This window comes from Pseudoalteromonas sp. HM-SA03 (genome assembly GCF_002289345.1).
In the GTDB taxonomy this organism is placed as follows: Bacteria; Pseudomonadota; Gammaproteobacteria; order Enterobacterales; family Alteromonadaceae; genus Pseudoalteromonas.
Genome location: NZ_NSDG01000052.1, coordinates 118,338 through 163,997, shown reverse-complemented (window position 1 = coordinate 163,997; position 45,660 = coordinate 118,338). Strand labels below are relative to the sequence as shown.

The window sequence follows — 45,660 nt, the reverse complement described above, 5'->3', positions numbered from 1 at the left end:
AGAGAAAACTGCTCCAACAACTGGGAAAAATAAACCCCGCTTAAAAAAGCGGGGTTTATCATCAATCTGCGGAGCAAATGCTCCGTTTTTTATCCGCTTCAACCGACTTTAATCAAGCGCTTTTTCTACTTTATTAAATAAGGTAGTGATCTCTTTACTTGGTTCCTTGGTCAGTAGGCTAACAGCAAAGATAGCAATTGTCGCAACAATAAATCCTGGGACAATTTCGTATAATGTCGCACTAAGCGGCTCACCATTATAAGTAAACGGACCGTAGATCCATACCAACACAGTCACCGCACCAGATACCATGCCGGCGAGTGCTCCAGCAAAGTTCATACGAGACCAAAATAAGCTTATCAGTACTAGCGGGCCAAATGCCGCACCAAAACCAGCCCAAGCGTTACTCACAAGATCTAGAATCGAGCTATCTCTGTCGTACGCAAGATAAATGGCAGCAAGCGCTACAACTAGTACACTGATACGACCAACAAGCACCAGTTCTTTATCCGACGCATTTTTGTTCAAGAATATCTTATAAAAGTCTTCAGTTAACGAGCTCGAACTCACTAACAACTGCGAAGAAATAGTACTCATAATTGCTGCAAGAATTGCTGCGAGTAAGAAACCAGCAATCAATGGGTGGAACAATAACTGAGATAAAATCAAGAAAATGGTCTCAGCATCGTCTACAACAATCCCATGCTCATGTGCATAAGCAGCACCAAACAAACCAGTGCCCACGGCACCGAGAGCTGCGACTATCATCCAGCTCATACCTATACGGCGCGCTGTTGGCATATCTTTAACACTTCGAACAGACATAAAGCGCACGATAATATGGGGTTGACCAAAGTAGCCAAGACCCCAAGACATCGCAGAAATAATACCTATTGCACCAGCCGAACCAACCCAAGTTAACATCGACGGATTTAACTCGCTCAGTGTTTGAGAAAGTGGATTATCGAGTAATGAGAAGGTAACTAAAGGCACTAAAATCAAAGCGATAAACATGATGCAGCCTTGGACAAAGTCAGTCAGACTTACCGCTAAAAAGCCGCCAAATAAAGTATAAAGCACAACTACGCCAGTGGTGATGTATAAACCACTCTCATAGCTCATGCCAAATGAACTTTCAAACAGCTTACCACCAGCAACCACACCAGAAGAGGTATATAGGGTGAAGAAAACAATGATCACTAACGCTGAGGCTATTCTTAACGCGTTTCCTTTATCTTCGAAACGATTTGCAAAATAGTCAGGAATGGTTATCGCGTCATTTGCATACTCTGTGTAAACACGCAGGCGCGGAGCAACCAATAAATAGTTAAGCCAAGCACCGATCACAAGACCTATTGCAATCCATGTACTGCTAAAGCCATAAAGGAACATGGCACCCGGCAGACCCATTAAGATCCAACCACTCATGTCAGATGCGCCCGCTGAAAGCGCCGCTACACTTGGTGGTAAGCTACGACCGCCCAACATGTAGCCTGACACATCACTGGTCGACTTTTTAAATGCGTATAACCCAATTCCCAACATCGCTATAAAATACAGTGCGAGAGAGATTATCGTACCGATCTCCAAATTAGCCTCCTAATTGTTAGTTGGGCTCTTCTCCAAATGTGAGCTTTTTCTATCACTTAATTATTCGATTTCTAACTCACTTTGAATAAAAGCCAAAAACATAAAGAACCCACTATAACATGCACAAACCTTACACCCAACCACCTGCGACCATTGATAAAAACAGTATTTTATTCGTACCTAATTCAACTGGTTAATTATCATTCAGCCTATACTCTTTATTTACCCATATTCTGTAAACTCAATTTCCCAGCGTGACCTGATTACACTTTTACCTTATATTAAAGCCAATAGCATTTTGTTTGGACGGTAGTATCTATGTACTTTTACGCGGCTCGTCAGCCAATTTTTGATGTCCAAAGGGAATTGATAGGATACGAACTTTTATTTCGTGATGGCCTAAATAATGTATTTCCCGAAATTGACGGTGATGAAGCAACAAGTCGCTTGGTTGAAGGGAGCCAGTTTACCTTTGGTCTTGATGACCTCACAAATCAACGCCCTGCTTACATTAACTTCACCCTAGAGACACTGGCAAAAGGCTATGTGCAAATGTTAGCGCCAGAGCAAGTCGTCGTCGAAATATTAGAAACGGTACAACCGGGGAAACGACTCTTAGCCTGTGTAAAAGAGCTTAAAGAGCAAGGCTATACGCTTGCACTTGACGATTACCATCACCAAAATGTGTGGCGCCATTTTTTCCCCTATATCGATCAGATAAAAGTGGATTTGTTGGCGACTAATCTAGAGCAAATCCATGCCATTAAAGCGGCAATACAAGATTTCCCTAATATAGATTTAGTGGCTGAGAAAGTAGAGACCTACGAGCAATTTGAACTCGCCAAATCGCTTGGGTTTAAATATTTTCAAGGCTTCTTTTTTGCCAAACCCGAAATGGTCAAAACCAAAGCACTAGCCCCTTCGGAGTTAGCTATGGCTGAATTGCTTTATGAGACTTCGAGCGTTGAGCCCAATCTTGCTAGGATCACACAGGTCTTTGAGCGTGATGTAAACCTAAGCTACAAACTTCTTCGTTATGCAAATAGTGCCGTATTTAAACGCCGAGCAGAAATATCAACGATTAAACAAGCCTTGGTTGTCCTCGGTAGTGAAGAGCTTAAGCGTCTGATCTCATTATTATTTGCTTCACAGCTCAATACTGAAAAGCCCAAAGAGCTGCTTTCGCTCTCATTATTGCGTGCACATTTTATGGAAGCAATAGCAACCGAGGCCAATAAGCTCTCCGATACTGGAAGCACATTTTTGGTTGGTATGATGTCACTGATGGACGCCATTCTCGATGACGATATGGCCAGTTTATTGGCGAAATTACCCTTATCTCAAGAAATTAAATCAACCCTACTGAAAAAACCGAGTGCTTTTGGTATTTATCTGGACCTTGCTGAATCTATGGAGAAAGGTGACTGGGATAGCGTTGAAACCATGTCAAAATCTCTTGGGGTAACCAGCCAAAGTATCGCAGAGCTATATCAAAAATCGCAAATTTGGAGCGACACTCAAATAAAAGCGATAGAGTAACCAGTCAAAGGATGCGACAATCTGTCGCATCCCGCTAAGCCCCTGATAGCGATAAAATAAGTGCACTAAAACAACTTCAAAGTGAACTTATGAAACGCACCTTACTCTCTCTTGCTATTGTTTCCTTATCCCCCATCATCCATGCTGATGAAATTGAAAAAATCATTGTTATTGCGCCAATGCAAACACCAATTACGCTAACAACGGATACAAAAGCAGTACGCCAACCATTACCCTCACAAGATGGCGCGGATTTACTTTCTTCAATTACAGGGTTCTCACTAATTAAAAAAGGCGGTGCCAGCGCTGACCCTGTGTTTCGTGGTATGGCNTAGAATTGCCATTATCACTAATAATGGTCAAACGCTTGGTGGTTGTGGTAGCCGCATGGACCCGCCAACAGCATATATTACGCCACAATCCTACGATACATTAAAAGTCATCAAAGGCCCACAAACTGTGCTGTATGGTCCAGGCAACAGTGCTGCGACTGTGGTGTTTGAGCGTGAGAATGAACGTCTTGCTAAGTCTGAAGTAATCGGTTTCGCCAATGCGGTGCTTTCGAGCCAAGGCCGCCACAGTGTAAACAGTGATCTCAAGGCTGGTAATGAGCGCGGATACGCCCGGGTCGCAGCAAATTACAGTGATGTAGATGATTATGAAGATGGTAATGGCACCAAAGTTCACTCAGCGTATGAACGCTGGAATATAGACACAGAGTTTGCCTATACCCCAAGCGATGACGCCTTTTACTCTATCACTTACGGGGTAAGCGATGGTGAAGTTGCCTATGCCGACCGCATGATGGATGGCAGCCTCTTCGACCGAGAAAATATCGGCCTGAATATCAAATTATCTTCCCTTTCATCACTGATTGAAGAGTTAACATTCAATGCATACTATAACTACGTTGACCACATCATGGACAATCATAGCTTACGTCCTTTTGTTGCTAACATGATGATGAAAACCCCAACCTCCTCCAACCCTGACCGTAAAACTTATGGCGCAAAGCTTACGTTGACTTCAGAAATCAATACCCAACATCCTTTTATTTACGGTGTCGATTATCAAGCAAATGAGCACCGCAATCGAGTCAGCCGAGATCAATTCAACAATCCGGTAGAAACGATACCACGCCAAATAGATGCTGAATTTAGACAACTCGGTGTATTTGCCGAGTTCGAATATCAATTGAGTCGCTCCAGCCAATGGGTTAGCGGATTACGTATTGATGATTGGCAAAGTGAAGATCATCGCACCATGATAAACGCAATGATGTCTATGAAACCAAACCCAACCGCCCTACAAACGCGAGACGATACGTTATTCAGCGGATTTAGCCGTTATCAAGCACAGTCTGAAAACAGCAGCTATTTTGTCGGTTTCGGCGTTACAGAGCGCTTTCCCGATTACTGGGAAGTAGTCGGTGGTAGCCGAGGAAGTGAAACGTCTATTTCTGCCTTTAATGTCGATACTGAAAAGACCGTGCAATTAGATGCTGGATTGGTAAAGCAGTTCAAAGACATTAACGTCAATTTCTCGGTGTTCTATAACCAAATTGACGACTATTTATTAATCGACAATATGTTTAAAAAGATGAATATGACGTCAAAAGTAACCAGAAATATTGACGCGGAAACCTTCGGTTTTGAGGGTGAAGTAATGTGGCAAGCGAGCAAAGCACTTCAACTCACTGGTAGTATCAACTATGTAAAGGGTAATAACCTTACTGACAATCTCGCATTAGCTCAGCAACCGCCCCTACAACTGCGTATTGCAAGCAATTACCAATTAAGCGATAAGTGGCAACTAGGCGGATTAGTAAGATTAGTACAACATCAACACAGAGTAGCGATTGGACAAGGGAATATTGCAGGGCAGGACATCACTGAGACGGCAGGGTTTGGCACGCTTTCACTCAATACCAATTATCAATATAGCGATGCATTACAGCTCAGTGCAGGAGTAGACAATGTGCTCGATAAAACCTATGCCGAGCATTTAAGTCGTTCCGGCACCGCGGTAAGTGGCTTTGACCAAATTGATCGAGTCAATGAGCCGAGGAGGACGCTTTGGGCAAACCTCAACTGGCGCTTTTAACCGTATACTCAGATAACCAAAAGGTCGGCGATTGCCGACCTTGTTTTACAAGTTCTCTAAAAAGTTCTCATCAAAATCATCCGGCTCTTCTTCCATTGGCGGATTGCCATCGAATAGCTCGTACAACTGGCGTTGATAATAGACATCTTTCAAGAAAGTGTATGGATCAAGCGACTCATTTAGCAGTTTTTCTTGTGACATCAAAGCCGCTCTTGCTTCAACCGCACGCAGCGCAAACACTAATATTGTTTGTGGCGTTGTGAGTGCAATTTCTGGCAAAACAAAGTTATCGACTACATCACCCGTTAAGTTTCTCGCGGTCGTCGGTCCCATACCTGGGAGCATAATATACGCACCATCGCCAACACCCCAAACTCCCAGAGTTTGGCCAAAATCTTCGTCTTTAAGCTCAAGCCCAAGTGTGTTCGCAACATCAAACAAGCCAAAAATACCGACCGTAGAATTAACTAAAAAGCGAGCAACATTGATTGCCATATGATCAGGCTTGCCCTGCAGTGCCGCGTTTACCGCATCGGTCGGCGCGGCGATGTTGGTGGTGAAATTGACAACACTACTGCGTACAGGAGCGGGAGTCACCGCGACATACCCTTTTGCAACAGGACGCAAAATATAGGCATCCAACACATCCATGTTGAAATCATAGAGTGGGCGGTTAAGTGATTGATATGGATCTCGTGGATCCTTTTTCTCTTCGGGTACTTGCGCACAACCGACAATGGTCAACGCAAGTAAGCCTGTGAGCACAGCTTTAAGCATTTATTTCCCTGTATTTGTTAAGACACGACTAATCTCGACATTGAGCTGATTTTCACCTTGTTGAAGTTCAATTACGCTTGAAACACCCTCAAGTTCTCCATCTGAAGGCATTACTGAACCATCATTAGAAATACGCGCAGTGACCGTAACTTGAGAAAATTTCGACAAGGTTAATTCAGGCATCATTGCCATACTATCATCTAGGTTTACCATCATTGGCAAGTTAAAGTTTGTAATTTTGGCCACCGCCAATGGCATGGCAGGACCTTCAGCTGCTTTTGCAAAAACGAACAAAGTGCTGTCCTTTGGAATGTTATTCCGTAACTCAGCTGAAATGGTTACAGTAGCGACAATACCAGCTTTGGCAACCACTGGTTCATCTGTTTGTTGACCCAATTTTTGCTCAATTTCAGCAATCCGCCCTGCGATCATCTCATAACGCGGATCATCTTTGGTTAACTGTGACAACAAGACTTCGAAAGCGGCTTTTGACTCTTTCCAATCTTGACGTTCATAGGCAATTAACGCCAGCAGGCTTATCGCATCAATATTAGTCGGATCATTCTTTAGCACTTTTGATAACATTTTTGCCGCGCGATTCATACTTGGCTCTGAGCCCTCTATCAATAATGCTTGGCTATAATTCACCAGAACATTATTGTTATTAGGTTGCATCACGAGTGCTTTATCAAATGCCTGCATCGCCATCTCAAAGTCACTAAGTGACATTGCAACACGACCAAGTAACATCCATGCAACTGCATCATCGCCAGCGGTTGCTAGTTTAGTTCTTAGCCCCAGCGCAAATGCTTGTAGCTCGTTGGCATTTAGCGGCTCTCCAGATTGCATTACTGCACGCTCACCATATTCAGGTAACTTTTCAACGGCTTCATGCCAGCTCGTTATTTGCCTGTGGCTACCCGTGTAGTAATAAAAGACACCTGTCACCAGCACCATAAAAGCAATACCTGTCAGCGCTAATACACGGTTGTCACCACGACTCCTCAATGATTGTTCAGGCGATAACTCGTTCAATAAGCGACGCTTGAGTTCAACCACAGATTCATTATAACTGTCTTTTTCGATACGCTGATTAGCAAGCTCTTCTTTTAACTCTTCCAAACGCTGATGAAAAATATCGATACGCTCGGCGTTCGCATCGTGATCAACCGTGACGCGCTTTTCCTTTTTTATAAACGGAAAAACCACAAAGAGACCGGCAAAGACGCCCAGCAGAAGAAACAAAAACCACATCTGGGTTAAATCTGTCGAGAATTCGCTCACTGCTCACGCTCCTGACGTTGATATTGATTAATAAGCTCAGCTAGCTTTTGTTCGTCAGCGGCATTCCAGTCTTGCTTTTTCGCAGCGCGTTTTTGACGAAATACAATAAAGCCGAAGCCTAAAATAATGATTGCCACTGGCAGTACCCAAAGCACGATCGTTGCAGGCGTAACAGGTGGTTGATAATGAACAAAATAGCCATAGCGGTCGATCATATAATCAATGACCTCTTGCTTAGACTGACCTTCATTAACCAATGCGATGACTTTATCACGCAGATCTTTGGCTACGACGGCATCTGAATCTGCAATGTTTTGGTTCTGGCATTTAGGGCAACGTAGCTCATGTGTCAGTTCTCGGAAAGTCTGCTCACGTTCCGCTGTAGCAAAATTATATTTGTCTTCCGTTGCTTGCGCCGCTGCAGTAATCATCATTAAAATCAAAACAATTACATATTTCATTGCGCCAACTCCTGATAGATTGCCGCAAACTTAGTGCGCCACACGCGTTCATTGATGTCGCCAGTATGATGCAACAAAATCTTACCTTGCTTATCTACCAAAAAAGTCTCTGGCGCGCCTGAAACACCTAGATCCAGTGCTAATGTACGCTCCAAATCAAGAATGTTAAATTGGTATGGGTTACCAGCACGACTCAGCATGTTATTGACATCTTGTCTTAGTGCATTGATATCAAACTGGTCGCCAAAATCAGGGTCATAAGCCTGCTCGTAATACAGGCCTATTATTTTCACGCCACGCTCTCTAAGCTCAGTTAAATAACCTAGCTCAGCGATACACGTTGGGCACCAAGTGCCCCATACGTTCATCAAGTAGACTTCACCCTTAAGCGAGTCGGCGGTCCAAGTTTTATCACTATCCATTAGATCGGGTAAAGAAAACTCAGGCATAGTGTGTCCTAAACGGCCTGTCTGAAGTTCTCTTGGATTACCAAATAGTCCTTGGTACAAAAACACACAAAGGAAAATAAATATCAAAAAAGGCACTAAACCTAATAACTTGCGGTTCATGTTAAGCCTCCACTTGGGATGATTTTTTCACGCGGCTGCGGTAGCGTTTATCCGCAAGCACAATGAAGCCGGCAAAAGAGATAAGTAGCCCACCTNTTAGCCACATCCAGCGTACGTATGGTTTGTGATAGATCCTAAGCGACCACGCGCCTGCAGAAAGCGGCTCGCCGAGTGCTAAATATAAATCACGGAAGAAACCATCATCAATAGCGGCTTCGGTCATAAACTGCATCCCTACATCATAACGGCGTTTTTCTGCATGCAGCTCGGTTACTTTTTTACCATTTTTGAATACCGTCACTACGCCAGCATGACCACCGTAGTTCGGGCCTCGAATTTCTTTTACGCCATCAAAGCGATATTCGTACTCGTTTAGCATCGCCGTTTCACCGGGTTTCATGCTCACGGAGCGCTCAACTGAGTATGCTGAAGTTAGCGTCACCGACGCGATAACAAAGGCAATACCAATGTGCCCAAGTACCATTGCCCAATAGCTCAATCCTAGCTTTTTAAAGCCGATCGCAACACTTGGGTGAACAGTCACTTTATTAAATAAGTCAGCAGCAGTAGCCACACTTATCCACACAGCCAGCGCTGTCGCAACAAACGTTAGTGGTGCCACCACTTCGTAGCTCGAGTACAACCACGTCGCGGTGAGCACTAAACTCACCGCAATCAATACAGCCCATTTTTTCACTAGTGGCGGCATTTTATTTTGTTTCCAGCGCAGCATAGGGGCTAAACCCAGCAAAATCGCGAACGGCACGATTAATATCGCAAACATTTGGTTAAAGAAAGGTACGCCAATAGAAATAGAGCCTAAGCCCAACTCTTTGTGGATCATAGGCAATAGCGTGCCCAATAATACAATCAAGGTCGCAACCACTAAGAAGATATTGTTGATCCATAGCGCCACTTCACGCGAAATGAATTGATAACGCCCTTCGCTATATACTTGAGCTACGCGCAGTGCGTAAAGCGCTAAGCTGCCACCCACAACCACAGCTAAGAATGACAGGATATATAAACCACGGTCAGGATCGGTTGCAAACGCATGCACCGATACGATAATGCCTGAGCGAACGATAAAGGTACCCAGTAAACATAAACTAAACGCGGTGATAGCAAGTAGTACTGTCCAAGACTTAAACACACCACGTTTTTCCGTTACTGCGAGTGAATGCAATAAAGCGGTTGCAACAAGCCAAGGCATCAGTGAAGCGTTTTCCACCGGATCCCAGAACCACCAACCGCCCCAGCCAAGCTCTGAGTACGCCCACCAACTACCAATTGTAATGCCTAGAGTAAGAAAGCCCCATGCGGCCATTGTCCAAGGACGAGACCATTTAGCCCAAGTATTATCAAGTTTACCGGTTAAAAGCGCAGCAATTGCAAAAGAGAAAGACACAGATAAGCCAACATAACCCATATAAAGGAGCGGCGGGTGAATGATCATACCTGGGTCTTGCAGCAATGGGTTTAAATCACGCCCTTCTACAGGGAAGTAAGGAAGCAAACGCTCAAACGGGCTCGACATCCACAGGGTATAGAGCATAAAACCCACCCCTAAAAAGCCAAGTACACCTAACACACGCGCTCGTAATACCCACGGTAGCGACTTTGACATCACAGCAACCAGCATGGTCCACATGGATTGCATTACCAACCACAGTAAAATTGCGCCTTCGTGTCCACCCCATGTTGAGGTGATTTTATAATACCAAGGTAAAGTACTGCTCGAATGATGTGCCACATACGCAACCGTAAAGTCATCCATTAATGTGATGTAGATCAGTACCATAAATGAGAAAACAACTAGAATACACTGACCAACGGCCAGTGAAGGAGCGGCTTTCATCAGCCTCAAATTACCCGTATAAGCACCCCACAATGGGAAAATACACAGTAATAAGCTCAATGCCATCGCCAGAACTAAGGCGAAGTAACCTATTTCTGGGACCATTTTAGTTCTCGCTGTTTAAATTATATTTTGGCTTTTCGTGCTTAATGCCTTTCACGGCTTCTGCCACTTCTGATGGCATATACTCTTCATCGTGCTTGGCAAGTACTTCAAACGCTTCAACTACATTAGACTCAACTAACGTCCCTTGCGCTACAATACCTTGACCTTCACGGAATAGATCAGGAAGAATGCCTTTATAACGAATAGTAACCATAGGACCAGTGTCAATAAGTTTAAATGACACATCTAAAGACGTTTCATCACGCACCACTGAGCCTGGCACAACCATCCCGCCAATACGCAGTTTCTGGCCAATTTGCGGGATTTCTTTTAACTCACCTTTACCTTCAACAAGCTCGCTCGGCGTGTAAAACAAATTGATATTTTCTTGTAGTGCGTAAAGCGTAAGCCCGACCGCTGCGCCAATACCAAAGATAACGGCCACAACGGTGAATAATCTCTTTTTGCGTCTAGGATTCATGCTTGTGACTCCTCTTTTGCTTTTTTAATCCGTGCTTCTCTTGCCATTTGCGCTTTAACTGCTTGCTTTAGCGCCTTACCATCCAAGATAGAGCCGACTAACATACCAGCCAGTATTAATGCACATGAGCCAAATGAGAGCCAAACATAAAAGCCATAGCCACCCATGGCTAAAAATTCACTGAAGGATTCAAACTGCATGATTAACCCCTATTCACTAATTCGCGGACCCAAGGACGGTGCTGCTCGCTTCGTAAAATTTCATTTTTCAAACGAATTAGCGTAACCACGCCAAGCACACCAGCAAACGCCACTATGTTGATCAACAAAGGCCACAACATGGAAGGATCAATCGCTGAAGTATCAAATTTGGTGATAGTTGATCCCTGATGCAGCGTATTCCACCACTCTACCGAGAAATGAATAATAGGCAGATTAACGACCCCGACAATGGCAAGAATACAGGCAGCTCGACCACCTGATTTTTTATCTTCAAAGGCATGATATAGAGACAAAACACCGAAGTACAAAAACAATAGAATAAGCTCTGAGGTCAATCTTGCATCCCAGACCCACCAAGCGCCCCACATAGGTTTACCCCAAGCTGCACCAGTGATTAACGCAATCGCAGTCATTGCCGCACCAATAGGTGCAATTGCTATAACCGCCAGTTCAGCATTACGAATTTGCCATACCAAGGCAACAATAGCCGCAATAGCCATAGAAGAGTATGCGCCCATTGACCAGATAGCCGACGGCACATGAATAAAGATAATACGATAGCTGTCTTTTTGTTGGTAGTCGGCTGGCGCATAGGCTAACCCCCAAACCCATCCAACAATTAAGCCCACTACCGCAATCACGGCAAAGTAAGGAAGCAAGGTGTTACACAGTTGGTAAGCACGCTCCGCTTTGGCATAAGGATGTAACCACTTCCACATTTTAACTTACACTCACTCTTAAAGCTGACGATATGGCAATTGGTGCGGCAACAATTGCGACGGCAAGCATCGCACCAAGGATTGCAAGCTGACCACCATACGCTAAAGACATGCTACTGGTATCTATGGCGGACGTTGCAAAAATCAATACGGGGATATAAAGCGGAAGGACGAGTAAACTCATTAAAATGCCACCCTTTTGCAATGCAACGGTGAGTCCTGCGCCAATGGCCCCAATAAAACTTAATAACGGTGTACCTATCAGTAAGGTCAATACAGTCGCATTGAGAGACTGCGATTCGAGATTCATTAACAGCGCGAACAAGGGCGCAAGCACCACCATTGGCAAACCACTGACTGTCCAATGCGCTGCTACTTTTGCTAATACTGATAGCGATAAAGGATAAGGTGAAGCAATCAATTGCTCTAATGAGCCGTCGTTGAAATCGTCCCTAAATAATTTATCTAGACCTAACATAGTCGATAAAAGCGCCGCTACCCAAATAATACCCGGAGCCATTCTGGTAAGCAGCGCAGGTTCGGGCCCAATTGCTAACGGAAATAAGGTGATCACGATAAGGAAAAACAACAAAGGATTGACTATCTCAGCTCGCTGTCTAAAGGCCAAGGTCACATCTTTGGCATAAACCGATTTAAAAGCTAACCAATAAGAATGTTGAGTCTGCATTACAAACGGTACTCCAACGCCAAGGTTTGTAACTGTGCAAAATGTGCGGTTAAATCTTGGTGGGTCGTCAATAAAATGGCGCCCCCCTTGTCGAGATGAGACTGGAACTGGGTTTGCAACATGGCGACCCCTTTTTTATCCAGCGCAGTAAATGGTTCATCTAGCACCCAAAGCTTGGCCTGATTCAGCCACAAACGTACTAACGCAACACGGCGCTGTTGGCCCGCAGATAACGTTCGCACAGGTACATCTTCAAGTCCGATTAAGCCGAGCTTAGCAAGCAGTGCATAGACTTCTTCTTCATCGGCCTGAGCCCCATGAACCATAAGCCAATGTTGGACATTTTCGTAGGCACTAAGTTGTTGATTGACACCTGTCTTATGACCAATAAATAATAAATCGGCTGCGAATGAATCATAATCAGCACGGATGTCAGTGCTGTTGTAGCGGATCTGCCCTTCGTCCGCTCTGGCGAACCCAGCAATGATCCTCAACAAAGAGGTTTTTCCGGCACCATTTGGGCCTTCAATTTGCATGATCTGCCCCGCATGGAGAGTGAAACTTAATGAGTCAAACAAGCATCTATCTTGTTTGGTACAAGTGACGGCGTCTATCTCTAGCAAACTTGGGCTTCTCTTTACCTAAAATTGGGCGTTAGTCTAACATAATGGTATGGTAATACGAATAATCCGATGCGACCGATTAGCGAAAATTTGATTTAAAATAATGAATAAGCTGCCAATTACAACAAATACGACGACAGCATCTGTGATAAGCACAGATAATAGCGAAGTATCGAGATTAGACTTAGCCAAAAACCAACCGTTTACAGCAAAGAATATCCAAATTAGTAACGATAAACTAAAAATGGATGTGGCAATTGATGGCCGCTGGCAAACTATCCAACTAGCGCTTAAGCCTCCAACTCAGCCCAATCAGCTTCCAGAAGCCCAGGTTAGTATCGATGAAACTGGCAAGCTGGTCACCTTCCAAACGCCCAAATTACAAGCGCAAGTAACGCTGACAAAACAGCTTTTTGATATTTTAACGACGCTAAAGACGGATACGCCAAGCCCAGTAGTACAGTCTTCAGCAACCACGTTGCCAGACGCCACATTGCACATCAAGGCACTTGATTTAAAAATACCGCTTCCGCAAGCCGTGGCACAATTGCTCGCAAGTGAAAACAAACTTATTGCGCATCTTAGTGCCCAACAAAGTAATGTTTCCTTGCAGGTCGTCAATCAATTTAAAGACTTGCTGTTTAATACGGCTTTACCTAAGTCAATGATTGCAAAACTTATCTCTAGCCAACTTAGCAGCGTTGAGGTAAAACCGCAGCCAAGTGGAGTAACACTTAAAATTAATGATCGTCCTGTAGTCTTATCGCCAATTAGCAGTAACTGGCCGGCTGCCACCACATGGCAAAAGGGCGAAGTAAAAACGGCTTTCAATGGAATTGATATCACTAAACCTGCGCAGCAAGTAAAAGTAGAAACCATAAAGCCGCTTAGCGCTTTGCTGCAACAGGTAAGCGCGGTTAGTAAGGAAGCCCCATTACCGTTTGAGTCACGCTCAGGAACAATACATACTCTGGCGTATGACAAACCATTACTTGAAGTCAACCTGCAGCAAATTAAGTCAACAGTAGCAAAAGCACTGCAAGTCCTGATCGGAAGACCTTTTGGGAAGCCACTCACAAATCAGGCTGTTCAGCCCGCGAACTCCCCAGTCGAGAAAGGTAAAAATGATGTTTTGAGTCGCTCGGTCTCAACTCTGATTTCGCCAAGCGAGAAAGTAAGTGCTCACAATGAGAATAAACCAAGCACGCCTCTGCAACAACTCTCAAACCAAATAAAACTTAATCTTACAGAGCTGATGGCAAAGCAACCATTACCATTGCAAAAAAGTCACACACCTTTGCAAAAAGAAAAGTTAGCCAGCTCCATTGCTCGTTACTTACAACACCAGCTCGCAGAAACACCAAAATATCAAGCGCCACCGGTTGATTTTGAGGTGAAACAAAAAGCCCTGTCCTTATTATTGGACACTCTCACGGGTAAACTGTCGCTTAGCAATAAGCAAGTTGAACAGCTGACACAAGTCTTAGCGCGGCCGCTTTATCGTAAAGCGAGTTCTGCGCCTGTAGATTCTGCTAAAACGTTCCAGTTGCAATCTACACATTCACAACGCACAAAAGTAACCACTACGCCTTCTCAAGTACCGCAGCCTACCAGCAATCAAATTAAAGGGGTAATTGAAGCCCTGCTTACTCAGCCCATGGCTAAGCCCGAACAAAAAAAAGGAAACACACAAAATATACTACACCAAGCTTCTGCAACTATTGAAAGGCTCGCAAAAGCAGAAACATTCAAACAGACGCCTGAGTTACAGAAATTAGTCAACCAAGCATTTACGCGTTTGCTTGATGAGCGCTCGGTCAACGCGATTACCATTAAAAACCAGTTAGAAAGCCAACTGGGCATGGCAACATTTGCCAACACGCCAACAAGTTTAACTCAATCGAGCTTTACACAAATGTTAGACCGTTTAATTGTGTCACTATTAGGTAGTCAGGTGGCAAACCTAGCTCAAAGTAATGAGCAAGCAACGCAAAAAATACACGCTTTACTGGATGCGCTGCTGCCACAACTGAAGTTGACCTCACCCGAGCAAACAGCAGACGCGCTACAACAACCACAAGCAAAAGAGCTGTTAAACGAATTGGGGCAATTACATAACCAATTACAACCGCAACAATCACAAACCACAGCGACCAACTATGCCAAACAAGACAGCGAAGCGCAGTTGATTGTTAACCTGCTCTTCCCCACTAAAGTAGGACAAGAGCAACAGCAAACACAATTACAAATAGGGGAATATAAAAAGTCGCCCAAACCTGGCATGCCAGAGAAATCTGTGTGGTTTATTCGTCTTTGTTTTGATTTTGCAGAAAAAGGTCAGATCCATGCCCAAGCCGAGCTGATGGATAAAGCCCTAGAATGCGCATTAATAGCCACCTCCAATCAGGTCAAGCAGCTCGCAGAACCACATTTGGCAACGCTCAGGCATAAGTTAGCATCACATGGGCTGCAAGTCGCTGAAATAGGCCTTAGGGAAGAAGCCAGCTTTCAAGATAAGTTCTTTAATGAACACGCAATTATCAACATTAAGGTGTAAAGAGATGACACAAAAATCTGCTATTGGACTGTTATATGAAGCTGGAAGCGCACCTCAGGTCACCTTTAAAGGATATGGTGAGCTGGCAGAGGAAATTATTGCGTTGGCAAAAGAGAAAAACATCATGATCCATGAGGATGAATCATTAGCGCAAACACTCAGTGCACTTGAGTTACACCAAGAGATCCCAAGGGAACTCTACTATGTGATTGCTGAACTCATCGCTTTTTCTTACATTATGCGTGGTAAATTTCCACCTGGTTGGGAAGGTTTTCGTGGCAAGCTAGATATTAAGGCATAGCCAAAATTTCCTAACCTGCTACTTTCTACTTGCTAGACAATCATTTTGATTTGTTATGTAAAGACATGAGCAGCTCTGCCTCAGCTCTTGGCAACTCACACTCGCGCATCACCTCTTCAATATCAGCGCCAAGTTCCACCATTTTCACGGCACGAGAATACATTTTTGCGTCGGGGTCATCATATTTCTGTGCCGCTTGCTGATTCGCAACATCATTCAATTCTTGCTCGGTTGCGACCACCCGCTTGCCAATACTCATGATACTGGCACGTAACTCTGCAACTTCGCTGCGTAATATTGCTATTTGTTGCTCAGATCCTTGTAGTGAGCTCGAAAGTTGCGCTGTTTGGCCCTGCGCATTCTGTAATTTTTTACCCAGCACAAAAACAAACCTCAAGCATACTAACGCAAGTATGCTTGAGGTTATTGATATGACGAGTAAAACGGTTTGTGCGTTTACTACTTCAGACATCTAGATATGACTCAGCTCATCCCATTCATCATCGCTTAATAGCTTATTAAGATCGACTAAGATCAATAGCTCGCCTTCTCGGTTAGATACGCCTTGGATAAACTTAGCGCTCTCTTCAGTGCCAATGTTTGGCGCGCTGTCAATTTCCGAGCTACGTAAGTAAACCACCTCAGCAACGCTATCGACTAAGATACCAATAACTTGCTTTTCGGCTTCGATAATCACAATTCTTGAATTATCCGTTACTTCTGCACTTTGCAGGCCAAACCTAGCTCGCGTGTCTATAACCGTTACAACGTTACCACGTAGATTAATGATCCCGAGTACGTAGCTTGGCGCACCTGGGACTGGTGCAATTTCGGTATAACGTAATACTTCTTGCACTTGCATTACATTGATACCGTAAGTTTCCTCTTCAAGCTTGTAAGTAACCCATTGCAATACTTCATCATTACTATCAGCATTTTTGTCTGCAGAAAGTAGTCTATCTTGGCTCATGGTTTCACTCCATCAATATACTAGTTACTGCTCTCGACTATCGAGGCCTTGTTCTAGCAAACGGTTTAAATTCTCTACATCAATCAGCGCGCACATTTTCTCTTTAATCACCCCAGCCAACCAAGGCCGTTTACCATCCGCTGTGCGCCACTTTATGTCTTCAGGCTTGAGGGTTAAGTTGTTGACTAGTTTTTCTGCTAACAGTCCCCAGTTACTATCCCCAAGTGTAATCAAATACTGGTAATCCAAAGCATCTTCTAATTCTGGCGTTAACTTTTCAGGCATCACCCATCGTGCAGTATCAACAACATTGAGTTTTTCTTCACGATTTAGCATCACACCCTTGAACCATTTAGGTTTACCAAAGAGTTGATTAACTTCGCCCAGTTGGTGTATTCCCCCAAGTGATTTCAGCGGAACCGCCAGTGTTAAGCCTGCCACTTCAAAAAACAATGCCTGAAATTCACCTTCTTGATAGGCTTCCCTTGCAGAAACAGATTCTATCGTTGTCTGTTCTTTGATAATAGATGTATTTTCAGTGACTTCAAGATCTTGAGCTAATTTACTCGGTTGCTCTTGAATAACTTCACTCACCGACTCCTGTCGCTCTGTTGCAACTACGACTGAGGATTCTATTTCCTCAAGTTTTGATTCTGGTTCTTTTACTTGTTCAAGTAGCTTTGCAACTGGTGATAATTCGCATTGCTCAATCTCTGGCTCCTCTTGCAACAGGGCACCAAGATACTGCTTCATCACCTTCTCATTTGCAAATAAATGCTTACTCATTATGCTCTCTAGCTTAACTGCTTCAAATAGTCCAATAGTGCACGATAAGCGAATACGCCTCGTGATTTAGGACAAAATTGTACAGGGACTTGCTGTGCAAGACTCGCATCCCTAAATTTGGTATCCACGGGCACCACGCCTGGCCAAACGGCCTCTTTGTATGTTGCTAGCAACGTTTTATACGCCTCCAACGACGCCTTAGTCCGTTTATCATACATAGTTGGAATAATAGTATATTGGTACTGTTTTTGCTGTGAAGACTGCATCAGCTCCATCGTGCGCATCATCCTATCTAGTCCCTTCAACGCCAAAAATTCCGTTTGAACCGGTACCAAAATTCGCTCACTCGCTGCTAATGCATTAACCATCAATACCCCAAGCACTGGTGGACAGTCTAAAATAGCATAGTCATATTGATCCGCTATTTTTTCGAGCGATTTCTTTAAGATAAGCCCCATGCCCGTTTTATTACCCATGCTTCGATCTAGCGTAGCAATGGCCATAGTGGCAGGCAAAATATCAAGATTTTCAATAGTTGATGGGCAAAGAGACTGTAAAATTTCTTCACTCGTCATGCTGCTACCACGTGCAAAAATATCATACACACTGACTTCTAGCTCTTCAGAATCAATACCAAAGTAATATGTCAGTGAAGCATGTGGATCGGTATCAATAAGCAAAACTCGGTGACCCTGTTCAGCAAGAATGCCTCCTAAGCTCACCGTTGTCGTGGTTTTACCCACGCCACCTTTTTGATTTGCTACTGTCCAAATTTTCACTCTATATTCCTTCGCTTATCACTATTGATTTTGTTCAATAGATACTATACCAACTCAATGTTATTCATTCTTTTTAGACGTTTGATATTTACAAGCTTCAAGCAAAGCAACCAAGTAATGACTTGGTCTGTTATTGGTTACCCGCTTCTTTATTAATTCTCGCAGCAAAATCTTGTAGGGCAATACTATCCGACGAAAGTCCAGCGCCGGCGACAGCTTGAGGCATACCATAAACAACACAAGTCGCTTCATCTTGCGCCCAAATAGTGGCTCCCACCTGTTTTAGCATACGAGCACCATCTCGGCCATCTGCGCCCATTCCCGTTAAGACAATCGCTAACGTGTCGCCACCATAAGCTTTTGCAACACTTGCAAATGTCACATCAACGCTGGGTTTATAAGTGATCCTTGGGCTATCATCTTCAAACACTTTAAGTGTCTTACTACCACCGCGATTTTCAACCAGCATTTGCTTACCGCCAGGCGCTAGATAGGCCATGCCTGGCATTAATCTATCACCCTGCTCTGCTTCTTTAACTTTAATCTGGCATAAACTATTCAATCTTGCTGCAAACGCAGGTGTAAATGCGGCTGGCATATGCTGGATAAGTAAAATTGGATGAGGAAAGTTTGCTGGCAACTGCGTCAATATTGTTTGCAGTGCAACGGGTCCACCTGTTGATGTACCAATTGCAACCAGTCCATATTTCTTACCCGATGCTCTAGCACCCGCAGCACTGGATGTGCCACCAGATACCGGTCTCTGAAAACTTCTATCCGGTTGAGGGATCGTTGCTCGTCCTGTATCAGCGCGAGTTGCTCTAGACTCGGCGCGCTTTGGCGGAGTCGCAATAGTAGGGCGAGTAAAACGGCTAACGCGACGGCGGCCAATTTCCTTTACCTTATTTTGTAACGATTTAATTGCTTCTTCGCTATTACGAGCGATGTCTTCAAACTTTTTCGGTAAAAAATCTACAGCGCCCGCATCCAGTGCATCTAACGTAGCACTAGCACCTTCACGAGTTAACGAAGAAAACATTAAGATTGGGGTCGGAGTGGCCTGCATGATCTGCTTCACCGCACTAATCCCATCAAGCACGGGCATTTCCACGTCCATCGTAATTACGTCTGGACGCAATGAAGCGGCCTTTTCAACCGCCTCCTTTCCATTAACTGCGAAATCTATAACTTTGATTTCACTGTCTTTTTCTAAAATTTCACTGACTCGACGACGAAAAAAACTAGAATCGTCTACGACTAACACTTTAACTGCCATTGGCAACGCTCTTTAATTTGCTCTACAGCAGAGCAGCAAATGCCGCTCTAGAATTCGAACTACGCCTAATAAAATTAGGCGTAGTATTTTAATAAGTTGGGGACATCAAGGATTAACGCAATACCACCATCAGATGTGATGGTAGCACCAGCCATACCTGGTGTACCTTGTAATAACGCATCTAGTGGTTTGATTACGACTTCCTCTTGGCCTATCAGAGAATCAACCACAAAACCGACTTGTTTAGTGCCAATTTGCGCAATGACAACATGGCCTTCAGCCTTTCTCATGCTTCTGTTCGCACCTTTTACCAACCAATGCTCGAGATAAAATAACGGAATTGCTTTTTCTCTCACTATGATAGTCAACTGACCATCAACCACATTCGTTTTAGTCAAATCTAAATGGAAGATCTCGTTCACACCAGCAAGTGGTAATGCAAACGTTTGTTCTCCGACTACCACCATCAAGGTGGGCAAAATAGCTAGTGTAAGCGGTACCTTAATTTCTAATACGGTACCAACACCCAATTCTGATTGGATATTTACCGAGCCATTCAATTGCGTGATCTTCGTTTTAACAACGTCCATCCCAACACCACGACCGGAAATATCTGAAATTTGTTCTTTTGTTGAAAACCCAGGCGCAAAGATCAAATTATAGGCTTCAGTATCGGACAGTCGACTTGCTTGGTCGGAGTCAATAACGCCTTTATTTATAGCAATTTTTTTGAGCTTTTCTGGATCCATACCGGCACCATCATCTCTAATGGTGAGAAGAATGTGATCCCCCTCTTGAGATGCTGACAACGTGACCGTACCCATTCTTGGTTTTCCTGACGCTTCGCGTACGTCAGGCATTTCAATGCCGTGATCTACTGAGTTTCTCACTAAGTGGACCAAGGGATCTGCAAGCGCTTCAACCAAGTTTTTATCTAAATCCGTCTCTTCACCTTGTAAAACTAGGTTGATTTCTTTTTTCAAGCTGCGAGCAAGGTCTCTCACTACTCGAGGAAAGCGACCAAATACTTTCTTGATTGGCTGCATTCGCGTTTTCATCACGGCACCCTGCAAATCAGCGGTGACTACATCGAGGTTCGAAATAGCTTTCCCCATACTTTCGCTGTTGGTGTTATTCGCTAAGCTAACCAAACGATTACGGACCAATACTAATTCGCCAACCATATTCATGATTTCATCAAGACGTTTAGTATCAACTCGTACAGTAGTCTCTGCTTGTGCCGCAGGTTTCTTCACAGCAGCTGATGCGGAAGCCTTCGCCGCTTCAGGCTCTTTTTGCGGTGCTGGAGTCGCAGGCTTAGCTTCAACTTTGAGCGCAGGCTTTGGAGCAGGTTTCGGCGCTGGCGCTGCTTTAACGGGCTCAGGTTGAGCAGGCTTAGTCTCAGAGACATCTACTGGCGATTCATCTACCGCTTTAGGTGCACTGCCTTTACCATGAAGCTCATCCAGCAAAGCTTCAAATTCATCGTCGGTAATTTCTTCATCGCTAGTTGACTCACTTGAGGCTGCTGGTGATGTTTTAACTTTAGGTTCACTCACTTCTGGAGCAGCAGCATCTTCAGCATTTGGTGTTCCACCGAATTTACCAACACCATGGAGTTCATCTAAAAGGTTATCAAATTCGTCATCGGTGATATCACCATCATCTGCGGTTGATACAGCTTCAGGTTTAGCCGCCGGTGCGACAGCAGGCGCATTACCAGAGCCGTGTAACTCATCTAATAGATTTTCAAATTCTTCTTCTGTTATCTCATCAATGCTAGAACCGCTATCATCGCCTGAATCTGCATCCGCATCCGCATCGAATAGAATATCATCCGCACTTAAATCTGGTACAACAGATTCTGGCTCTGAAACAGGTTCCTCAATCACTTCACTGACTTCGTCTTCAGATGCTGGTTGGCTGAGTTTATGGAGGGTTTCAAGCAACACAGGATCGGCCGCTTCTGGTTCCTCTCGGTTTTGAATACATGCGAACATTTCGTTGATCGTATCCAAAGATTGCAAAATAACATCCATCAATTCGGAAGTTACTTTTCGTTGCCCTTGTCGTAGTACATCAAACACGTTCTCCGCACCGTGACAGGCATCAACCAGTTCGGTCATACCTAGGAAGCCAGCTCCACCTTTTACGGTATGGAAGCCACGGAAAATCGCATTGAGAAGTTCTTTATCTTCGGGATTATTTTCTAGTTCAACAAGCTGTTCAGATAACAGTTCTAATATTTCGCCTGCTTCAACAAGAAAGTCCTGCAAGATATCTTCATCGACTTCAAAGCTCATACACACTCTCCAACTAGAAGCCTAAACTAGATAGCAAGTCATCGACTTCGTCTTGACCAGAAACCACGTCATCTCGCGATTCAGCGTCAATAATTGGACCTTCAGGTCCAGACAATTCATCACTGATAGTCTCAGTTGTTTTTATTTCGTTTTCATTCGCTTTCACAGCAGTGGAAGGCGCTTCATCTGAAGTACCAAACACAGTTAGAAGGTGAATGAGACTATCTTCTACTTCTCTCACAAGCTCAATGACGCGCCGAATAACCTGCCCAGTCAAATCCTGATAGTCCTGAGCCATCAGCACGTTAGTCATTAAACCTTGTAATTCGTCTGTACGTGTCTTTGAAGTCTGCATAAAGCTGTCGAGATCATGACACAGAGATTTAAACTCACCGAGTTGAATATCTCTGCTCATCAACCGATCCCAAGTGGGCTTTATTTGTGCTAACTCATCCGCAAGATTCTGCGCAAGAGGTAAGCTTTCTTCGACCGCGTCCATCGTTTTATTAGCAGCGCTTTCTGTCATTTCCATAACATAATTAAGACGCTGCTTGGCGTCAGGTATAGCCTCTGTCGTGAGATCTGAGAGTCGAGTATCCAGCTCAAAATTCTTCAAGGACTCGTGTAATTGGCGAGTTAGCTTTCCGACTTCTGCAAATAACTCCGATTGCTCTTTGTTAGCAGCTTCTAAAATCAGCTGGTCAGCTTTTTCTTGTTCACCTTGCTCTAGAAGCTCAACAAGTTGTTTAGCTTGTTCAAGTGTAATTTGAGGCGCAGCATTTACAGACATAGGCCATATCCCCTTGCTGTTAGCCTAGTCGCTCAAATACTTTTTCAAGCTTAGTTTTGAGCGTACCTGCAGTAAACGGTTTAACAATATATCCGTTCACCCCAGCTTGCGCTGCTGCAACAATTTGTTCTTTTTTCGCTTCTGCGGTAACCATCAACACTGGAATGTGCTTAAGCTTTTCATCTGCGCGTATTGCACGAAGCAGATCAATACCTTGCATGCCCGGCATGTTCCAATCAGTTACTACAAAGTCAAACTCCTGATTTTGTAGCATCGGAAGTGCTGTACTTCCATCATCAGCTTCTTGAACATTGGTAAAGCCTAAATCTCTTAATAGGTTTTTGATTATTCTTCTCATAGTAGAGAAATCATCAACCACGAGAATCTTCATGTTCTTATCCAAAACTTCCTCCAGTGAGGTTCGAACCCAACTAATTTATGTACTCTAATTTATCCAGTCATTGATTTTAGCTTTAAGCTTTATCATTGCCTGACCGTGAATTTGGCTTACTCGAGATTCACTGACATCAAGGATGGCACCAATCTCTTTTAAATTCATTTCGTCGTTATAGTAAAGTGACAACACCAAAGCATCCCTTTCGGGTAGTGCTTTGATAGCATTTACTAAAGACTCGTTAAAACGTTCATTTTTAACGTTATTAAACGGTTTGTCTAGCGCAAAATCGCTGTTTGCTGGGGTTATCACATCTTCATCAACCCCTAGATCCTCAATGCCGATGACTTTACTTGCATTTACATCATGTAAAATATGATGGTACTCATCTAAAGATATATCAAGTTTTTCAGCGATTTCAGTGTCTTTTGGTTCGCGGCCAAGGAGAGATTCGAGCTCAGATATAGCTTCGGCTACCATTCTGCTGTTTTTATGTACGGACCGAGGGGCCCAATCGCCGCGACGGATTTCATCTAGCATTGCACCTCGAATGCGTATCCCCGCAAAGGTCTCAAAACTAGCACCTTTAGTAGCATCGAAATTTTTAGATGCTTCAATCAATCCAATCATACCTGATTGAATTAGATCGTCGAGCTGTACACTTGCCGGAAGTCGAGCGATCAGGTGGCATGCCACTTTTTTGACAAGTGGAGCATGCCTCTCGACCACTTTATGGATATGGTCAGAAGTTTGATATCCCGCAGCTCTGTTGACCGGAGAAGCCATAATCACCCGTTTACAAGTTGTTCAATGAAAAATTCTAGATGACCGGAAGGTTGATGAGGAATTGGCCATTTAACTGCCTTGGCAGCAAGTCCTTTAATTGCAACTGCTGCTGGAGAGCTCGGAAATAAATCCACGATTGCTCTTTGTCTACGAGAGGACTTACGCATGTTTTCGTCAAATGGTACTGTGGCCACTAATTCCAATGCTACATCAAGAAAACGGTCTGTAACTTTTGAAAGTTTAGCAAATAATTCTTGCCCTTCACGCATACTGCGGACCATATTGGCAACTATTTTAAAACGATAAACGCCATGCTCTCTGCTTAAAACTTTGATCAACGCATAAGCATCCGTAATAGAAGTCGGTTCATCACACACAACAACCATCACATCTTGTGCAGCTCGAGAGAAGCTCAGAACCATATCTGAGATACCAGCTGCGGTATCAACAATTAATACATCAAATTGCGTGTTAAGCTCGCTAAATGCACGAATAAGTCCTGCATGCTCTGCGGGAGTCAGCTCTACCATACTTTGAGAGCCAGAGGTCGCCGGCACAATTTTAATTCCAGCGGGACCTTCTACGAGAATCTCATCTAGTTCACATTCACCCGACAACACATGTGAAAGGTTCTTTTCTACTCGGAGCCCTAACATCACATCACAGTTTGCCAAGCCCAAGTCCGCATCTAAAACGAGAACTCGCTGTCCTTGTTGGCCCATAGCGATGGCAGTATTGAGCGAGATATTGGTTTTACCCACCCCACCTTTTCCACCGGTCACGGCTATTACTTTTACACCCTGGTTGCTATTTTGACTCATTCTACGCAGGCCACTTGCTTGATCTAAAACTGTGTTAATCATACATTCCTACTGACTCTGACGCTACAGGTACACGTCGAGAGTGCTGTGCTTTTATTCTTTTTAAATACAATTGCTCAGCCTTTTTTACTAGCTTTTGAGCATTTGCTACGCGAATGTCTTCTGGCACTCGCTGACCGTTGGTAAGATACCCTATTGGCAAGCGATTTTGAATCGCTATGCTAATTATCTCACCTAAACTTAGACTTTCATCAAGTTTTGTGAAAATACAGCCACTTAAATTTACTTTTTTGAAGTGTCTTACTGTTTCTTGTAACACATTCATCTGTGCTGTCGCACTTAATACTAAATAGCTGCGAATATCTACTCTCGCGCTACGCATAAGTGTATTTAACTGTTCAGTTAAGCGCAAATCTCTTTGACTCATTCCCGCCGTATCTATTAATACTAGACGCTTATTGCGCAAATGATAAAGCACTTCTGCAAGTTCATTTGCATCTTTAACTTGTTTAACCGGACAACCAATGATTCTACCATAGGTAGCCAGTTGCTCGTAAGCACCAATTCTGTAGGTATCAGTGGTTATTAGCGCCACTTTATCTGCACCGTATTTTTGTGCACCTAATGCCGCTAATTTTGCAACCGTTGTGGTTTTGCCAACACCAGTTGGACCAACCATCGCAAATACGCCACCTTGACGAAGAATGTCATTGTTGGTGGTGTGCATTTGGTTAATTACCATATTCAACAGCGCGTCCCAGGCTTCTTTACGAGACACATCATCAGGGATAAAACACGCCATTTGCTCAGCAACATCTTTATCTATACCCATTCCTTCCAAGCGGTCTACAAGACAAGCGCGGGTTGGATCGCGACGTGCCATTTCTTGCTTCATAAGTCCAGACACTTGATGCTCAAGTAATTGACGAATAGCGTTCATCTCTTCACGCATCGCACTCATTTCGTCAGGCTTTGCACTTAATTCAGGTAAATCATCACCAAAACCGTTGTCTAACTCATCAGACTCGCTCCACTGCTGTGGTTGCTCAAATCCATCATCATCAAAGTCAAAAGATTGGCGACGAGATTGCTGAGGCTTCGCCTGGTATGTTGGTGCTGCAGACTGTGTTTTACGTTGACTGTTTAACATTTGATCCGTATCAATTCCTGACTGGGAAAACATTGAAGCAAGCTCTGGTGAGCGAGGACGCGGCGTTTGACGCTCAAGCAATGCCGCTAAGCTATCGGCTACTTGCGCTTGTTTTGCTGGCTGCGCTTGGCGAGGCTCAGGACGGACAAAGCGAGTCGGTGCCTCACTTGAAGCTGTCGCACGGTCAGCTGGTGCTTGCTTAACAGGTGCAGCAGCACGATCATTATCAATTGCTGCGACGATTTCAACGCCATCCGCTAACTTTTTGTTAGACATGATGACAGCATCAGCACCAAGCTCTTCTTTTACTTCATTTAAAGCCGTACGCATATCTTTTGCGAAGAAACGTTTAATTTTCATGTTACAGCCCCTTTATCCTCTATTGTCCAACCGAGCTCACTATCTTAATTTGTCTTTCTTCCGGCACTTCTTGATATGACATCACTCTAAGACCTGGAATTGTATGTTTAACAAATCGAGATAACACACTTCTTAACATACCTGAGGTTAATAAGATGGACGGTTCCCCTAGCATTTCTTGGTTGTGATGTGCTTCTCTTAATGATTCTTGAAGCCTCTCAGCCAAGCCAGGTTCAATACCTGCCCCCTCATCACCTGCGTTCTGAAGTGACTGATGCAACATCTGTTCCAACTCAGGCGCCAATGTTATGACAGGAATTTCTTCTTCGCTTCCAACGGCATCTTGAACAATCAATCTACGTAATGAAATTCTTACCGCAGCCGTTAATACATCAGGGTCTTGGCTACGTGGTCCGTACTCAACTAAGGTTTGTACAATCGAGCGCATATCTCGAATTGCAACGCCCTCATTAAGCAGATTTTGTAGCACTTTTACCACGGTAGTGAGCGGTAAAATATCAGGTACTAAGCCTTCTACTAATCTAGGGTGACTTTTCGCAAGCATATCTAATAGATTTTGTACCTCTTCATGACCAAGTAATAGTGACGCATTATTCGTTAATAATTGACTGATATGTGTTGCCACCACAGTTGCAGCATCTACTACTGTATAGCCAAGCGAATGCGCCTCATCTTTTTGGTCTGGCTTAATCCATACTGCATCTAGGCCAAATGCAGGATCTTTAGTCTCTATGCCTTTAATCGGCCCAAATACCTGCCCAGGATTAATTGCAAGTTCATCGCCATGCTTCAACTCACCGGTTCCAGAGCCGACTCCCATTAAAGTAATATTGTATGCATTTGGGTCTAATTCTAGGTTATCTCGAATATGTACCGGCGGTACTAAAAAGCCCAGCTCCTGAGATAGCTTTTTACGCACCCCTTTAATACGACTGAGAAGCTCCCCGCCTTGGGCTTGATCAACTAGAGGGATTAGGCGATAACCTACCTCTAAACCAATCACATCGACAGGTTGTACATCATCCCAACCAAGCTCTTTTTGATCTTGTTGATGGCCTCCTTTTGCGGCAGGCCCTTTGGCAGCTTGTTCCGCCTTTTCGATCTCCGCCTTTTTCTTTTGCTGACTTGTGTAATAGGCTATATAGCCAAGTAATACGCCTAATCCTAAGAATGCTACATGTGGCATGCCTGGGACGAGCCCCATGGTAATCAAAATGCCTGACGCGATAGCCAGCGATTTTTCATTACCCAGTTGGTTCTTAAACTGATCGCCCATGTTGTGCGATTCATTTTGACGCGTTACAACAATTGCCGTACCAATTGAGAGTAAAAGAGAAGGAATTTGCGCGACTAGGCCATCACCAATTGTCAGCATGGTATAAACTTCCATCGCGTGACCAAAGCTTAAATCATGCTGGATCATCCCGACGAAAAGGCCACCTATTATATTAATGGCAAGGATCACGATACCTGCAATGGCATCACCTTTAACGAATTTACTCGCACCATCCATTGAACCGTAAAAATCAGCTTCTCGGGTCACCTCTTCACGACGGGCTCTAGCGTCATCTGCAGAGATAAAACCGGCATTTAAGTCCGCATCAATGGCCATTTGCTTACCCGGCATAGCATCAAGGGTGAAACGTGCGGACACCTCAGAAATACGGCCCGCACCTTTGGTAATTACGACAAAGTTAATAATGATAAGGATAAGGAATACAACTAAACCGACGGCGTAGTTGCCACCAATAACAACACTACCAAAGGCTTCGATCACCTTACCTGCCGCATCACCACCATTATGACCTTCAAGTAATACGACGCGAGTACTCGCTACGTTTAGTGCCAATCGCATGATAGTCGCGATCAGTAGTACCGCCGGAAACATACCAAATTCAAGTGGCTTCAAGGTATAAACAGTCACCAATAGCACCACAAGTGCCAATGCAATGTTGAAGGAAAATAGAATATCAAGCAAAAAAGGAGGTAGCGGCAGAATAACCATGCCAAGTGCTGCAAGCACCAACAATGGAGTACCCACACCTTTAGCATATTCTTTTTTATCTCGATTGAGTTGTTGTAAAACCGCTTTAAATTCCATAACTTAACACAAGCAAAAAATTGACACATAGCAACAAATGCAATATGCGTTCCAATTAATAGCTTATTTTTATAAGAGCAATTTTAGTGCTTCAAATCGTCTGGGATTGGTAAATCTCGAGTAAGTGCAACGGGTCTTTTCCCTTTACCCTTTTGGAAGCGATTCAGCTGAAATACATAAGCAAGTACCTGTGCAACCGCGGTAAACAATTGTTCAGGGATTTGATCACCCACTTCTGTGGTGTGGTAAAGCGAACGAGTCAATACAGGTGATTCCACTATCGGCACTTCATTTCCTTTGGCTATTTTTCTAATTTGCATCGCAAGCTCATCAACCCCTTTTGCAATAACAATAGGCGCTCCCGCTCGTTCAGTGTCGTATTTAAGCGCAACCGAATAGTGAGTAGGGTTGGTCACAACAACATCTGCATCTGGTACATCTTGCATCATACGTCGTTGCGACATTTCTCTTTGTGTTCGGCGGATCCGCGCTTTTATTTGCGGATCACCTTCTGAGTTTTTATATTCATCCTTGACTTCTTGTAGCGTCATTTTAAGCTGCTTATGGTGATTATAGCTTTGATAGGGCGCATCAATTGCGGAGATCACAATCATAGTGCAACTAAGCGCTAAAAACATCCACGCAATGATTTCTAATGCATGTTCTATACTCGAAGGGATTTGCTCAATACTCAAGTGTAATATTTCGTTAAAATACATATTGATAAGCAAGATTGCAAAACCTGCAACTAATACAAACTTAAGAACTGACTTCAATAACTCAATGGCCGCTTGCGGACCTAACATTCGCTTCAGTCCCTTCATAGGTGACATTTTACTTGCTTTAGGCGCGGCTGCCTGCCAAGAAAAGTTAAAGCCACCGAGTAACGTATTCCCCACTATTCCTGCAATTGCGATGATAAAAACAAACATGGCCATTGGAAATAGCAGTTCAGCAGCAATATCTCCCCACACAGCAAACATTTTGGTTATGTCGTAGGTTTCATTCCGATTGAGCGACAACATTCGCCCCATAACATTGTAGAGCGCCTTCCCAATTCCAGGCCCATACAAAAGTAGAGCTATTGCAGAAAACAACAACACAAACGTCGTTCCTAGTTCTTTTGAACGGGCAATTTGGCCCTTCTTCCTAGCATCGTCTATTTTCTTGGAGGTGGGTTCTTCGGTGCGTTCTTGACCGGAATCTTCTGCCATTTCAGACTCCTATACCGTGCAACCAATTAGATCGCACATCAGCTCTGTCATTTTGAGCCATTGAAATTCAAATTGTGCTAAAAAATTACCCAATGTCGCCCAAATAATGGTAAGCCCTGCAACCAAGGTAAAAGCAAACCCCACAGAGAAGATGTTCATTTGAGGCGCGGCTCTAGTCATAATCCCAAATGAAATATTAATAATCAACATTGCCGTTAGCGGAGCTAACGCAAGTGCAAGAGCCGTAGAGAACATCCAGCCCCCCCAATTAACTATTCGCCAAAAATTGTCTACCGCCCACCAGTTCCCTGCAATGGGAAAGCTTTCAAAACTATACACTACCATTTGGATCATCATCAGATGGCCGTTATAAACAAAAAACAGTAATGTCGCTAATATTAAATAGAACTGACCGACAGCAGGTACACTCAACCCATTGGCCGGATCTACGACAGATGCGAAACCAAGACCGGTTTGCATAGCAAGGATTTGACCCGCAATGATAAAAGTATTCAGAAGTAGCAATGAACCAAACCCAATAGCTACCCCAGTGACCATTTCTTGAATAACAACTAAAATCATCGAAAAGGAGAACAAGTCGGTAAATTCTGATTTGGGCAAAACGGGGACCACGGCAAAAGTAACGACCACGGCGAGTGCAAACTTAATTCGGGCAGGTACACTCTGTGCCCCAAGCCCCGCCATTACCATCATCATTGAACTTATCCGCACCAGTGGAAGTAAAAAATCACTTAGCCACTGCATGATTACCGCAAAGGTGAACTCCATGGTTAGCCTGCAATTTCAGGAATTCGCATAACTACGAGGTTAAAATAGTCCATCAGTTCTTGAGTTAACCAATGGCCACCAAAAATAAGGGCTAGAATTGTGATAATTAAACGCGGTAAAAAGCTTAATGTTTGCTCGTTAATTGATGTTGCAGCTTGAAACACAGCAACAACTAAACCAACGAGCAGCCCGGGTACTACAATCGCCGCCACCAGCTTGATGACTAAAAACAATGCATCACTTAAGATATCAACAAAGACTTCTGGTTCCACATTACACCCCCAACCCGAAGCTTCTGGCCAGCGTCCCCATAACCAAACTCCAACCATCGACGAGCACAAAGAGCATAATCTTAAACGGCAAGGAAACTATCATTGGAGATAACATCATCATACCCATAGCCATCAAAACACTGGCTACGACTAAGTCGACTATCAAAAATGGAATAAAGAACATAAAACCGATAATAAAAGCCGTTTGCAGCTCGGATGTAACAAATGCTGGAATAATAACGATGAACGGCGTGTCTTCAGGGCTATCAAGCTTGTCATATCCCGCTATCTTGGCAAAAGTTTCAAGGTCTTTAATTCGAGTTTGTGACAACATAAAGGCTTTCATCGGTTCTTTGGCACGTTCAAGTGCTTGGATTGATGTAATTTCTTCCTTTATGTACGGCTGCACCGCTTCATCATTTATCTGCGAAAATATGGGTGCCATTATAAATAGCGTCAAAAACAACGATAAACCGAGTAAAATTTGATTCGATGGCGACTGCTGCAGACCAATCGCTTGTCTCAAAATCGCAAGTACAACAATTATTCGAGTAAATGAAGTCATCATGATAACGGCAGCCGGAATAAAACTCAGCGCTGTCATAATGGCGAGTACTTGAAGTGTCACAGAGTACTCTTGAGAGCCATCGGGGTTTGTTGTAACGTTTATTGCTTCTATTCCTTCCGCAGAAGCTACGCCAGAAAACAGTAATAAACAGAGTATCAGCAATCTAATCATGACTTTTCTTATTATGGTTGTTGGCGGTTTGCCCTTTACCCGCTAAAAACTTTTGTAACTCGTTTGCAAATGGCGCCCGCCTAACATCATCCAGCGGTGTTTCTAACTGGTATAAGTAGTTGATATTATTCGGGGTTACCCCGAGTAAATGCTGTTTATCATCCAACTCTACAACCAACAAACGTTCTTTCGTACCGAGCGATATACTGCGGATCACCTTAAAATCTTTTTGGTTTACGATGTTGGGGTTTAAACGCTTCAGCACAAATGCTAACCCCAAAATAAGTAAGATCACCAATGTCAGAGACAACCCCATGGAAAGTAGCTCTGAGCTTAACCCCGCGGTACCTGCCCCTACAGAAGATTTAGGTACTGCCTCTGAGGTTGTAGCAGTGGCAGCCTGCATATAAAAAACGATGCCAAACACTGCTAAAGACCAACCCCAGCGCATTAACGTAGCTTTTTAATACGCTCAACCTGACTAATAACGTCCGTTAAGCGAATACCAAACTTGTCGTTTACTACAACTACTTCACCGTGTGCAATCAACGTACCGTTAACAAGTACATCTAGCGGTTCACCAGCTACTCGATCCAGCTCAACAACGGAGCCCTGATTTAGCTGTAATAAGTTACGAATATTAATTTTAGAGCGGCCAACTTCCATCGAGATGGTAACTGGAATGTCTAAAATGGTATCGAGTTTACGTTTTTCATCTGACGATAATGCAGGCGCTGAATCTTTGAGTTCATCTAACTCTGCAACTTCTGGCTCACTGCCATCTTCGGCACCTTCGGCTTCAGCTAGTGCTGCTGCCCATTCGTCCATAGTATCTTGATCATCGCTCATTGGATTACTACCTGATTAAGTTAATTTGTTGTCCATAATTAGTTTCACGATTTTGCATACACAAGCCCGCAACTACCAATCTAAATCTACACCTTCGGAAAGATGTAGATCTTCTTCTAATTCTGCCAGCTCAGCATCTGAATCGAGCTTTTTACCACCTTTGGTAAATACATGAAGCTCAGACTTAACTGATTCTGGCCGTTTAATTTTTTCACTGATCTGTAAAGCAACATTATCGCGAGAACGACCCATTTTAGCTCTAAAGGTTGGCAGCTCTTCTACAAAGACGGTGACATGCTCTGGCATTTCCACAGGAATAACATCGCCAGCTTGAAGCTTCATTATTTGCTCAAGTGATAGGTCCACTTCCAGCAACTGGGAGGAAATCTCAACTTCAACATCCATAATTTCATCGCGAAGCGCCTTACTCCAACGCAGATCGGTATCTTCCGTATCTGATTGCACACCGGCATCGAGTAACTCTCGAATAGGTTCCAACATAGAGTAAGGCAATGAAATATGGAAATCGCCCCCTCCACCATCTAGTTCAATGTGAAAAGAACTAATCACCACCACTTCTGTAGGTGACACAATATTCGCCATCGCTGGGTTAACCTCTGAGTCGAGGTATTCAAATGACACATCCATCACCGGTGCCCAGGCTTCTTTGTAATCTTCAAAGATGATCTTAAGTAGCATCTGCACGATACGACGTTCTGTTGGTGTAAACTCACGCCCCTCTATCTTGGCGTGATAACGACCATCTCCACCAAAAAAATTGTCCACTAGAATAAAGACCAACCGGGCTTCCATGGTTATTAAGCCAGTACCTTTTAGCGGTCTAAAACGCACCATATTTAAGCTGGTAGGAACGAATAGAGTATGGATATATTCGCCAAATTTCAGCATTTGTACGCCATTGATAGACACTTCAGCGGTGCGGCGCATCATGTTGAAAAGGCTGATCCGCATATGGCGGGCAAATCGTTCATTAACGATTTCAAGCGTCGGCATCCGCCCACGCACAATTCTATCTTGAGACGAAAAGTCGTACTGTAAGGCACCAGCACCTTCGCCGTCACCACCATCGCCGATTTCGTCTTCTTCGACTTCATCTACACCATGGAGTAGCGCATCAATTTCGTCTTGGGATAATAAATCGCTCACAAATACTACCTTATTGCATTACAAAGCCAGTAAACAACACACGCTCGATTACTTTACTACCTTCAACCCCTTCCATCGCAGCTTGTACTTTATCTAGCGCCGTTAAGCGCAAAGTTTCTTTGCCTGCACTTGTGCTTAGCTCATCTGCCGTGGTGGTGGAAAACACACTCAGTAAAGTACCTTCAATCAAAGGAATATGCTTCTTTGCTACTTCTTCATTAACATCACCGCGAACCAGCAACTGAACTTTAATCTGCACGATTCTATCGCGACTGGCACCTGGCACATTAAAAACAAAAGGTCGAGGCATAGCAACGTACAGTGCACTTCCCATCTGAGCAGCACTACCTTGCTCCGCTTTGACTTCACTTGCTGTCGTTTCTTCTGCTAAGGATTCTTCTGGCGCATCTGAGCCTGAAAATAAGAAAAACCCAGCTACACCACCTAATACCAATACCGCAGCGGCAATAATGATAATTAGCTTTTTCTTCGAGCCACCCGTCTCTTCTATTTCTAAGTCGGTTTCTTCAGCCATAGCAAGCCCTTATGATCTTTAGTAACTATAATAATAGCAGGTGTTAGGCATAGTAATCTATTGCAGAATCAGTATTTCTCTTTTGCGGCGATTGTGAGTTGTCAGAAATCCCCTGTTCATCATCTAGAGCTTGCTGTCCACTCGTATTGCCACCAGCAGTTCGTGACTCTGACTCCGTATTACCACCTTGCTGATGCGATATTTGGCTGTCACCCAGTTCAATACCCTGCTCAGCTAACATTTCTCTTAGTCTTGGCAGTGATTGCTCTAGCAGTTCTTTAGCTTGCTGATTTTGCACCACAATATTCACTTGAGCCTGCTCTGCATCGCTTTTTATCCGAATTTGCATCGCCCCAAGCTCTGGCGGATCTAGGCGAATCTCAGCTTCCTTATTGTTAAGGTTAAGCATCAACCCTACCCGTTGATGCAGCTCTTTAGCGGCATCTTGACGTGCTATGTTAATCGCCTGTTGAAGATTAGCATCTGTCGCTTGCTTTGTCTGTGTTGTGCTTTGGTTTGTTGGCTGAGACTGTTGAATTTGCTGAACTTCTTTCAGTGTTTGGTTTAGTGAGCTAGTGTCTTGCGATACACTTACAGGACTTGCTTCAGGCTTAACTTGATTTGGTATCGCTGCTGCAGTATTAGCCGATTGACGCTCATTTTTAACCGCCTCTTTCGCGATGCTTGCTTCCGCTTGCATCAGCCTACTATTTTCTTTATCAACTACCTTTTCACTTATTTGCTTTTCTAAGTTCTGTTTTTCTGAACTTTGCTTCTCTGCTGCTAACTTTTCATCGCTAGTCAATTTATTCACAGCTATATTTTTTTCAGCACGTTCACCCTCTTTAACTACCACGACCTGCTGCTCACTATTGTTAGACTTTTCTTGCGCGCTATTTACATTAAAAGACGCTTGGGTAGTATCTTTAACATCCGTAGCAGCTTCTGGCGGGGTGTTTGTTGAAGTTTGTGTTACGACAGAGGATGACACAAACGCTTTAAACGGCTGTACATTTGCGATATCAACACCTTTTCCAATTAATTGAGCTACGGATTTTTGTACACTTGGTGACGCATCATAAATATCCAGCTTACCAGCCATCACGGCTTTTAATTCTTGTTGTTGCTGTACGGTCAACTTTTCTACCATGGTTTGCACATCTGTAGTGCTTTTTGTACTTACTGCGTTTTTGTCTTTCGCGGTTTGTGTACTCACCTCAGAAATGATTTGCTTTGTTTCTGATTGCTTAGCTTCAGATGAGGAAACAGATTGAACAAGCTCTGATTTCTTAGCGGCTAAGAGTTCTTTCTGTTGCGCGGTTTCAGACTCACTTTCAACTTGAGACTCGACTGGCTTATTAGCGCTTAGATCCCGTTTTTCTATGTTTGTATTGGTAACCAAGGCTTGAGTACTAGTATCCTTTTGCAACTTAGGCTGTAATGTTTGTTCTTTAGCTTCTGAACTGTCATTCAATAACGAAGGTTTAGCAACCTCACCTTCTGAGTCTTGGCTGTCCAAAGAAGTTGCCTGCTGTAATAACGAGGTTGGCTTAGTGCCGGCGTTTTCAGTTTGGCCTTTCCCCCCTCGAATGAGTGGACTGGCTTCGTCTTGTAGCTGCTCCTGAGATGGTGCACTATCGCTAGCTACAACCTCTTCATCAGTCAAAGAAGCATTGCCCAATGCTTCTTTGACTGATTGCGCAACTGCTGTTGGGGTTTGGCTCAATGAAGTGCTCTGCTGTTTTGCAGCGTTGATCTGAGCATATAAGTCATTATCTGGGGAGTCAGGAAGCGGTTTGTCCGCAGCTACCTGGCCTTTGTCAGTGTAGCTAACAGTAGAAGTTGGTACTTCCCCTTGTAGCTTAGAGGAAGCGGCTTGTGCTTTACTATCTGACTGCGGAGCATCATCTGATGCTACTTCGCTATCTATTGGCGCATCCAGATCTGAGGTTACAGGATCTACAGACTCTTTTACCTGCTTGTTTGCAATCTCTTGCTCGGCTAACTCAGCCATTAAAGCACTAAACCCAGAGCCGCGCTCAAACCCCTCAGCATCCATATCTTGGGGTTTTTCTTTAATATCAACCTCGTTACTGCCTCGTTGCAGCATGGATGCAAGCATTAGATTCATCTTAAAGCTACCTCATAAAGTGGCAATGTCCTGCCGTTGTAATACACCGTTAAAAACCAACACTATGAATATTCGTGACTTTTACGAGTGAACTACCTAAATAATAAAACGCTAATTATTACGAAGCATATTTCGAGCCAACTTACCAAGCACGCTCTCTTCGTACAAACTGATTAGTTGCAAACTCATCAAGCATCTTTTGTTCTGCTTTGGCCAGACGAGTTTGCTTCGCAAGGGCTTGCTTCTCGATAAGCTTTTCAATTGCCTTCGTTTTAGCCTGCTGTGCTAGCCAGAGCTTGCGGCGTTGTTCAACCACCTGCTTCGCGGTGTTGACCGTTTTTGCTTGCTGATCAATAGCCTGCTCAATCTTATTAATAAAGTTATGGTATTGATTGAAACCGCCACTAGACAGACCAACTTGTGCTTTACTATGAAGCTGCATGCTGTATTCCAGACGGAAATCGTTTAGTCCCGATAACCGTTGTTGGTTTGTTGCTAAGTGCTGCTGCGCTTGAACAAAATTCGCTCGAAGGTTATCTTCTTTGTCTTTTTCTAGCTTAAGCAATAAAGTCAGCTTGTTATTTGCCATTATGCTTGTCCTAGGAGCTTAGCGAGGCCTTGTAAACACTCGTCATAATTGATCACGTCTTTCATGCCTTGCTGAAGGAAGTTATTCACCGCAGGCATCATGTTTATCGCCTGATCTAGCATCTGGTCACTGCCGCGTTGATAAGCACCTAAGGTGATCATGTCTTTATTTTGCTGGTACATTGAATAGACTTGCTTGAGCACTCTGGCTTGCTGCATGTGTGCCTCTGACACCACTTGCGGCATGACTCGACTAATGGACTTTTCAATATCTATCGCTGGATAATGACCACTATCGGCAAGCTCTCGTGATAACACAATATGACCATCCAAAATAGCTCGCGCGGCATCGGCAATAGGGTCTTGCATATCATCACCTTCACTCAATACCGTAAAGAATGCGGTAATTGAGCCTTGTCCCTCACCACCATTACCTGCGCGCTCAACCAACGCTGGGAGCTTTGCAAACACGGAAGGCGGATACCCTTTTGTGGCTGGCGGCTCGCCTACCGCAAGCGCTATCTCACGTTGTGCCATGGCATAGCGCGTCACCGAATCCAGTAACAACAGTACGTTTAACCCTTGATCGCGAAAATATTCCGCAATAGTCACTGCACTCTCACAGCCTTTTAAGCGCATCAGCGGTGAGGCATCGGCGGGAGCGGCAACCACTACGGAGCGGCGTCTACCCTCGACTCCCAAAATCTCATCGATAAATTCTTTCACCTCACGACCACGTTCACCAACCAAGCCAACGACAATAACATCCGCTTCACTGCCTCGTGTCATCATGCCAAGCAATACCGATTTACCCACACCACTCCCTGCAAATAGACCCATACGTTGGCCTTGACCCACTGTCACGATCGAATTTATCGCACGCACGCCTACATCCATTGGTGAGTCGATTGGGCGTCTTGAAAGTGGGTTGATTTGCGCTGCGGCAAATTTCAGGTGTTTCTCAGCATCAATGGCACCAAGACCATCTAGTGGTCTACCAAGTCCATCAACTACACGGCCAAGTAGACCCATTCCGACAGGTAATCCAGCATCCTTAACTTTTGGGATCACTCGCGCTCCAGGAAGGACGCCTGTAATATGGTCGTTTGGCATAAGATAAAGCGTTTCTTGATTGAAACCGATGACTTCTGCATCAATAAAGCCGCCCAGCGTCTCGATTTTACATTGACTGCCGACGGGAGCACTTAGCCCCCTAGCTTCAAGGGTGAGGCCAACCACACGGGTGAGGCTGCCTGCAACCGCAACCCCATATGGTTTGATAAATTTCTGATACTTACTGATGCGCTCGCTCATAGCAGCAGATGTCGACATGTTCGCAATTACCTTAGGAAGGCATCGTTATCTTGATTTGATTGCTTCGCTTATCTTGATAACAGTGCAGTATTATTGGTTTATACCGCTATCTTGCAAAAATGATTCCAACACTTCGTTAATACGGTTTTTAAGCGTCATATCAATGGATGACTGTGGCGTTTTCACCTCGCAGCCACCTCTGTCCAACGTCGGCTCTGGAAGTAACTGCCAATGCTGTGATTGTATATGTTCTTCGCCGTACATGGCTTGCACTAAGGCTAAATCTTCTGGATGCAGATGGATGCGTACTGTTTGCTCTTTAACAGGCAGCGCGTCCATCGCTTTTTTCAACGCGTTTAAAATAAGTTCTGGCGTGGTCTTGAGCTCTTTAAAAATAACCTGCTCCGCCAATAAATTGACGAGTACGACCAGCTGCTTTTCACACTCATCATCAACCTTTTTCAGTGGCGTTTGCATACCATCTAGAACAGTGGATAGCGCTTTCATTCTTTCTTCAATAAGAGGTTGCGCTTCCTCAAGTCCCTTTTCCTTTCCTATTTCTACACCTTCTTTATAACCGGCTTCTTTACCTTCAGAAACCCCTTTGTCAAAGCCTTCAATATAACCCTGTTCATGGCCTTGCTTTATTCCTTCATCGTAGGCGTCCTGACGGATCTGCTCTAATTCTTCAATGGTCAAAGTAGGAAATTCAGGCTCTTGCGGTTCTGGTTCTGCGCTCACCTCTCTCTTAGTATACAACTCTTCCAATGGCGTACCGAAGGCTGTAGAGCGACCGCGGAATTTCTCAGGCTTATCCGTAACATCTGGAATGGGCCAGTTTTCTAATAACTCATCCAGTGCTTCGGTGTTGACTGGGTGGCCTTTATACAACTTTTTATCGACCATGGTTTATAAAAACTCCTCACCACCGCCGCCACCAAGCATAATTTCACCTGAGTCAGCCAAACGTCTAGCCGTTGCCAGAATCTCTTTTTGTGCAGCTTCGACTTCACTGATCCGCACTGGAGGCATAGCCTCAAGGTCATCTTGCATCATCTCGGCAGCGCGCTTGGACATATTCTTCATAATCTTTTCTTTTAAGGATTCGTCCGCGCCTTTAATTGCTTTCATCAGTACGTCTTGCTGCACTTCACGCAGAATGGCTTGGATCCCTCTGTCTTCTACATCCATCAAGTTTTCAAACACGAACATGAGGTCTTGAATTTGTTGCGACATTTCTTCGTCATGTTCTCGAATTGAATCCATCAACTGGCCTTCTACATTGGTGTCTAGGTAATTCATGATATCCGCAGCGGCTTTTAAGCCACCCATTTTCGCCGCTTGTGCACCTGCTTGACCTGCGAACTGTTTCTCCATAATCTCGTTGAGTTCTTGTAGTGCTGCCGGCTGTACTTCTTCTAAGTTTGCAATACGCATAGTCAAATCTAAGCGTACTTTCTCTGGAAACTGGGACAAAATTTCAGCGGATTGCTCAGGCTCCAGATAAGACAATACAATAGTCTGGATCTGCGGGTGCTCGTTGCGGATAATATTAGCAACTTGCTTTGAGTCCATCCATTTCAACGAATCCAACCCTTTTGCACCAGACCCCATGACGATTTGGTCAATAAGACTTGCTGCTTTGTCTTCACCAAGCGCTGCGGTTAGCGCCTTCTTAATAAAGTCTTCGGATTGAAAACCTATCGTACTAAAGCTTTGAATTTGTTCGATAAACAAATTATGGACAGCTGCAATTTTGGCCTGAGACAGGTCATCCATGGAGGCCATCGCCATGCCGACCTTTTGCACTTGCTTAGGCTCTAAGTGTTTTAAAATCTGAGCCGCATCTTCTTCAGTTAAACTGAGCAGTAAGATGGCAGCCTTGTCGACGCCATCTAGCTTGTCAACGTCAAAGGCTGCAGGCAATTGTTTTTGTTCTTGATCAGTCATCTTCTGTCAACCACGCTTTCACAACTTGTGATGAGAGTTCTGGTTCGTTAGCAACTAGCGCACGTACTGCTTTGAGTAAGTCCTCGTCACCATGTAAGTCTGGCAATTGTAATCTACCGTCAGAAGAGAAGCCAACCGCAGACTCATCGAAATCGTTATTTAGCATATCGAGTGTACTGTCGCCTAAATCTACACCACTGGTCAACGCATCTTCATCAAAATCTTCAAGCGTGTCATCTGGATAGATTAAACGTTTAAGCATAGGTCTTACTACCGCTAAGATTAGCACAATGATCACTAAGGTACCTGCTGCAAGACGGATCGTCTTTTGGAACCAATCCTGCTCCCAAAGTGGCAACTCTTGCATTTCAGTGAGATCTTCACGCACAAATGGTACCGTTACCACTTCTAATGCATCACCTCGCTGCATATCAAAGCCCACACCACCTTGCAGTAAGCGACGGATGTTGTTTAACTCTTCTTGCGTACGCGGCGCCATTGCCATGTTACCTTCAGCATCAGGCTTTGCGAGATAGTCAACGGCTACACTCACGCTGATCCGGCGAATAACCCCTGTTTGCTGACGCTTATGGCTGATAGTGGTATCTAACTCATAGTTACGGGTTGCTTCTTTTTGATTACTGCTTGGTGTTGCACTTTGACCATTGCCGCCTTGACCCGCAACCTCTGGGATATTTGAGTTTATGGGAGGTTGATTAGTCAGCGCTCCGGGAATACCGACAGCTAAACCACCAATATTATTTTCTTCATACGTCGTTTCGCTACGAACCGCTGGTAAATCTGGGTTATAACGTTTTTGCGTTTCTTCAACTGCGCTGAAGTCCATCGTTAAGTCAACCTGCGCGGTAAAGTTACCAAGGCCTACAGTTGGGATCAGGATACTATCAATTTTTTCTAGATATTCTTGTTCACGCTTACGTTCGATTTCATACTCTTTTCTCGAGCGTGCAGCTAAAGAGTCTTGAGAACCAGAGTTGAGTAGGCGACCGTTTTGATCGGTGACGGTCACGCGTGAAGGCTCTAGGCCTTGTACCGCTGATGCCACAATGTCTACGATTGAATCAACTTCTTCGCCGCCAAGCGTTTTGCCACGTTTAAGGGTAATAACTACGGTTGCAGAGGGCTTTTTCTCACGACGTGCAAAGACGTTTTCTTTTGGGATTGCGAGTAACACTTTTGCACGGTTCACGTCTTGTAACTCTTCAATTGTTCTCGCAAGTTGTTGCTCACGACTATGCTTTAAGCGCTCTCTTTCAAGACGTTGGCTAACACCAAAACCCATATCCTGCATCAGAATATCAGTGCCAGAACTCGGAGATTGGGTAAAACCGTCACGCGCCATGCGTAGTTTTATGTCTTGATAGTCCGACTCGGCAACTAAAATGGTATTACCATCGAGTTGGTATTCAATTTTCTGTTGGTCTAAAAAGTCTAACGTTTCGACAAGTTCTTCTGTTGGATATTTACCAAGTGGGCGCATATCTGGTTGGCGCGCCCAAATGATAATAAAGATTGCGATTGCTAAACAAATAGCAAGGGCAATAACCAGAGTAACCTGGCGCAACATATCAACACCGCTTAGCGCACTGAAGTAGCCTGATTTTTGCTCTTGTTGCTCATCCGAACCGCTGTTATTATTCAGCACTGCGTCGGAAAGCGTAAGATCTGTTGATTGATTAGTAGCCACGATTACTCTCCACAGTCACTCAATTAAACTGGCATGCTCATGATTTCTTTATAGGCCTCTACAAGTTTATTACGAACTTGCACTGTTGCCTCAAAAGCGACCGACGATTTTTGTTTCGCTATCATGGCTTCTGCAAGAGAAACGCTTCTGTCACCCATTTCAACAGCAGTGACTTTTTGTTTTGCTTCTTGTTGTAAGCCATGAACCGTATTAAGTGCGTCTGAGAGTAAATCGCCAAACTGAGCCGACGAAGATGCCGCCGTCTTAACCGGCTGCACTGATGGCTGTGTGTTTCTCGTCGCTTCTGCAGCCATTGCCTGCATTTCTTGAAATAGCGCTGATGATTGTACTTTCATGATGCTTTACTCAAAATAACTCTTAGTTACCTGTAATAAAGCAGAAAACGTGCCAACTTAAAATCGTTAATATTCAGTACCTTGCAACATTTTAATTATGTCGGAAAATTGGCAGTGTATAGAAGTGAAAACTAGGCGCCTAAGATCTGCTGATCTTTATAGGCACCTTATTAAACTTGAATTAACAGATAAAATTTAACTTGAGGTTTGGATAAGGAATGAGTTAACTCATTCCTTTTAAGCTCAGGTAATTTAGGTTAAGCGGGTAGCGCAATCCCTAAATCTCGCATTTTCGCCAGCTTATAGCGAAGTGTGCGAGGGCTCATGCCCAATACCTCCGCTACCTCTTTACGTTTACCATTAAACTTTGCCAGCGTATCTAAAATAATTTGGTGCTCTTTATCCTGTAACTCATCTTTATAGCTAATGATCTCATCATCACTTTGCGAGCGCTCCATTAAAACTGATGCCTCATGGTTTACAGTTGGAGATGACTCAACCAAAGCCATCGGTGAGAAATTTTCGATAAAAATATCATCTTCTTGAATTTCATTACCTTGGAACAAAATTAGGGCACGTTGAATCACGTTGTCTAGCTCTCTTACGTTTCCAGGCCAACTGTGTGAACTGAGCTTACGCTTTGCACCACTGCTTAACATAGGTGTTGGCTTGCCTGCCTTTTGCGTATGCCTTACCAACAAATGCTCAGCTAACACAGCGATATCACCCGCTCTGTCTTTCAATGGCAACCACTCTAGCGGGAAAACATTGAGACGGTAATATAAATCTTCTCTAAATACCCCATCATCCACCGCTTCTTTTAAATCGCGGTTACTGGTTGCCAACACTCTGACATCCAGTGAAATGGTCTTTCTGCTGCCTAGACGCTCTACCTCACGCTCTTGTAGCACACGAAGTAGTTTTGCTTGTAAGCCCAAATCCATCTCAGTGATCTCATCAAGCAAAATTGTTCCCTTTTGTGCTTGCTCAAATTTTCCAGGACACGCTTGAATGGCACCTGTAAACGCCCCTTTTTCGTAGCCAAATAGGGTTGCTTCAAGCATATTCTCTGGAATTGCAGCGCAGTTAATTGCGATAAAGGGCTCATCTGCTCTGTCTGATTTATCATGAATATAGCGAGCCAACACTTCTTTACCTGAGCCGCTTGGCCCAAGCACCATAACGCTGGCATCCGACTTAGCTACTTTTGCAGCCAGTTCAAGTAGTTTAATACTCTTTGGATCGGCAACAATGGGGCCGTCAGTCTCTTTTTCCTTCTCAGGTAAATAACGACCAACCATATTGAGCAACACTTCAGGTGCAAATGGCTTAGCCATATAGTCGATAGCGCCCAATCTCATCGCTTCAACCGCATCATCAATGGTTGCGTATGCTGTCATCATCAATACTGGTAATTCTGGATAGTTGAGTTTAATGGTCTTTAATAAGTCAAGCCCACTCATGGCACCCATTTGCACGTCACTCACCACCAAAGAAAAGGTTTCCTGCTTGAGCAATAAAACGGCTTGTTCCGCACAACTTGCTTCTACGCACTCAATATTTGAAAGCTGTAATGTATCGATGAGTGCTTCTCTTAAACCAGCATCATCTTCAACAACTAAAACTCTGTTACTCATAGTTCCTCCGCCTCAATTAGTGGTAGTACCAAGCTAAAACGCGCACCCTTACCTTCAACATTGTCTGCCTGCGCAAACCCTTTATGCGCGTTAGCAACCGAATTAACCACCGCAAGACCAAGCCCTGTCCCCTGCGACTTAGTTGTAAAAAATGGTTCAAACAACTTGTCTACTAAGGTTTCATCAATGCCAGGCCCATTATCAACAACTGAGATACGTACATACTCGCCACACGGCTCGCGCTCTGCATTAAGTTCAATGTGTGCCGCACTGCCAATAATTTGAATACTGTTGTGGATCAGGTTTTGGATCGCACTTGCAAGCGCAGTACGATTACCTAATATTTCGATATCTGGTTCGGGTAAAAATGCTTCCAACTTTGCTTGGTTAAGCTCAACCATAGCGTCAGCACCCGCTTTGACTTCACTCAATAATTGTTGCATTGACACTCGCTCGACCACTTGTTGTTCACCGCTTTTAGCAAACAACAGCATGTCATTAACTTGGCTTTCTAAGTCTTTTAGCCGAGACATCAACTTATCGTGAAACTTTTCTCGAGAAGCCGAAGGAAGATTAGCTGCACCAAGGTTTGCACCATATAACATCGCAGCCGATAGCGGCGTACGCACTTGATGCGCCAGTGAAGCAACCATTTTTCCTAACGCACTTAACCTTTGCATATGCGCAACACGACTTTGGAGCCGGCGCGTTTCGGTAAGATCTGTCATCAAAATGAGTTGCCCAGGTTCCGGTGTTAGCGCGGTAATATCTAACTTAATTCTTCTGCCATCTTTAAGAGAGACTTCATGACCATCGTCCTGCTGTGGTCGAAATGAACGCTGAATAACGCTAAACCACTTTTCACCCTCGAGTGGTTCACCCAACATATCCATCGCGATTTGATTTGCCTTGGCAATCATACCTTGACCATCAAGTACCACTACACCTGCAGGCATAGTATCAACAAGATGGCTCAACCAACTCGCCTGCTGCCTAAGGTCGCTTAATTCACCGACGTAGGCTTCTTGCAGCAAACAGGGATTGTAGCGATTCGTCGTTGGTACAAATTGTGGATTAATAACATGTGCTAATGCCATTTTTCCGCTCTCTTAAAAATAAACTCAATGGATAAAAGCAAAAAACGATCCAACTTTATATTTCATTTAAAACATAGAGTTATGTAATGTTTAACAATATCAATTTATTGACACTGTTTTTATATACAGCATTATGCTAGAGTTTTTGAAAGCCAAATGTGATGCCGTAATGAGTAGTTGGCGTAGTAAATCATTTAGCTTATTCACATTCACAATTAGTTAGAAGAGAGCCAACAATGACAATACGATGCGGCTGGGTGGACGAAAGTAAACCCGATTATATTGAATATCATGATAAGGAATGGGGAAGGCCCGTACTGGACGACCAGAGTTTGTTTGAGTTTATTACATTGGAATCTGCGCAAGCTGGTCTAAGCTGGTATACCATCTTGAAAAAACGTGAAGGCTATAGAAAAGCATTCCACGATTTTGATGTACACAAAGTGAGTAAGATGACAGAGCAAGATGTCGAGCAGCTATTAGCATTTGACGGAATTATCAGAAACCGCGCAAAAATCGCAGCAACGATAAACAACGCTAAGCGATTTATTGAAATTCAGCAAGAGTTTGGCAGCTTTGCAAAATACCAGTGGCAATTTGTTAATTACAAGCCTGTTATCAACCCCATGCGTGACAAACACGATGCCGTTGCCACCACTGAACTCAGCGACAAATTTGCCAAGGACTTAAAAAAACGTGGATTTAAGTTTTTAGGTTCAACCACCGTGTATGCACATATGCAAGCTTGCGGCATGGTTAACGACCATGCCGATAACTGTTTTTGCAAACAAACCATTATTGCCAGTTATCAAGACTTGGATTTTACTCGACTTTAAACAATAAAACACAAGGCCGTGTATTAAGCGGCCTTGCTGTGTTGATTAGGTAACCTGAACTTGGA

The 45,660-nt window shown here is 44.0% G+C and carries 45 protein-coding genes; 5 read left to right on the top strand and 40 right to left on the bottom strand.

Annotated elements, in window-relative coordinates; genetic code table 11:
* Nucleotides 1-108: 108 nt before the first annotated feature.
* Nucleotides 109-1,590 carry a sodium/proline symporter PutP gene (putP, locus tag CKO50_RS11445; RefSeq protein ID WP_095728248.1) on the bottom strand — a complete coding sequence of 494 codons (1,482 nt, stop codon included), beginning with the start codon at nt 1,588-1,590 and terminating at the stop codon, nt 109-111.
* Between the two features lie 318 nt (nt 1,591-1,908).
* On the opposite strand from putP, the gene CKO50_RS11440 reads away from it, so the two are divergent.
* Nucleotides 1,909-3,129 (top strand): EAL and HDOD domain-containing protein, encoded by a 1,221-nt coding sequence (locus CKO50_RS11440; RefSeq protein ID WP_095728247.1) that lies wholly within the window; start codon nt 1,909-1,911, stop codon nt 3,127-3,129.
* Nucleotides 3,130-3,516: 387 nt separating this feature from the next.
* Nucleotides 3,517-5,232: a TonB-dependent copper receptor gene (locus tag CKO50_RS11435; RefSeq protein ID WP_255229615.1), complete on the top strand. Its 1,716-nt coding sequence runs from the start codon at nt 3,517-3,519 to the stop codon at nt 5,230-5,232.
* Between the two features lie 45 nt (nt 5,233-5,277).
* Here CKO50_RS11435 and CKO50_RS11430 read toward each other — a convergent pair whose 3' ends face one another.
* The 10 genes from CKO50_RS11430 to ccmA all read right to left on the bottom strand — a co-directional run bounded on the left by CKO50_RS11430 (nt 5,278) and on the right by ccmA (nt 13,018).
* Nucleotides 5,278-6,009: a VacJ family lipoprotein gene (locus CKO50_RS11430; protein WP_095728246.1), complete on the bottom strand. Its 732-nt coding sequence runs from the start codon at nt 6,007-6,009 to the stop codon at nt 5,278-5,280.
* Nucleotides 6,010-7,293, bottom strand: a complete 1,284-nt coding sequence (ccmI, locus tag CKO50_RS11425) for a c-type cytochrome biogenesis protein CcmI (protein WP_095728245.1) — start codon at nt 7,291-7,293, stop codon at nt 6,010-6,012. It lies immediately after the preceding gene.
* The gene (locus CKO50_RS11420; protein WP_095728244.1) at nt 7,290-7,754 is read right to left on the bottom strand and encodes a cytochrome c-type biogenesis protein; all 465 of its coding nucleotides are present in this window, start codon (nt 7,752-7,754) and stop codon (nt 7,290-7,292) included. Before CKO50_RS11420 ends, ccmI begins: the two co-directional genes overlap by 4 nt.
* On the bottom strand, nt 7,751-8,323 hold the full coding sequence (locus CKO50_RS11415) for a redoxin family protein (protein WP_095728243.1): 573 nt from the start codon (nt 8,321-8,323) through the stop codon (nt 7,751-7,753). Before CKO50_RS11415 ends, CKO50_RS11420 begins: the two co-directional genes overlap by 4 nt.
* A gap of 1 nt (nt 8,324) precedes the next feature.
* Nucleotides 8,325-10,286, bottom strand: a complete 1,962-nt coding sequence (locus tag CKO50_RS11410) for a heme lyase CcmF/NrfE family subunit (protein WP_095728242.1) — start codon at nt 10,284-10,286, stop codon at nt 8,325-8,327.
* A 1-nt stretch (nt 10,287) separates the two neighbouring features.
* A complete protein-coding gene (gene ccmE / locus CKO50_RS11405; protein ID WP_010369083.1) occupies nt 10,288-10,767 on the bottom strand; it encodes a cytochrome c maturation protein CcmE in 480 nt (159 codons plus the stop codon).
* Nucleotides 10,764-10,967 (bottom strand): heme exporter protein CcmD, encoded by a 204-nt coding sequence (gene ccmD / locus CKO50_RS11400; protein WP_095728241.1) that lies wholly within the window; start codon nt 10,965-10,967, stop codon nt 10,764-10,766. The genes ccmE and ccmD overlap by 4 nt, the downstream gene beginning before the upstream one ends.
* Before the next feature lie 2 nt (nt 10,968-10,969).
* The gene (locus tag CKO50_RS11395; protein WP_010369087.1) at nt 10,970-11,707 is read right to left on the bottom strand and encodes a heme ABC transporter permease; all 738 of its coding nucleotides are present in this window, start codon (nt 11,705-11,707) and stop codon (nt 10,970-10,972) included.
* Nucleotide 11,708: 1 nt separating this feature from the next.
* Nucleotides 11,709-12,395 carry a heme exporter protein CcmB gene (gene ccmB / locus CKO50_RS11390; RefSeq protein ID WP_095728240.1) on the bottom strand — a complete coding sequence of 229 codons (687 nt, stop codon included), beginning with the start codon at nt 12,393-12,395 and terminating at the stop codon, nt 11,709-11,711.
* The gene (ccmA, locus tag CKO50_RS11385) at nt 12,395-13,018 is read right to left on the bottom strand and encodes a cytochrome c biogenesis heme-transporting ATPase CcmA (protein WP_095728239.1); all 624 of its coding nucleotides are present in this window, start codon (nt 13,016-13,018) and stop codon (nt 12,395-12,397) included. Before ccmA ends, ccmB begins: the two co-directional genes overlap by 1 nt.
* Before the next feature lie 103 nt (nt 13,019-13,121).
* On the opposite strand from ccmA, the gene CKO50_RS11380 reads away from it, so the two are divergent.
* A complete protein-coding gene (locus CKO50_RS11380; RefSeq protein ID WP_095728238.1) occupies nt 13,122-15,575 on the top strand; it encodes a flagellar hook-length control protein FliK in 2,454 nt (817 codons plus the stop codon).
* A 4-nt stretch (nt 15,576-15,579) separates the two neighbouring features.
* Entirely contained in the window at nt 15,580-15,876 is a 297-nt protein-coding gene (locus tag CKO50_RS11375) for an EscU/YscU/HrcU family type III secretion system export apparatus switch protein (protein WP_010369096.1), read from the top strand.
* Nucleotides 15,877-15,916: 40 nt separating this feature from the next.
* Here the strand turns inward: CKO50_RS11375 and CKO50_RS11370 are convergent, their stop codons facing one another.
* From CKO50_RS11370 to CKO50_RS11230, 29 genes are all read right to left on the bottom strand, one after another.
* The gene (locus tag CKO50_RS11370; protein WP_095728237.1) at nt 15,917-16,348 is read right to left on the bottom strand and encodes a DUF2802 domain-containing protein; all 432 of its coding nucleotides are present in this window, start codon (nt 16,346-16,348) and stop codon (nt 15,917-15,919) included.
* Nucleotides 16,349-16,846: a chemotaxis protein CheW gene (locus CKO50_RS11365; protein ID WP_010369098.1), complete on the bottom strand. Its 498-nt coding sequence runs from the start codon at nt 16,844-16,846 to the stop codon at nt 16,349-16,351.
* A 24-nt stretch (nt 16,847-16,870) separates the two neighbouring features.
* Nucleotides 16,871-17,632 carry a chemotaxis protein CheW gene (locus CKO50_RS11360; RefSeq protein WP_095728236.1) on the bottom strand — a complete coding sequence of 254 codons (762 nt, stop codon included), beginning with the start codon at nt 17,630-17,632 and terminating at the stop codon, nt 16,871-16,873.
* Nucleotides 17,633-17,640: 8 nt separating this feature from the next.
* Nucleotides 17,641-18,411: a ParA family protein gene (locus CKO50_RS11355; RefSeq protein ID WP_010369100.1), complete on the bottom strand. Its 771-nt coding sequence runs from the start codon at nt 18,409-18,411 to the stop codon at nt 17,641-17,643.
* A gap of 130 nt (nt 18,412-18,541) precedes the next feature.
* Nucleotides 18,542-19,687, bottom strand: a complete 1,146-nt coding sequence (locus CKO50_RS11350; protein ID WP_095728235.1) for a chemotaxis response regulator protein-glutamate methylesterase — start codon at nt 19,685-19,687, stop codon at nt 18,542-18,544.
* 74 nt (nt 19,688-19,761) lie between these two features.
* Entirely contained in the window at nt 19,762-21,990 is a 2,229-nt protein-coding gene (locus tag CKO50_RS11345) for a chemotaxis protein CheA (protein ID WP_095728234.1), read from the bottom strand.
* A 13-nt stretch (nt 21,991-22,003) separates the two neighbouring features.
* Complete coding sequence (locus CKO50_RS11340; RefSeq protein WP_010369103.1) at nt 22,004-22,780, bottom strand: protein phosphatase CheZ; 777 nt, start codon at nt 22,778-22,780, stop codon at nt 22,004-22,006.
* A gap of 19 nt (nt 22,781-22,799) precedes the next feature.
* Nucleotides 22,800-23,183, bottom strand: coding sequence for a chemotaxis response regulator CheY (gene cheY / locus CKO50_RS11335; RefSeq protein WP_010369104.1), 384 nt, complete (start codon nt 23,181-23,183; stop codon nt 22,800-22,802).
* 42 nt (nt 23,184-23,225) lie between these two features.
* Nucleotides 23,226-23,960 carry an RNA polymerase sigma factor FliA gene (locus CKO50_RS11330; protein ID WP_010369105.1) on the bottom strand — a complete coding sequence of 245 codons (735 nt, stop codon included), beginning with the start codon at nt 23,958-23,960 and terminating at the stop codon, nt 23,226-23,228.
* A gap of 2 nt (nt 23,961-23,962) precedes the next feature.
* Complete coding sequence (locus tag CKO50_RS11325; protein WP_095728233.1) at nt 23,963-24,823, bottom strand: MinD/ParA family protein; 861 nt, start codon at nt 24,821-24,823, stop codon at nt 23,963-23,965.
* Nucleotides 24,816-26,291 (bottom strand): flagellar biosynthesis protein FlhF, encoded by a 1,476-nt coding sequence (flhF, locus tag CKO50_RS11320; RefSeq protein ID WP_095728232.1) that lies wholly within the window; start codon nt 26,289-26,291, stop codon nt 24,816-24,818. Before flhF ends, CKO50_RS11325 begins: the two co-directional genes overlap by 8 nt.
* Before the next feature lie 19 nt (nt 26,292-26,310).
* Nucleotides 26,311-28,413: a flagellar biosynthesis protein FlhA gene (gene flhA / locus CKO50_RS11315; RefSeq protein ID WP_039492505.1), complete on the bottom strand. Its 2,103-nt coding sequence runs from the start codon at nt 28,411-28,413 to the stop codon at nt 26,311-26,313.
* Between the two features lie 83 nt (nt 28,414-28,496).
* On the bottom strand, nt 28,497-29,627 hold the full coding sequence (flhB, locus tag CKO50_RS11310) for a flagellar biosynthesis protein FlhB (protein WP_095728231.1): 1,131 nt from the start codon (nt 29,625-29,627) through the stop codon (nt 28,497-28,499).
* A gap of 9 nt (nt 29,628-29,636) precedes the next feature.
* A complete protein-coding gene (gene fliR / locus CKO50_RS11305) occupies nt 29,637-30,416 on the bottom strand; it encodes a flagellar biosynthetic protein FliR (protein ID WP_045989540.1) in 780 nt (259 codons plus the stop codon).
* Nucleotides 30,417-30,418: 2 nt separating this feature from the next.
* A complete protein-coding gene (gene fliQ / locus CKO50_RS11300; RefSeq protein ID WP_010369116.1) occupies nt 30,419-30,688 on the bottom strand; it encodes a flagellar biosynthesis protein FliQ in 270 nt (89 codons plus the stop codon).
* Between the two features lies 1 nt (nt 30,689).
* Entirely contained in the window at nt 30,690-31,427 is a 738-nt protein-coding gene (gene fliP, locus CKO50_RS11295) for a flagellar type III secretion system pore protein FliP (protein WP_010369122.1), read from the bottom strand.
* Complete coding sequence (fliO, locus tag CKO50_RS11290; RefSeq protein WP_095728230.1) at nt 31,420-31,878, bottom strand: flagellar biosynthetic protein FliO; 459 nt, start codon at nt 31,876-31,878, stop codon at nt 31,420-31,422. Before fliO ends, fliP begins: the two co-directional genes overlap by 8 nt.
* Nucleotides 31,878-32,276 carry a flagellar motor switch protein FliN gene (gene fliN / locus CKO50_RS11285; protein WP_095728229.1) on the bottom strand — a complete coding sequence of 133 codons (399 nt, stop codon included), beginning with the start codon at nt 32,274-32,276 and terminating at the stop codon, nt 31,878-31,880. The genes fliO and fliN overlap by 1 nt, the downstream gene beginning before the upstream one ends.
* 72 nt (nt 32,277-32,348) lie before the next feature.
* Nucleotides 32,349-33,443: a flagellar motor switch protein FliM gene (gene fliM / locus CKO50_RS11280; protein ID WP_095728228.1), complete on the bottom strand. Its 1,095-nt coding sequence runs from the start codon at nt 33,441-33,443 to the stop codon at nt 32,349-32,351.
* A 10-nt stretch (nt 33,444-33,453) separates the two neighbouring features.
* On the bottom strand, nt 33,454-33,978 hold the full coding sequence (gene fliL, locus CKO50_RS11275) for a flagellar basal body-associated protein FliL (RefSeq protein ID WP_039492515.1): 525 nt from the start codon (nt 33,976-33,978) through the stop codon (nt 33,454-33,456).
* 43 nt (nt 33,979-34,021) lie between these two features.
* Complete coding sequence (locus CKO50_RS11270) at nt 34,022-36,109, bottom strand: flagellar hook-length control protein FliK (protein ID WP_095728227.1); 2,088 nt, start codon at nt 36,107-36,109, stop codon at nt 34,022-34,024.
* Nucleotides 36,110-36,251: 142 nt separating this feature from the next.
* The gene (gene fliJ, locus CKO50_RS11265) at nt 36,252-36,698 is read right to left on the bottom strand and encodes a flagellar export protein FliJ (RefSeq protein ID WP_010369144.1); all 447 of its coding nucleotides are present in this window, start codon (nt 36,696-36,698) and stop codon (nt 36,252-36,254) included.
* Entirely contained in the window at nt 36,698-38,029 is a 1,332-nt protein-coding gene (gene fliI / locus CKO50_RS11260) for a flagellar protein export ATPase FliI (protein ID WP_095728226.1), read from the bottom strand. The genes fliJ and fliI overlap by 1 nt, the downstream gene beginning before the upstream one ends.
* 72 nt (nt 38,030-38,101) lie before the next feature.
* Nucleotides 38,102-38,917 carry a flagellar assembly protein FliH gene (gene fliH / locus CKO50_RS11255; protein ID WP_095728225.1) on the bottom strand — a complete coding sequence of 272 codons (816 nt, stop codon included), beginning with the start codon at nt 38,915-38,917 and terminating at the stop codon, nt 38,102-38,104.
* Between the two features lie 3 nt (nt 38,918-38,920).
* A complete protein-coding gene (gene fliG / locus CKO50_RS11250; RefSeq protein WP_095728224.1) occupies nt 38,921-39,961 on the bottom strand; it encodes a flagellar motor switch protein FliG in 1,041 nt (346 codons plus the stop codon).
* Nucleotides 39,954-41,672, bottom strand: coding sequence for a flagellar basal-body MS-ring/collar protein FliF (fliF, locus tag CKO50_RS11245; RefSeq protein WP_095728223.1), 1,719 nt, complete (start codon nt 41,670-41,672; stop codon nt 39,954-39,956). Before fliF ends, fliG begins: the two co-directional genes overlap by 8 nt.
* 20 nt (nt 41,673-41,692) lie before the next feature.
* Nucleotides 41,693-42,025, bottom strand: a complete 333-nt coding sequence (gene fliE / locus CKO50_RS11240; RefSeq protein WP_010369155.1) for a flagellar hook-basal body complex protein FliE — start codon at nt 42,023-42,025, stop codon at nt 41,693-41,695.
* Between the two features lie 257 nt (nt 42,026-42,282).
* Nucleotides 42,283-43,662, bottom strand: a complete 1,380-nt coding sequence (locus CKO50_RS11235; protein ID WP_095728222.1) for a sigma-54 dependent transcriptional regulator — start codon at nt 43,660-43,662, stop codon at nt 42,283-42,285.
* The gene (locus CKO50_RS11230) at nt 43,659-44,759 is read right to left on the bottom strand and encodes a PAS domain-containing sensor histidine kinase (protein ID WP_095728221.1); all 1,101 of its coding nucleotides are present in this window, start codon (nt 44,757-44,759) and stop codon (nt 43,659-43,661) included. The genes CKO50_RS11235 and CKO50_RS11230 overlap by 4 nt, the downstream gene beginning before the upstream one ends.
* Nucleotides 44,760-44,995: 236 nt before the next feature.
* On the opposite strand from CKO50_RS11230, the gene CKO50_RS11225 reads away from it, so the two are divergent.
* A complete protein-coding gene (locus CKO50_RS11225; RefSeq protein WP_095728220.1) occupies nt 44,996-45,595 on the top strand; it encodes a DNA-3-methyladenine glycosylase I in 600 nt (199 codons plus the stop codon).
* Nucleotides 45,596-45,660: the final 65 nt, after the last annotated feature.

Bases quoted from the DNA above. Each gene is read 5' to 3' on its own strand.
- fliO (WP_095728230.1), bottom strand. From the start codon at position 31,878: ATGCGCTGGGGTTGGTCTTTAGCAGTGTTTGGCATCGTTTTTTATATG.
- CKO50_RS11350 (WP_095728235.1), bottom strand. From the start codon at position 19,687: ATGGCAGTTAAAGTGTTAGTCGTAGACGATTCTAGTTTTTTTCGTCGT.
- ccmD (WP_095728241.1), bottom strand. From the start codon at position 10,967: ATGCAGTTTGAATCCTTCAGTGAATTTTTAGCCATGGGTGGCTATGGC.
- CKO50_RS11345 (WP_095728234.1), bottom strand. From the start codon at position 21,990: ATGAGCTTTGAAGTCGATGAAGATATCTTGCAGGACTTTCTTGTTGAA.
- CKO50_RS11230 (WP_095728221.1), bottom strand. From the start codon at position 44,759: ATGGCATTAGCACATGTTATTAATCCACAATTTGTACCAACGACGAAT.
- CKO50_RS11435 (WP_255229615.1), top strand. From the start codon at position 3,517: ATGGACCCGCCAACAGCATATATTACGCCACAATCCTACGATACATTA.
- fliG (WP_095728224.1), bottom strand. From the start codon at position 39,961: ATGACTGATCAAGAACAAAAACAATTGCCTGCAGCCTTTGACGTTGAC.
- flhA (WP_039492505.1), bottom strand. From the start codon at position 28,413: ATGGAATTTAAAGCGGTTTTACAACAACTCAATCGAGATAAAAAAGAA.
- fliP (WP_010369122.1), bottom strand. From the start codon at position 31,427: ATGATTAGATTGCTGATACTCTGTTTATTACTGTTTTCTGGCGTAGCT.
- fliR (WP_045989540.1), bottom strand. From the start codon at position 30,416: ATGGAGTTCACCTTTGCGGTAATCATGCAGTGGCTAAGTGATTTTTTA.
- fliN (WP_095728229.1), bottom strand. From the start codon at position 32,276: ATGAGCGATGATCAAGATACTATGGACGAATGGGCAGCAGCACTAGCT.
- ccmE (WP_010369083.1), bottom strand. From the start codon at position 10,767: ATGAATCCTAGACGCAAAAAGAGATTATTCACCGTTGTGGCCGTTATC.
- CKO50_RS11270 (WP_095728227.1), bottom strand. From the start codon at position 36,109: ATGAATCTAATGCTTGCATCCATGCTGCAACGAGGCAGTAACGAGGTT.
- CKO50_RS11395 (WP_010369087.1), bottom strand. From the start codon at position 11,707: ATGTGGAAGTGGTTACATCCTTATGCCAAAGCGGAGCGTGCTTACCAA.
- CKO50_RS11420 (WP_095728244.1), bottom strand. From the start codon at position 7,754: ATGAAATATGTAATTGTTTTGATTTTAATGATGATTACTGCAGCGGCG.
- CKO50_RS11235 (WP_095728222.1), bottom strand. From the start codon at position 43,662: ATGAGTAACAGAGTTTTAGTTGTTGAAGATGATGCTGGTTTAAGAGAA.
- fliE (WP_010369155.1), bottom strand. From the start codon at position 42,025: ATGAAAGTACAATCATCAGCGCTATTTCAAGAAATGCAGGCAATGGCT.
- CKO50_RS11375 (WP_010369096.1), top strand. From the start codon at position 15,580: ATGACACAAAAATCTGCTATTGGACTGTTATATGAAGCTGGAAGCGCA.
- fliH (WP_095728225.1), bottom strand. From the start codon at position 38,917: ATGGTCGATAAAAAGTTGTATAAAGGCCACCCAGTCAACACCGAAGCA.
- CKO50_RS11370 (WP_095728237.1), bottom strand. From the start codon at position 16,348: ATGTCTGAAGTAGTAAACGCACAAACCGTTTTACTCGTCATATCAATA.
- fliL (WP_039492515.1), bottom strand. From the start codon at position 33,978: ATGGCTGAAGAAACCGACTTAGAAATAGAAGAGACGGGTGGCTCGAAG.
- CKO50_RS11430 (WP_095728246.1), bottom strand. From the start codon at position 6,009: ATGCTTAAAGCTGTGCTCACAGGCTTACTTGCGTTGACCATTGTCGGT.
- CKO50_RS11365 (WP_010369098.1), bottom strand. From the start codon at position 16,846: ATGAGCCAAGATAGACTACTTTCTGCAGACAAAAATGCTGATAGTAAT.
- CKO50_RS11330 (WP_010369105.1), bottom strand. From the start codon at position 23,960: ATGGCTTCTCCGGTCAACAGAGCTGCGGGATATCAAACTTCTGACCAT.
- CKO50_RS11380 (WP_095728238.1), top strand. From the start codon at position 13,122: ATGAATAAGCTGCCAATTACAACAAATACGACGACAGCATCTGTGATA.
- CKO50_RS11325 (WP_095728233.1), bottom strand. From the start codon at position 24,823: ATGATTAACACAGTTTTAGATCAAGCAAGTGGCCTGCGTAGAATGAGT.
- flhB (WP_095728231.1), bottom strand. From the start codon at position 29,627: ATGGCAGAAGATTCCGGTCAAGAACGCACCGAAGAACCCACCTCCAAG.
- CKO50_RS11340 (WP_010369103.1), bottom strand. From the start codon at position 22,780: ATGTCTGTAAATGCTGCGCCTCAAATTACACTTGAACAAGCTAAACAA.
- CKO50_RS11225 (WP_095728220.1), top strand. From the start codon at position 44,996: ATGACAATACGATGCGGCTGGGTGGACGAAAGTAAACCCGATTATATT.
- flhF (WP_095728232.1), bottom strand. From the start codon at position 26,291: ATGAAAATTAAACGTTTCTTCGCAAAAGATATGCGTACGGCTTTAAAT.
- CKO50_RS11360 (WP_095728236.1), bottom strand. From the start codon at position 17,632: ATGAGTAAGCATTTATTTGCAAATGAGAAGGTGATGAAGCAGTATCTT.
- ccmB (WP_095728240.1), bottom strand. From the start codon at position 12,395: ATGCAGACTCAACATTCTTATTGGTTAGCTTTTAAATCGGTTTATGCC.
- CKO50_RS11440 (WP_095728247.1), top strand. From the start codon at position 1,909: ATGTACTTTTACGCGGCTCGTCAGCCAATTTTTGATGTCCAAAGGGAA.
- fliJ (WP_010369144.1), bottom strand. From the start codon at position 36,698: ATGGCAAATAACAAGCTGACTTTATTGCTTAAGCTAGAAAAAGACAAA.
- fliI (WP_095728226.1), bottom strand. From the start codon at position 38,029: ATGTCGACATCTGCTGCTATGAGCGAGCGCATCAGTAAGTATCAGAAA.
- CKO50_RS11415 (WP_095728243.1), bottom strand. From the start codon at position 8,323: ATGAACCGCAAGTTATTAGGTTTAGTGCCTTTTTTGATATTTATTTTC.